This window comes from Dissulfurirhabdus thermomarina (assembly GCF_012979235.1).
Lineage (GTDB): Bacteria > Desulfobacterota > Dissulfuribacteria > Dissulfuribacterales > Dissulfurirhabdaceae > Dissulfurirhabdus > Dissulfurirhabdus thermomarina.
In genome coordinates, this window is the sequence record NZ_JAATWC010000002.1 from 169660 (window position 1) to 224717 (window position 55058).

The following is a 55058-nucleotide window of genomic DNA, read 5'->3' on the forward strand; positions in this document are numbered from 1 at the left end:
GCCCGTGGCCGCCGCGGCCTTCTCGCCGGCGAGGATCTCCTTCCACTCGATCCGGCGGCGGTCCCCGTAGGCGGCCGCCACGGCGGCGTCCAGGACCTTCCGCGTGGCACGCCAGATGTCGGGGCCGATGCCGTCGCCCTCGATGAAGGGGATGACGGGGCAGTCGGGGACGGACAGGGTGCCGTCCGCCTGGATGGTGATCTTTCCGGGTGTCTGGGCCATGTGGCTGCCTCCTGTGGTCCGTATGGGCCGGGCGCCCGCGGGGGCGTTCCCGCCGGCTGCACGGACGAGGACCCTAGCGAAAAACTGGGTGGGCGTCAATCCCGTCCGGCTTGGAGTCCCCTCGCGGTCCAGGTAACATGGGAGAAAGGAGGTTGTGCCATGACGCACGTGCTGGGACTGGCCGGTTCGCCGAGGCGGGGGGGCAACACCGAGATCCTGCTCGACGCCCTCCTCGAGGGGGCCGCGGGTGCGGGGGCCGCCGTGGAGCGGGTCCGCCTCGCGGACAAGAAGATCAGCCCGTGCATCGAGTGCGGCGGGTGCGACGCCACCGGCGTCTGCGTCCTCGACGACGACATGACGCCCCTCTACGACGCCCTGGCCGCCGCCGACGCCGTGGTCCTGGCCTCCCCCATGTTCTTCTACAACATCACCGCCTTCACCCAGGCCGTGGTGGAACGCTCCCAGGCCTGCTGGGTGGGGAAGCACGTCCTCGGCCGGGGTCCCCTCGGGGGCAAGCGCCGGCGGGGCTTCTTCCTCTCCGTGGGGGCCACCCGCGGGGCGCGGCTCTTCGAGGGCGCCCGGTTGGTGGTGCGTTACTTCTTCGACGCGGTGGACGCCGACCCCACCGGGGCCCTTCTCTACCGCGGCATCGAGAAGCGGGGCGAGATCCGCCGCCATCCGGCGGCCCTCGACGAGGCCCGGGCCGTGGGCGCCCGGCTCGGCGCGGGGGACGATCCCGCGGGGCTCGACTTCGTGCTCCCCCTGGTGGCCGCTCGCTGAGGCCCCGGCCGTGCCCCGGCGGCCGGCGGTGGCGCCGTCTTCCTTGACAAGCCCCGCGTTTTCACTATAGTAACTGGATTTTGCAGGGCCCATAGCTCAGCTGGTGAGAGCCACCGGCTCATAACCGGAAGGTCCCAGGTTCGAGTCCTGGTGGGCCCAAAAATCGCCACCATGGGCGCCGGATGAAAGAACGGCTTTTCGACATGGCCGCGCACGCTGGGCGGAAACGGGTGCAACGTACGGACGGTTGCACCTTTTTTGTCCCCTGCCCGATCCCCGGGCGGCCGCTTGCAGGCGGGGGGGGCGCCCGGCTGCCCCTCGGCCGGGAAGGCCGGCCGTGAGACCCACCGCGGCCGCCGTCCTGGCGGAACTCGAGTCCTGGGCGCCGGCCGGGCTGGCGGAGTCCTGGGACAACGTCGGGCTCCAGGTGGGGGATCCGGGCCGGGAGGTCGGCAAGGTCCTCGTGGCCCTCGACCCCGCGGCCGGGGCCCTGGAGGCGGCGGACCGCCGGGGGGCGGACCTCGTCGTCACCCACCACCCCCTCCTGTTCGAGCCCCTGGCCTCCGTAGACCTCTCCCGACCCGTCCCCAGCCTGGTGGCGGGTTTTTTGCGGGCCGGGATCTGCCTCGTCGCCCTCCACACCAACCTCGATGCCGTCCCCGGTGGCGTGAGCGACCAGCTGGCCTGTGCCCTCGGGCTCACCGAGGTCCGGCCCCTGGTCCCCGCGGCATCCGGGCCGCCGGGGTCCGGCCTGGGGCGGATCGGCCGGCTGCCCGAGGCCGAGACCCTCGGAGACGTCCTGGGACGACTCGCGGGGGCCCTGGACGCCCCGTGGCTTCGGGTGGTGGGGGAGGAGGGGCGCCTGGTCCGGATCGCGGCCCTGTGCGGGGGGGCCGGTTCCTCCCTGTGGCCCGAGGTCCTGGCCGCCGGCGCCGATCTCTTCGTGACCGGGGAGATCAAGCACAGCGTGGCCCGGGAGGCGGAGGCGGCCGGCGTCGCCCTGGTGGATGCCGGCCACTTTCGCACGGAGCGCCCGGTGGTCCGGGTGGTCCGCGACTTCCTGCGCCGGAGGGCCGGGGCTCTCGGCTGGGAGGTGGTGGTGGAGGCCTTCGAGGACGAGCCGGATCCGTTCCGGCTCTGGACGTCGGCACGTTGACCCGCCGGGGCCCCGGGATTGCTTCCGGGGCCGGGCGGTCGAATACCACGGCAAGGAGTGGACATTGAGAGAAGAATTGCAGACGCTGGTACAGTTGCAGGACATCGACCTCCACATCCGCGAGCTGGAACAGAGGAAGGCGGAGCGACCGGAGCGGATGCTGGCCCTCGAGGAGAAGGCGGCCGGGCTGGAGGCCGAGATCGCCGCCCTCAAATCCAGGGTGGAGGAGCTGGAGCACCGGAACCGGGACGTCCGGCTGGAGCTCAAGTCCGAGACCGAGCGGCTCTCCCGGTCCCAGGCCCGGCTCATGGAGGTGAAGACCAACCGGGAGTACCAGGCCCTCCTCAAGGAGATCGAGGAGCTCAAGAAGGCCAACAAGGCCCGGGAGGAGGAGATCCTGAACCACGAGACCGAGCTCGGGATGCTCAAGGAGGGCCTGGCGGAAAAGGAACAGGAGGCCGCCGGGATCCGGGCCGAGCTCGAGACCGAGACCAAGGCCCTCGAGACCGCGGCGGCGAAGCTCGACAAGGAGATCGCCAAGCTCGGCAAGGAGCGCCGGGCCGTGGCGGAGAAGGTGCCGCCGCAGCTGCTCCGCCGCTACGACTTTCTCAAGGACAAGCGGGCGGGGGTGGCGGTGGCCGCCGTGGTCCGGGCCGTGTGCGCGGGCTGCAACATGAACATCCCGCCCCAGCTCTACAACGATCTCCTCCGGGACGAGCGGGTTCTCACCTGCCCGACCTGCCAGCGGATCATCTACGCGGAGACGGAATCGGGCGAGGGCTGACGTGCCCGCCCCGGGCCTTGCCAAGTCGGCCCGGAGGGCCTATCGTGAAGACGCCGGTGGAGACGGCGGGTGATCGCCCGGCGGGGGTTCCCGCCGGGAGGAAAGTCCGGGCTCCGCAGGGCAGGGTGGTCCGTAACTCGGACCGGGGGCGACCCCAGGGAAAGTGCCACAGAAAGCAGACCGCCCCGCCGCCGGCGGGGTAAGGGTGAAACGGTGAGGTAAGAGCTCACCAGCCGCGGTGGCGACACCGCGGGCTCGGCAAACCCCACCCGGAGCAAGATCACGTAGGGAAGCGTTCGAGGGTGGCCCGCCCGAGGCTTCCGGGTAGATCGCCAGAGGTGCCGGGCAACCGGCATCCCCAGATGAATGATCACCACCCCGGCCCGGCCGGGGGGACAGAACCCGGCTTACAGCCGTCTCCATCGGTCTTTTCCTGCCCACAGGTCCGGATTCCATGGAAGCGACCCCTCACTCCCGCCCCCAGGACCCCGCCGGCGAGGCGCCGGCCCGTGTCACCGTCCCCGATCTCCAGCAGATGAAGGACGAGGGCCGGCGCATCACCATGCTCACGGCCTACGACTGGGGCATGGCCCGCCTCGTGGACGAGGCCGGGGTGGACGTGGTGCTGGTGGGGGATTCCCTGGGGATGGTGGTCCTCGGCTACGACGCCACCACGCCCGTCACCATGGACGAGATGCTCCACCATGCCAAGGCCGTCCGGCGGGGCGTACGGCGCGCCCTGGTGGTGGGCGACATGCCCTTCCTCTCTTACCAGGTCTCCCGGGAAGAAGCCGTGCGCAACGCCGGCCGCTTCCTGAAGGAAGCCGGGTGCGGGGCCGTCAAGGTCGAGGGCGGGGGGGCGGTGGTGGAGACCGTCCGGTTCATGACCGCGGCGGGGATCCCGGTCATGGGGCACCTGGGGCTCACCCCGCAGACGGCGGCGGCCACGGGCGGTTTCCGGGTGCGCGGCCGCGACTTGGCATCGGCCCGCCGCCTCGTGGCCGACGCGGCCGACCTCGAGGCGGCCGGCGCCTTCGCCCTGGTGCTCGAGTGCGTGCCGGCGGCCCTGGCGCGGCTCGTCACGGAGCGCCTCCGCATTCCCACCATCGGCATCGGCGCCGGGCCCGGCTGTGACGGGCAGGTCCTCGTGGTGAACGACGTGGTGGGTCTCTTCGACCGCTTCCGGCCGTCCTTCGTCAAGCGGTACGCAGAGCTCGCCCCAACCGTCCGCGCGGCCGTTGGCGAGTACGTGGCCGACGTCCGGGAGGGGCGGTTCCCCGACGAGGCCCACAGCTTCACGGGCGAGCCGCCCTGGCTCGCCGACCTCCGGGCGGAGCTGGAGGCGGGCTGAGGCCGGCCCCGCCACCCGCCGGCGCCTTCCCCCCACCCGTGGTGATGGCGTCGCAAAAATGCGCGGCCTGCGGCGTACTTCTACGCCGCATTCCTCGACATCCTCGTGCCTTGCATCATCACCCTTCCCGCTGCACCAGGTCCACGGTCACCAGCTTCGAGACGCCCTTTTCCTCCATGGTGACCCCGTAGAGGGTATCCGCCGTCTCCATGACGCGCTGGTTGTGGGTGATGACCACCACCTGCGACCGCTCGGCGATCTTCTGGAGCAGCCGGTTGAACCGGAGGGTATTGGCCTCGTCCAGGGGGGCGTCCACCTCGTCGAGGACGCAGAAGGGGCTCGGCCTTATGAGGTAGAGGGCGAAGACGAGGGCCAGGGCGGAGAGGGCCTTCTCGCCCCCGGAGAGGAGGTTCAGGTGCTGAAGCCGCTTGCCGGGGAGGCGGATGAGGAGATCCACCCCGGCCTCCAGGATGTCGTCGGCCTCCGTGAGCTCCAGGCGGGCCTCGCCGCCCTCGAAGAGCAGGGGGAAGACCTCGGCGAGCTTTTCGTTGACGGCGTCCAGGGCCTGCCGGAACCGATCGCGACAGGTCCGGTTGATGTGGCGGATGGCCTGCTGGAGGTCGGCGATGGAACTTTCGAGGTCCGCCTTCTGGGACTGGAGGAATTCCCAGCGCGCGTCCAGCTCCTGCTTCTCCTCGAGGGCGGCGAGGTTCACCGGGCCGAGTCGCTCGATGCGCCCGGCGATCTCCTCGAGGCGGCGGGCGGCGGCATCCGGGTCGAAGTCCGCCGGGAGCCAGGCATCGGCGTTTTCGGGGAGCGGGGCCTGGTGCCGGGTGCGGGCCTCGCGCTCGAGGTTCTCCAGGGCCAGGCGCAGCTCGGTCAGCTCCAGCTCCAGCCGGTGGGCCGCCTCCTCGGCCTCCCGTAGTTCGGCGGAGAGCTCCTTGAGCCGGGCCTTGCGGCCGGCCAGGGCCTGGCGCTCCCGGTCGTAGGCGTCCCGGACGGCCTCGAGCTCCCGGTGGGCCGCCGCCACCGCCTCGACCTGGGCCTCCATCGCCCGCCGGTTGTCGCGGAGGGCCGAGCGGAGGCCGTCCAGGCGCCCGGCGGCCGCCTCCCGCCGGTGGGCCAGCTCGGCTCCCCGGCGCTTGGTTTCCTGGATCCGCCCGGTGAGGGCGGCGAGCCGCTCCCGCCGGGCCCGCTCCTGTTCCTGGGCACGGGCCAGGGCGAGGCGCAGTTCCTCGGCCGCGGCCCGGGCGCCGTCACGCCGGGCCTCGAGGGCCTGGCATTCTTCCTCGATCCGGCGTCCTTCCGCCTCCGAGGTCTCCTGCACCCGGCGGGCCGACTCCAGGGCCTCTTCGGCCCTTTCCATGGCCACCTGGACCTCCAGGAGTTCGCCCTCGGCCTCCTCCGCGGCCAGCCGGAGGGCCTTCGCCCGTTCCCGGTCGGCCTCGAGGCGGGCCCCGGCCGCGTCCAGCTCCCGCTCCGTCCCGGCCACGGCCTCGGCGAAGGCCGCGGCCTCCGCCTCGATGCGGGCCCGGTCGGCCTCCAGTCCGGAGGCCCGTTCGGTCGCGGCCGCGATCTCCTCCTCGATCTCCCGGAGCTTCGCCTCCAGGGCGTCTTCGCGCCGGCGAAGCTCGGCTACCTCGGCCTTGCGGGCGATCATCCCGGCGGCACCCCCGGGGTCCCCGATGGCGACCTCTCCGGCCGGGGAGACCGTCTCTCCCGCCGGGGTCACGAAATGGAAGAAGGGCCACCCCGCCGCCGCCAGGGCGGCGGCGGCACGCAGGCCCGCCTCCGGGTCGGGCACCAGCCGCCACGGGGCGAGGAGGATCGCCAGCGCCCCCTCCACGGGCGGACGGGCCGTCACGACTCCGCCGAGGGGCCTCAAATCAGGTATTGTGTTAAGAATATTATTTAACTCAGTGTTAAATTGTACTTTTTCTTTATCCAGGATGGCGGCGAGGATCCGCGCCCCGCCCCCCTCCTGGGCCAGGAGGGATCGGGCGGCGGCCAGGGGTGTCTCCCCGCCGGGGACCACCGCCTCCAGGGCGGCCCCCAGGGCGGCCTCCACGGCCGCCTCGTAGCCCTTTTCCACCGTCACGAAGTCGGCCAGGATCCCCTGGTTGGGGAAGCCGCCCTCGAGGAGCCGGCGGTTGCCCTCCGAGACGCCCTCCCGCCGGGCCTCGAGGTCTTCCAGGTGCCGGCGCTGGCCGCGGGTGATCTCGAGTTCCGCGGCGAGGCCCTGGCGCTGCTCCCGGGCCGCTTCGAGCCGCCGGCCGGCGGCGGAGAGTTCCGCAGCGACGGCGGCGGCGCGGGTGCGGGCCTCTTCCAGGGAGCGGCGGGCGGCCTCGAGGCCCCGGCCGAGGTCGGAGAGGCGGTCTTCGCCCGCCGAGGCCGCCGCCTCCACCTGCCCCAGCTCCTCCCGCTGGCGCTGGATCTGCCGCTCCAGGCGCTCCCGCCGGTCCCGGAGGCCGCGGCGCTCGCTGTCGGCCCGGGCCGCACGGGCCGCGGCGTCGACCAGGTCCACCTTGACCGACTCGAGGTGCTCTCGGGCCCGGGCGCAGGCGGCCTCCGCGGCCTCGAGGGCGGCTTGCCGGGCCTCGGCCTCGCGGCCCAGGCGGTGCGTCTCTTCCGCCCCGGCGGAGAGGGCCGCTTCTAACTCCGCCAGCTCCGCGTGGAGCGCCTCCACGGCCGCTCCGGCCTCCTCGATCTCCGCGCCCAGGGCCTCTGCGGCGGCCTCCTCCCGCTCGATCATCCCGGAAAGCCGCCGTTCTTCGCCCTTGAGCTCCTCCCGGCGGAGCTCGGCGGCCTGGAGCCGCTGGCGCCCCCGGTCCAGGCGTTCCTCGAGTTCGAGGAGCCCGGCCTCGAGCCGTTCGTTTTCGAGCCGGCACGCGTCCACGGCGGCCTGGGCCGCGGCGGCCCGTTCCGCCGCCGCCCGCCACCGGTCGTCCCGCTCGGCGAGCCGGTCCCGCGTGGCGGTCCACGCATGGGCCAGGCGGGCCCGGTCCAGCCGGTCCTGTTCCTCCCGCCAGGCGAGGTAGCGCTCGGTCCGGCGGGCCTGCCGGGTCAGGGAGCGCCGTTGCTTGTCCACTTCGGCGAGGAGGTCCTCGAGGCGCTCGAGGTTGTGCCGGGTCTGGCGCATGCGGCGCTCGGCCTCGACCCGGCGGGCCTTGTAGCGGGAGATGCCGGCCACCTCCTCGATGAGGCCCCGGCGTTCGTCCGGTCCCATCTCCACGAAGGCCCCGATCTGGCCCTGGTCGATGATGGAATAGGCCCTCGCCCCGGCGCCCGTGTCCATGAAGAGGTAGTGGATGTCCTTCAGGCGGCAGGGGCGGCCGTTCAGGCGGAAGTCGCTCTCGCCGGTGCGGTAGAGGCGGCGGGAGATCTCGATCTCGGGCTGGTCCGCCAGCTCGGGGGGCACCTTGGCGCCGTCGATGTTATCCAGCACCAGGCGGATCTCGGCGAAGTTGACCGCGTTGCCGTTGGCGCCGCTGTAGAGGACGTCTTCCATGTGGCGGGCCCGGAGGAGGCGGGGGCTCTGCTCCCCGAGCACCCAACGGAGGGCGTCGACGATGTTGGACTTGCCGCACCCGTTGGGGCCCACGATGGCGCTGATCCCTTGGGGAAAGGCCACCTGGGTCCGCGTGGGGAAGGACTTGAAGCCGAGGAGCTCGAGGTACTTGACCCGCATGCTGGTCACGTCCGGGACGGGGGGCCCGGGGTCACGCGGCGTCCGTGGTGGACGGAAGCCGGGCGTCCTTCAGGCGGAGTTCGAGGCGCCGGCGGCCGTTCCATTCATTCATGCAGGCGTGGCAGGCCAGTTCCATGCGGTCCCATGGCAGGGAGAGCTTTTCGCCCAGCCCCCAGGCGAGGAGGTCGAGGGCGCCGCCGGGCGGGTTGGGCGCGCCGATCCGGAGCTTGAGGTGTCTTTCGCCCACCACGTGTTTCTGCTGGAGCTCGAACCCCCTCAGGAGGAAGAGTGGCTCATGATACCCCGGTCCGAAGGGGGCCAGCAAGTCGAAAAAACGCCCGAAGACCGGGTCCGCCAACTCCTCCACGGTGGCCGGCCCGTCGAGGACGAGGCGCCCGGCGGCGCCCGTGGCCTCGAGGGTTGCGGCCACCACGGCCTGGAAGCGCTCTGTGAAGGCCGGCAGATGCGCCGCGGGGAGCCGGATCCCGGCGGCCGCGGTGTGGCCGCCGAAGGCCGTGAGTCCCTCGGCGCACCGGGAGAGGGCCTCGAAGAGGTCGAGGCCCTCCGGGCTCCGGCCGGAGCCCCGGCATTCCCCCCCGCGCCGAGCGAGGAGGATCACCGGCTTCCCGAGCTGGTCCACGAGCCGGGAGGCCACGATGCCCACGACGCCTTCGTTCCACCCGTCCCCGGCGAGCACCAGGGCGGGGCGGTCGGCCTGGCCGGCCGCCAGCCCCAGTGCCTCCCGGAGGATGGCGGCTTCCTCGGCCTGGCGTTCCTGGTTGAGCTCGTGGAGACGCCGGGCCAGCGGGTCCGCCTCCCCGGCGGAGGCGGCCAGGAGGAGGTCGAGGGCCGCGCCGGCGTGGTCCATCCGGCCGGCGGCGTTGAGGCGGGGGACGAGCCGGAAGGCCACGTCGCGGGCCGTGGGGGTGCCGGAGAGGCCGGCCACCTCCATGAGGGCGCGGACCCCGGGGCGCCGGGTCGCCCCGAGCACCTCCAGGCCCACCCGGACCAGGACGCGGTTGTCGCCCAGGAGCGGCACCACGTCCGCCAGGGTCCCCAGGGCCACGAGGTCGAGCTCCGCCTTGAGGTTGGGCGGCGGGGCCCCGCCCCAGTGGCCACGCTCGTGGAGGCGCTGGCGGAGGGCCCGGACCAGGTTGAAGGCCACGCCCACCCCCGCCAGGTGCTTGAAGGGGAAGCGGCAGCCCGGCCGCTTGGGATTGATGACCGCCAGGGCCCGCGGGAGATGCGGGGGCGGCTCGTGGTGGTCGGTGACGATGACGTCCATCCCGAGTTCCCCGGCGGCGGCCACCTCTTCCGGGTTGGCGATGCCACAGTCCACGGTGACCAGGAGCCGAACGCCGGCGGCCGCCAGTTCCCGGAGGGGTTCCAGGTGGAGGCCGTAGCCCTCCTCCCGGCGATGGGGCAGGTAGGTGCGGACCGGGAGGCCCAGATTCCGAAGGAAACCCGCCACCAGGGCGGTGGCGGTGACGCCGTCGGCGTCGTAGTCCCCGTAGACCGCCACCGGTTCGCCTGCGGCCACGGCCCGGACCAGCCGGTCCACGGCGGGCTCCATGTCGGCGAGCCGGAAGGGATCGGAGAGGGACTGGAGGGTGGGGGAGAGGTGGGCCGCCGCGGCCTCGGGGCTTCGAAGGCCCCGGAGGTAAAGGAACCTGGCCACCATGGGGGGGATGTCCACCGTCCGGGCCAGGTGGGCCACCGCCTTCGGGTCCGTGGAGGGGAGGGCCCAGTGTCGCTCCAGGAGGATCGAAGGCATGGGCCAGACACTACCCGCGGCCCCGGGGGCTGTCAACGCGGCGCCTCCGGCCCGGCGCCCTTCCGCCTCCGGCCTCTTCCGGCTATCCTGCGGCATGGACGAGGGCGAGCGGCTGCAGCTGCGCATCCACCCGGGTGCGGTCCATCTCCTGCGTTTCCTCCTGGAGGGCTACGACAACCTCTTTTTCCTCCGGACCCTGGACCCGGGGGCGGGACGCGTGGAGGTCACGGTCACGGCCGGGAGCCGGGAGATCCTCCGCGACGTCCTCCGGGCGCACCGGGGGCGCCTTCGGCCGCGGCCGGAGGGGGCCTGACACTTCGCCGTCCCCCCAGAGGGCTTGTTGCGAGGTCACCATCCACCCAGGCGGCTTTTTGCGGGGCCGCCGTACGATCGACATCGTCCACGCCGTGCATCCGGCCCGTTCTTGAACGCCCACGGATCCAGGTTATAGTACGGCGACCGACAAGGTGAAGGGCCCGCCGAACGACGAGCCGGGCCGGGGATGCGAGGCAGCCGGATGCCGACGAAACGGGTCTACCTGGCGACCTTCGGGTGCCAGATGAACGAGTACGATTCCCTCAAGATGCTCCAGGTGCTGGGCGGCGGCTGGCGGCGCACCGACCGCCCCCGGGAGGCGGACCTCATCCTGGTCAACACCTGCAGCATCCGGGAGAAGGCCGAGCACAAGGTCTACAGCCTGGTGGGGCGGTTCCGCTCCCTCAAGCGGCGCAACCCCCGCCTCGTCATCGGGGTGGCCGGGTGCGTGGCCCAGCAGGAGGGGGAACGCCTCCTCCGGCGCCTGCCCCACCTCGACATCGTCTTCGGGCCCCAGCACATCACCGAGCTGCCGGACCTCGTCCGCCGCGTGGCGGCGGGGGAGGGCCCGGTGTGCCGGACCTCGCTCCGGGCGGACTACGCCATCCCCCTGGTCCGGGGCCCGCTGCCGGGGCCGCCCGCCGTGCGGGCCTTCGTGACCATCATGCAGGGGTGCGACAACTTCTGCGCCTACTGCGTGGTGCCCCATGTCCGGGGGCGGGAGGTCAGCCGGCCGGCGGACGATGTCGAGGCCGAGGTCCGTGATCTCGTGGCCCGGGGCGTGCGGGAGGTGACGCTCTTGGGCCAGAACGTCAATTCCTACGGCCGCAAGGGCGGCACCGCCACCTTCGCGGAGCTGCTCCGGCGCATCGGGGCCGTCGACGGTCTCCACCGGCTCCGGTTCACCACGAGCCACCCGAGGGACCTCACCGACGACATCATCGCCTGCTTCCGGGAGGTGCCCGTGCTCTGCGAGCACCTCCATCTTCCCGTCCAGTCGGGGTCCGACCGGATCCTCCGGCGGATGAACCGGCACTACACCCGTGCGCATTACCTCGGCCTGGTGGACCGGCTCCGGGCCGCCGTCCCGGACATGCCCCTCACCACGGACCTCATCGTCGGGTTCCCGGGCGAGACCGTGGCCGACTTCGAGGCCACCCTGGATCTGCTCACCCGGGTCCGCTTCGAGCAGGTCTTCGCCTTCAAGTACTCGCCCAGGCCCTTCACCCCGGCCGCGGACCTTCCCGACAAGGTGCCCGAGGCGGAGAAGGCCCGGCGCCTGGCCGAGGTGCTGGCGCTCCAGGACGAGATCGGCCGGGAGCGCCTCCGGCGGTTCGAGGGCACCCTCCAGGAGGTCCTGGTGGAAGGGCCGAGCAAGGGCGATGCCGGCGAGTTGACGGGGCGCACCCGGGGCAACCACGTGGTGAACTTCGATTCCGCCGGCGTTCGGGTGGGCGAGATGGTGCCGGTGCGCATCGAGCAGGCCCTGGCCCACTCCCTCCGGGGGCGGGTGCGGCATGCCGCCTGAACCCGCCCGGTTGACGCGAGCCCGCCATAGTGTAACGTTGGGAGGCGCGGTGTCCGACCGGCGCACGACCTGCAGACGGAAACCGAAGACGTAGACTAGGTGAGCCATGCCCGCCATCGCCATGACCGCCCATGCCATCACCATCGACGCCAAGTCCAATTCCCCCATCCTGATCCTCAAGGAGCGCGGCGGGGAGCGGGCGCTGCCCATCTGGATCGGCCTCCTGGAGGCCACCGCCATCGCCACCGAGATGGAAAAGATCGAGTTCGCCCGGCCCATGACCCACGATCTCGCGCTCAACCTCCTGGCGGCCCTGGGGGCCCGGATCACGCGGATCGTGGTGAACGACCTCCGGGACAATACCTATTACGCCCTCATCACCCTCGAGAAGGACGGCGAGGTCCTCGAGGTGGACGCCCGCCCCAGCGACGCGGTGGCTCTGGCGCTCCGGGCGGGGGCGGAGATCTTCGTGGAGGAGGCCGTTCTCGCGAAGTCGGTTCCCTCGCGGGAGGGCACCGAGGCCTCCGCCGATTCGGACAAGGCCGACAAGTGGCTCGAGATCCTCGAGGGGCTCGATCCGGAGGCCTTCAAGTACAAGATGTGAGGAGAGGGGCGCCGCGCGGGGCCCACGGCCATGATCGATCTCCACTGCCACTGCCTCTTCAGCGACGGCGAACTCCTCCCCTCGGAGCTCGTCCGGCGCGTGGCCGTCATGGGCTACGAGGCGGTGGCCATCACCGACCACGCCGACGCCTCCAACATGGACCACATCCTGCCCCGGCTGGTGCGCCTGGCCGAGGAGCTCAACCCCTTGAGCGAGACACGCCTCCTGCCGGGCATCGAGCTCACCCACGTCCCCCCGGAGCGCATCGCCCCGCTGGCGGCCCGTGCCCGGGAGCTGGGGGCCCTGGTGGTGGTCTGCCACGGCGAGACCCCGGTGGAGCCCGTCCGGCCCGGCACCAACCGCGCCGCCCTGGAGGCCGGCGTGGACATCCTCTCGCACCCCGGCCTCATCGCGGAGGACGACGTCCGGCTGGCGGCCGAGCGGGGGATATTCCTCGAGCTCTCCGGCCGGAAGGGGCACTGCCTGGCCAACGGCCACGTGGCCGCTCTGGCGCGCCGGCACGGGGCGCCCTTGGTGGTGAACTCCGACGGCCACGCCCCCGGCGACTTCCTGACCGCCGAGATGGCCCGGAGGGTGGCCCTCGGTGCGGGGGTCCCGGAACCCGAGGTGGCGCCTCTCTTCGCCCGGGTACGGGAGTGGGCCGCCGCCCGCCGCTAGCCCTTCCTTCGAAGGCCGGTTTCAAGCTTCTCCCCGTTCGGCCGAAAAGCAGTGAGGGGAGAGCGAGCGGTTTGCGCCTCGTCCCGGTGACGCCAATTCTTGGAAACGCAGCAAGTCCGGCGATCGGGGGCCCCGGCCCCGGGAGGGGCGGAAGACCGGTCCGCCGCAGATCCCACATGAACGACGAGGTCAAGGACCGGTGGCGCGCCTAGACGTCCGCCTCATCAACCCCTTTCTCGACGCCGCCATCAACGTCCTGCGCACCATGGCCGGCGTGGAACCGAAGGTCGGGCGCCCGTACCTCAAGAAGGACACGGTGGCCTTCGGCGACGTCTCGGGGATCATCGGCGTCACCGGGGCGGAGAAAGGCAGCATGTCCCTCTCCTTCTCCGAGCCGGCCATCCTCACCATCGTGAGCAACCTCGTGGGCGTGCCCGTGACGGAGATCAACGAGGAGGTCAAGGACGCCGTCGGGGAACTCACCAACATGATCTGCGGGGACGCCCGCCGTCGCCTCCAGGACCTCGGCGTGACCCTCCAGGCCGGGACCCCGACGGTGGTCTCCGGCAAGGGGCACAGCATCTCCCACTTTCACGACGGCCCCTTCATCGGGGTCACCTTCGAGATCGATTCCGGCTCCTTCGTGGTGGAGGTCGCCTTCGGGGAACACCGGTCCCTGGAGCAGGCGGCCGCCCGATCCGCCCGCGCCTGAATCAGCCCTTCCAGGGCCGCCCGGTCCACCTCGCTGTGGCGGCAACTGGGGCGCTCGAGGAGGATCCCCTGGGGCACCACCCCGCCCAGGCCCGACTCCGCGCCCCGGGGCGAGAGGTTCCGGAGGCGGAGGTACTTCCGCGTAAGATCCAGGGCGCACAGGGCCCCGATCACCGCCCGGGGCCGGTGGCGCCGGATCTTGTCGAAGATGAAGTCGCGGCTCCGGAGGAGGCCTTCCCGGCGATGGAGCCGCCCGCTCACCACCACGTAGACCCCCATGTAGCCCAGGCGCTCGGCCTCGGCCTTGAGCTCGCCCACCAGGCACCCGTTGCATCCCGCCGGGCACACCAGGCCCAGCTCGGGATCGATGCGGGTGGGGCAGTCCCGGGCCCGGAGACAGTAAGGCAGGAAGAGGAGGCGCTGGTCGTAGGGGACCGCCTCGAAGCGCTTGCGGAAGCAGGCGTTGGCGGTTCGGACGACCCGGGCGATGTAGCGGTCCTGGTCCATCCAGGGAGCGAGGCACGCCAGGGGCCTGTAGAGCAGGATCTGGACGGGCAGCGAGATCCAGGGCGGGACGCGGATCATGGAACGGCGCCGGGGGCGGCCTGGCTCGGCGGCGAGGTCACAGGCCTTCCCGCAGGAAGGGGTTGGTCCGCTTCTCGCGCCCCACGGTGGAGGTCGGCTGGGGGCCGTAGTCGTGGCCCGGCAGGACCACGGTCTCCTCGGGGAGGGTGAGGACCCGGGTCTGGAGGGAGTGCATCAGGGTGGCGTAGGACCCCCCGGGGAGATCCGTTCGGCCCATGGCCCCCACGAAGAGTGTGTCGCCGGTGAGGACGTAGCCTTCCCCGTAGAGGCAGATGGAGCCGGGCGAATGCCCCGGAGTGTGGAGGACCTCGAAGGAGAGGGTCCCGAGCCGGAGGACCTGGCCGTCCTCGATGTGGTCGTCCGCCGGCGGGGCGGGCTCGAAGCCCCAGGCCCGGAACATGGCCGCCGCCTCCGGTGTCCGGAAGAGGCGGTCGTCGTCCGGGTGCATGAGGACCGGCGCCCCCGTCAGCTCCTTCATCCGGAGGTTGCCGCAGGTGTGATCCGGGTGCCCGTGGGTGTTGACGATCCAACGGAGACGGAGCCCGAGGTCGGTGATCTCCCGGGCCAGCATCTCCTCGCTGCCGGCCGGGTCCACCACCAGGGCCTCGCGGCTTTCCGGGCATCCCACCACGTAGGCCCGGACGGCCAGCGGCCCCACCGTGTGGGCCTTGAGGATCATGGATCGCCCCCCCCGGCCTCCTGCCGCCGCTTGCGGACGTGGTCGGCGGCCGCCAGGCCCGCCACGCATCCCTCGCCCACGGCCTTGGCCATCTGGAAGGGCGGGCCGCAGATATCTCCACACGCAAATATTCCCGGAATATTGGTGGCTTGGTTTTTATTTGTAACAATATAGGTGAACTTTTCCGGGTCCATCTCCACGCCCAGGACCGAGACGAGTTCCATGGCTCCCTTGGCCCCGGTCTCCACGAAGAGGCCGTCGAGTTCCAGCTCGGTCCCGTCGTCCAGGCGGATGCCGCGAAGGCCCTGCTCGTCGGAGACGAGTTCCGCCACGCCGCGGCCCGTGAGCACCCGGACGCCGGCCTCGCCGAGGCGCTCGAGGAGCTTGGGGCTCGTGGCCGGCTCCCGGGTGACGAGGTGGACCTCGGCGGCGATCCGTGAGAGGGTGAGGGCCCCGTGGGCCGCGGCGCTCCCGTCCCCGGCCACGGCCACCCGGCGGCCCCGGTAGAAATTGGCGTCGCAGTCGACGCAGTAGCTGAGGCCCCGGCCGACGAGGTCCTTCTCGCCCTTGAGGCCGAGGCCCCGGCGCTGGACCCCGGTGGCCACCACCACGGCGGTGGCCAGCACCGTTTCCCCGCCCTCGAGGTCGAGGCGGAAGCCGCCGGCCTCCGTCGGGCCTTCCATCCGGACCACGTCTTCCTCGCGGAAGTCCGCCCCGAAGGCGGCGGCCTGCTCCCGGCCGATCCGGAGCAGTTCTTCGCCGGGGGCCTTTCCCGGGACGCAGAGGTAGTTCTCCACGTGGGCCCGGGCGAGGCTGCTGGCCCCGGGACGGCCGAGGACCAGGACCCGGACCTTCCGCCGGGCCGCGTGTACGGCGGCCTGGAGGCCGCCGGGGCCGCATCCCAGGATGACGACGTCGTAGTCCATGGCTTCCATCATGCGAGTCCTTTCCCCGGTTTCGTCTCTTCGGTCTCGGGTTCGCCGGGGGTGCCGTCGGCGGGTTCCCCCGGGATCCGGTACTCTTCTCCCAGCCAGGCCCCGAGGTCCATGAGCTTGCAGCGCGCACCGCAGAAGGGGCGGTAGGGGTTGCCCTCGTAGGGAGCCGGGGCGCCGCACCTGGGGCATCGATGGCGCGATTCCGGCTTCACGCCACCACCCAGAGGGCCCCGTTCCTGAGCCCGTGGAGCAGGCGGTCGGAGACGCTGCCCGGGAAGAGGGCCTCCCAGCCGCCCACGCCGCGCCGGCCCACCACCAGGGTCCCGAAGCCTCCCCCGCGGAACTCGGTGAGGATCTCCTTGTAGGCGCTGGTGCCGCCCCGTTTCACCTTGATGGAGACCGCTCCGGGATCCACCCCGGCCTCCCGGAGTATGCCGGAGGCCCGCTCGAGGAGGGGGCGGAGGGTGGCCTCGGCCCGGCGGATGGAGAGGGAATCCAGGGCGTCCAGGGCCACGGTGTCGGCCTTGGAGAAGAAGGGCTGGAACCTGGGGATCACGTGCAGGATCGTGAGCTCGAGGCCCGGGATCCCGGCCAGCATGTGGGCCGCGTGGTCCACCACCTTGAGGCACGGCTCGCAGTTGTCCAGGGCGAGCAGCACCCGGCGGGACCGGGCGGGGGTGTCCACCAGCCACAGGGGGAGGTCGTGGAGTTGCTGGACGAGGCCGTAGGTGACGCTCCCCATGACGTAGGAGGCCACACGGCCCAGGGACCGCCGGCCCACCACCAGGGTGTCGTAGCGGCCCTTGCGGGCCTCGGCCAGGAGATCCGGGACCGTCCCGCGGCTCTTGGCGACGCGGCGGGCATGGATCCGGTCCGCCGGGATACCGCCTTTTTCGAGGACGCGGCGGGCGGTGTCGAGGATGTGGGTCGCCTGCCGTTCCTGGAGCGCCTCGTATTCGCTGAGCTTGAGGAGCCGTTGCTTCTCCGCCGCCCCGCTCGCCGCCCCTTCGGCCAGGAAGGCCGGCAGGGGCGGGACGATGGTGATCACCGTGACGTCCACGTCGGGGACGTCACGGTAGAGGTCCGCGGCGTAGGCCAGGGCCTTTCGGGCGTTGGACGAGTCGTCGGTGGCGACGAGGAGGTGTCGGTTCACGTCGGCTCCTTGGTGGTGGCCCTTGGAATTTCACCTCCGCCGGGCCTCACCTTGTTGGAAGGTAAAATGGATAGAGGGCCCGGTCAACAATACCGCCGTCCCCATCAACCTCACGTGCCGTGGTGTTTCTTGAGGTGCACCCGGAGCGCCGTCATGGCCGCCGGCGTCATGCCCGGGATGCGGGAGGCGCGGCCGAGGGTGTCCGGGCGCTGGGCGGAGAGCTTCTCCCGGAGCTCCTTGGAGAGCCCGGGGACGGCGTCGTAGTCGAGGCCGTCCGGGAGCCGGACGGCCTCCCATCGCCGGAACTGCGCGACCTGGCGCCGCTGTCGCTCCACGTACCCCGCGTAACGGGTCTCGATCTCCACGTGGACGGCCACCTCCGGCGGGAGGGCCGCCAGGACGGGGAACCGCCGGGCGGCGGCCTCGAGGGGGATCTCGGGTCGGCGCAAGAGGTCCTCCAGGGAGGCGCCGCCGCGCAGGGGGCTCGACCCGAGACCGGCGAGCCACGCGTTGAGATCCGGGGTGGGCCGGATGCGCGTCCGGCGGATCTCCTCGAGGGCGCGGGCGATCCGGTCCCGCCTCTCCTCGAACCGCCGCCAGGCCGAGTCGGAGATCAGCCCCACCTCCCGGCCCCGGGGTGCCAGGCGGAGATCCGCGTTGTCCTCCCGGAGGAGGAGCCGGTACTCGGCCCGGCTGGTGAACATGCGGTAGGGCTCCCGGGTGCCCCGCGTGACGAGGTCGTCGATGAGGACCCCGATGTAGGCCTCGGAGCGGTCCAGGACCAGGGGCGGTTCCTCCCGGACCGCCCGGGCGGCGTTGATGCCCGCCACGAGGCCCTGGGCGGCGGCCTCCTCGTACCCGGAGGTGCCGTTGATCTGGCCCGCCAGGTAGAGCCCCCGCACGAGCCGGGTCTCCAGGGTGGGACGCAGCTGGACGGGGTCCACGTAGTCGTACTCGATGGCATAGCCGGGACGCAGGATGTGGGCCTCCTCCAGGCCCGGTATGGAGCGGACCAAGGCGAGCTGGGCCTCCAGGGGGAGGCTGGTGGAGATGCCGTTGGGGTAGACCTCCGCCGTGTCGAGCCCCTCCGGCTCGAGAAAGACCTGGTGGCGGTCACGGTCCGGGAACCGGGTGACCTTGTCCTCGATGGACGGGCAGTAGCGCGCGCCGACCCCCTGGATGACCCCGGCGTAGAGGGGGGAACGGTGGAGGTGCCGCCGGATGATTTCGTGGGTCTCCGGGGTGGTGTAGGTGATGTGGCAGGGGCGCTGGGGGAGGGGGAGTCCGGCGGTCTCCGCCGAGAAGGGTCTCGGGTCCGGGTCCGGCTCCTGGACCTCGAGCCGGGAGAAGTCGATGCTCTGGGCATGGAGGCGGGGCGGGGTCCCGGTCTTCATCCGGCCCATGCGCAGGCCGATCTCGGCCAGGGACTCCGGGAGGTGGTTGGACGGGGGCTCGCCGAGGCGCCCGGCCGGGAACCGCTCCAGGCCGACGTGGATGAGCCCGTGGAGGAAGGTCCCCGTGGTGACCACCACGGCTGCCCCGGGGATCTCCTGGCCCGTGGTGGTCTCGACGCCGGTCACGCGGCCGTCCTTCACCAGGAGGCGGCGGACCATGGCCTGGTGGATGTCGAGGCCGGGGGTCGCCTCGAGGACCCGCTTCATCCGGAGCCGGTAGAGCAGGCGGTCGGCCTGGGCCCGCGTGGCACGGACCGCCGGCCCCTTGGAGGTATTGAGCAGGCGGAACTGGATGGCGGTGGCGTCGATGTTGCGGGCCATCTCGCCGCCGAGGGCGTCGATCTCCCGGACGAGGTGCCCCTTGCCGAGGCCGCCCACGGCCGGGTTGCAGCTCATGGCCGCGATGCAGTCGAGGTTGATGGTGAGGAGGCAGGTGGCCGCCCCCAGGCGGGCGGCCGCCAGCGCGGCCTCGCAGCCGGCGTGGCCGGCGCCAATGACGATGACGTCGTAGGCCCTCGGAAAGAGCGACATGGAGCGGCAGGCCGTGCGCCGGTCTCAGGGCCGCGGCACGGGTTCCTCCTCCCTCCGCTTGACGTCGTTCCACGCGGCGTCCAGTTCCTCCGGCGTGCAGGCGGCCGGGTCCTTTCCCGCCGCCTCCAGGCACGCCTCCATCCGCTGGAACCTTTCCACGAAACGGTTCGTGGCCCCCTGGAGGGCCTCCTCCGGGTTGACCCCCAGGTGGCGGGCGAGGTTCGCCATGGAGAAGAGGAGATCCCCCAGCTCCGCCGCCACCCGGCCGGGGTCGCCGGTCCGCCGGGCGCCGGCGAGTTCCTCCGCCTCCTCGCGGACCTTGGGGAGCACGTCTTCGGCCCGGTCCCAGTCGAAGCCGATCCGCGAGGCGCGTTCTCCCACCCGGTAGGCTCGCTGGAGCGCCGGGAGCGCCCGGGGCAGGTTGCCGAGGGCGCTGTGACGGCGGCCCTTGGAACGGGCCTCCTCCGCCTTGATCTCGCGCCAGTTGGCCATGACGGTCTCGGTGTCCTCGGCCTCGACGTCACCGAAGATGTGCGGGTGACGCCGGATCATCTTGCGGCCGGAGGCCTCCAGGGCCTCGGCCAGGGTGAATCGGCCGGCCTCTTCGAACAGGTGGGCCAGGAAGAGGAGCATGAAGACCAGGTCCCCGATCTCCTCCCGGATCTCCTCCGGCCGGCCCTGGTCCAGGGCGTCCAGGAGCTCGTAGGCCTCCTCGAGGACGTATTTCCGGACCGAGGCGGGTGTCTGTTCCCGGTCCCAGGGGCAGCCGCCGGGGCCGCGCAGGCGGCGGATGATGGCGAGGAGGCGGTCCATGGCCAGGGCGGCGGGGCTGCAGGGGGACGGGGGCATGGCGGCGGTCCTTTCCAGGGGCTCGGCGGTGCCCGCTCCGGCGATGCATCCGCCGGCCGGGGCCGGGTGGAGGCATCATAATCGAGATGGGGCGGGGACAAAAGGCGTCCCGGGCGCCGGGTCTCCGCGTTGACAAGCCGGGGGGAGTTTTGTATCAGGGGCACACGCCGGAGTGGTGGAACTGGTAGACGCGCTGGACTCAAAATCCAGTGGGCCTCGGCCCGTGCGAGTTCGATTCTCGCCTCCGGCACCACCGCATAACGAAGAGGGGCGGCCCGTCGGGCCGCCCCTCTTTTTTTCGGGTTTCGGGCCTCAGGCCGGCGCGGCGGCCGGCGGCGTGGGGGCCGCCTCCGGTTTCGCGGCCGGGTGCAGGGACCTGCGGCCGCCGGGGGCGGGCTCGGCCATGAGGCGCTTGATCCTGGACAGGCTCATGCCGTCCTCGTGCAGCAGCCGGAGGACCATGGCGGCCCGGGCCAGCACGTGGGGCGTATAGCAGGCCCGGCCCCCCAGGCGGGCCGGCCGGATCAGGCCTTCCCGCTCGTAGAGGTCCAGGGCGGACGGCCGCAGGTTGAGCGCGCGGGCGGCCTGCTCCCGGTCATGGAAGGGGCCGTCTCCGCCGTGGATCTTCGACATCATGGGCAGGTCCTCCGTGGGTGCCGTTCTCAGGCGAAGGGGTCGGCGGGCAGGAAGGAACGGTGCACGTCCGGGTCGTCGAGGCCGTGCTCCTCGGCCAGTCTCACGAGGGCCGGGAAGGAGAGCACCACCGCCACGGCGGCGAAGGGACCGAGGAGGACCGCCGCCGCAAGACACCAGGCGGCGAGCAACCCGCCGGCCAGGCACCCGCCCCGATGCCGCCGGCAGAAGGCCGACGCCCGGTCGTACAGGTCGCGGATCGTCGGGGAGGCGGCCGCCGGGTCCGACCCGGCCGCGGTCTCCGCCGGCGTCGCCGGGGGGACCCGCCGGGCGCGGCCGGCCAGGACCACCAGGCCGATCACCACCGGGATCACGGCGAAGGGGCCGAGGAACAGGCAGATGCCGAGAAAGACCGGCCATCGCGGGTCGATCCTTCTGGGGTCGGGGCCGGAGGCCGGGGCGAGGGTGAGGTTCATGGGGTGCCTCCCGGGCTGTTGATCACGGAGTTCCTTTTAAAAAGATACTAAATCATGAGCATCCTAAAGTCAACTAAAAAATAAATTATTTCAATAAGTTACCTTACAACTAGGGTTGGCAGAAAAACCGTGCTGAATGACTTTGAGCAAAATGGGCCTGCCGCATGAAAGGTGGATGCGAAGTAGACGGATCTGTATTTGCTGCAAGCGATGGAGCAGCATTTTTGGAAAAAATTTTTTCTGTCTACCGGGAAGGAGCGGGCTCCCGGCCTTTCGGGCCCTCCGTGGCGCCGGGGCCCCCGGCCTGGAGCGGGAAAAGAGACCGGCCCGGCCTGCGCGGGGCGGGCCGGGCCGGGTGGGCGGCGTCGGGGGGAGGAGGGGCGGTCAGTTGGTCAGCACCTCGGAGGGGGCGCAACACTCGGCACTGGGCGCCTCTGCGGTCTCCTGACCAGGGCGGGCCTTGGTGCAATCGGGGTCGCCGGCGTCCTGGGCCTCGCGCATGGCCTTTATGTAGACCTCGCATTCCTGGCACTGCTTGAGTTCCCTGGCGCAGGCCGTACTGGCGCGTTCCCAGCAGGGGACCGTGCGGTCGATGTAGGCCGAACATTTGTCCCGCTTTTCCGGCGGACAGTTCTTGATCTCCCAGCAAGGGGTCAGCTCCAGGAGCTTCTTGATGCCGGGGATGCTGATCCCCTCGTCGTGGATGAGATGGCGGAGGCAGCGAAGCCACTCGATGTCGTTGTTCGAGAAGTATCGCTTCTTTCCCCGTCGTTCCGGCTTGATGAGCCCTTCGTGCTCGTAGATCCGGATGGTCCGGGGGTGGACCCCCAGCAACTTGGCCGCGACGCTGATGGGATAGATGGCTTCATTGCTGTCGACCACGATCATCCCTCCTTTACCTTCGGGGCCACAAATTTTAACCCCTATTCATTCCTAACCTAAATAATAGCCAAATTCTGATCATTGTCAAGAAAAAGGTTATCTTTTTTTGGCAAGATTCTGGAAAAGACCTCCATGGCTCCTGCCGCGCGGCCGGCGTGCCTCATTCCGCCGGGCACTGGAGCTGCCGCAGGATGGGCGGGTTGGGTTCGTCTTCCGCCAGGATCACGTGGCAGGTCTGGCAGTCCATGGAGATGGTTTCGCCCGCGTCGGTGGCCAGGGTCTCGTTGTGGCACCGGAAACAGCCGGAATCGTCGCGGTGGCCGAGGAAGTTCTTGTAGGTGTTCCAGCCGATCCGCATCTCGGGAAAGACGTTCTCGGTGTAGGCATGCTGGACGCCGCGGATGGCCTGTTCGAGGAGCGGGGCGTTCCGTTCCACGAGGTCGGGGTAGTTGGCCTTGTACCAGGCGCGGAGCCGGGTGGCGATCTGGTTCTTGGCCTCCTCCGTGGAGGGGTAGTCGGCGGTGATCACCTTCAGGGCCTCCCGCTTGATGTAGGGAAGGGAGGCGGGGATCTCGCCGGTCACGAGCTTCTGGTCGAGGGCCTCGCCGGGCGGTAGGAACACGTGGGTCGGGCGATTGTGGCAATCGATGCAGTCCATGACCCGCTCGCCGCCCTCGCTGCTGGCGTTGGCCGTCTCCGGCGCGTCCGGGTCCCGGAAGACGATCTGTGTTCCGTCCGGCTTGGTCAGGCGGACCTCGTAGATGGCCTCGCGCTGGTAGTCGGCGTGGCGGTAGACGATCCGGTTCTCCGGGGCCACGTGCCAGTGGATCCCCTGGGCGCGCATTCCGCGGTAGCCGCCCGAGCCCACCTTGAGCAGGAGGACCGTCCGCACGTGGGTGTTGTGCTCGTCCTCGAGGAACTTGTCCTTGATGTAGAGGCGGTCGCCGTGGAAGAACTCGGGCCTGTGGCACTCCTCGCAGGTCTCGCGCGCCGGGCGGAGGCCGTGGACCGGGGTCTCGATGGGTCGGCTGTAGGTGTTGAAGGCCACGGCGAAGAGCTGCCGGACGCCCGAGAGCTTGGCCTTCACGAACCACTTGGCCCCCTCCCCGATGTGGCAGTCGACGCATTTCACCCGGGAGTGAGGGGAGTTCTGGTAGGCCGTGTACTCGGGGTTCATCACCGTGTGGCAGAACTGGCCGCAGAAGGCCACGGATTCGCTGTAGTGGTAGCCGCTGTAGGAGAGGAGGGTCACGATCAGGATGTTGAGGATGGTCAGGAAGACACTGAGGAAGATGATCTTCTGGACCTTGGTGAACTTCGTGGCGTCGGTGAACTGTTCCTTGAGGTACTCGTAGGTGAAGAGCCCCACCGCCTCGCGGCCCCTGAAGAAGAAGAGGCCGACGAAGACCATGACCAGGCCCGCGATGAAGAGCGGCCCCAGGATCAGGTAGATGACGAAGCCGAAGTAGGGGTTGGTGATGAAGCCCTGGATGTCGAGGATCACCGACACGAGGAGCACGGGGGCCACCACGGTGGTCACGATGGCCCCCACGAGCGAAAGGCGACTCTGGGCGATGCCGCTGGCGAAGGCCTTGACGATGTCCGTGAACTTGACCAAGGCTTGGCTCCCCGGGCCCCGGCGGAAAACGCAACACCCGGGATTCCCGTTCCGCGGAAGGCGGTTCGTACCGCATTCCAGGCCTCCCGCTTTCTCCTTTTTTAACATCGGCCATGGGGGCATGCAACATAAAATTTAAAATTTTTTCAGATAGTTAAGTGACAACTAGAGGTATCCTGAAGATACGAAACGCATATGGCCGAAAAACGAATTTGATACCAAACTATTTTCGTGCAAATTTTAATTTCCATTTCGGGCCGGGCGGCCCCCCGGCCGGCGCCGGTGAACGGGGCGCGCCCGCCTGGTATAGTCCCGGTATGCGCACCGTCCGCGACCACTATTTCCGGAAGGCGAAGGAGGAGGGCTACCCCGCCCGCTCCGTCTACAAGCTGAAGGAGATCCAGGCGAAGTTCCGCCTCCTCCGCCAGGGCGACGCCGTGGTGGACCTCGGGGCCTCGCCCGGTTCCTGGACCCGCTACTGTCTGGAGGTGGCGGGGCCCGGCGGCGCCGTGGTGGCCGTGGACCGCCACGAGCTCAAGCCCGGTGCCCGGGGGGCGGTGTTTCTCCAGGACGACGTCTTCCAACTCGACCCCGGGCGCCTCCTCGCCGTCCGCCCCCGCTATGACGTGGTGCTCAGCGACATGGCCCCGAAGACCACCGGCCGCCGGGACGTCGATCACTACCGGTCGGTGGCCCTGGCGGACCGGGCCCTGGAGATCGCCAGGGCGGTGCTTCGTCCGGGCGGCCGCTTCTGCGCCAAGGTCTTCCAGGGGGAAGACCTCGAGGACTTCCGCCGCCGGTGCCAGGTCGATTTCCGCACCGTGCGGCTCTTCAAGCCGAGAAGTTCCCGCCCGGAGAGCGTGGAGGTCTTCATCGTCGGGCTGGACTTCCGGCCGTCCGCCGGCGCGGGGATTGCCAGCGGCCCCGGGGCTGGCTAGTCTGGAACCAGGTGTCCCGCCCGAGGCGCCACGCCGATCCGGAGGCGCCCGGGAGCCACGACGAACTCCAATCCACCGGAAGGAGGCTGGCGCATGAGCACGGACAAGCCCCTGGAGAAGATGACCGTCAAGGAACTCCGCGAGGTCGCCAAGGAGATCGAGGGCCTCACCGGCGTCCACGGGATGAAGAAGGACGAGCTGCTCGCGGCCATCCGCACGGCCAAGGGCCTCGAGGCACCCGCCCCCAAGGCCAAGGCGGCGGCCCGGAAGAAGGCGCCGAAGGTCCAGCTCACCAAGAAGGAGATCCAGGAGAAGATCCACCGGCTCCGGGAGCAGGCCGCGGCGGCCCTGGATGCCAAGGACCGGCGCCTCTACGAGATCTTTCGCCGCCGTGCCTCCAGGCTCAAGAAGATGACCCGCCGCATCAAGAAGGGCTGACCCGGATGGAGGCCCCCGCCGTCTTCGAAACCCGTTTCCCGGGGCTTCGCCTCGCGCACCGCGGCAAGGTCCGGGACGTCTACGCCGTGGGAGACGACCACCTCCTCGTGGTCGCCACCGACCGCCTCTCCGCCTTCGACGTGGTGCTGCCGACCCCCATCCCCGGCAAGGGCCGCATCCTCACCCGGATGTCCCTCTTCTGGTTCGACCGCCTGGGGCACGTGGTTCCCAACCACCTCGTGACCGCCGACGCGGCCCGCTACCCGGCGGAGTGCGCCCCCTACCGGGCGGCTCTCGACGGCCGGAGCATGCTGGTCCGGCGGGCGCGGTCCCTCCCTGTGGAATGCATCGTCCGGGGGTATCTTGCCGGTTCCGGCTGGAAGGACTACCAGCGGGATGGCCGGGTCTGCGGCATCCCGCTGCCGGCGGGGCTCCGGGAATCGGACCGCCTGCCCGAGCCCGTCTTCACCCCCTCGACCAAGGCGGCGGTGGGTGAACACGACGAGAACGTGAGCTTCGACCAGGCCGCCCGGGCCATCGGGCGGGAGCTGGCCGAGCGGGTCCGGGATCTCAGCCTGGCCCTCTACCGCGAGGCCGCGGCCCATGCCCTCCAGCGCGGGATCATCATCGCCGACACCAAGTTCGAGTTCGGCCTGGCCGGGGACGAGCTCCTCCTCATCGACGAGGTCCTCACCCCCGACTCCTCCCGCTTCTGGCCCGCGGACGGCTACCGGCCCGGCGGCCCGCAGCCGAGCTTCGACAAGCAGTTCGTCCGGGACTACCTCCTCTCCCTCGACTGGGACAAGCGGGCGCCGGGGCCCGAGCTGCCCCCCGAGATCGTCGACAAGACCCGGGCCCGCTACGAGGAGGCTCTCCGGCGCCTCACCGCGCCCGCCTGAGGCGGCAGGCCGGAAGGGGCCCGATGAGACCTTTTCGCGGCCATTCGAGGATCCGCGGCGGCGGTCTTTATGGCTGCCTCGCGGCCCTGGCCCTGGCCGCCGCCTTCCTCTGCGGCGCGGGGTGCGGCCCGGAGGCGCCGGCGGGCCAAGAGTGTCGGGTCACCTGGGTCTACGACGGGGATACCATCCGCCTCCGCACCGGCGAACACGTTCGCTACATCGGGATCGACGCGCCGGAGGTCGCCCACGACGACCGCCCCGGGGATCCCCTCGGAACCGAGGCCGCCCGGCGGAACCGAGAACTCGTGGCCGGAAAGACCGTCCGCCTCGAGTGGGACCGCGAGCGGCACGATGTCCACGGCCGGCTCCTGGCCTACGTGTGGCTCCCGGACGGGCGGATGGTGGAGGAGATCCTGGTGGAAGAGGGCCTGGCCCGGGCCTGCGCCGTTCCGCCCAACACGGCCCACTTCGACGAGATCGTGGCCGCCCAGCGGCGGGCCATGGCCGCGCGGCGGGGGCTCTGGGCCCTGCCGCCGCCCGTGCCCGAGCGCTTCTACATCGGCAACCGGCGCTCCCTGCGGTTTCACCGGCCGGATTGCCGTTACGGCCGCCGGACCCGCCGGGAGAACCGGGTCCGATTCGAGAGCCGGGAGGAGGCCCTCCGGCAGGGCTACTGCCCGTGTCGCCGGTGCCGGCCCTGAAGGATGGCGCCGCCATTTCCTCGAGAGGACTTTTTGCGAGGCCGTCCCGGGGAAAGCGGCACGGCCGGATCGCCCGGGCCCGCGGAATGGAGGAGGAGACCATGACGACGCCGATCCCTGCCGGCCAGACCCGCCGGACCGCCCTGGTCCGGGACGAGCGCTTCCTGGGGCATGACCCCGGCCCCGGGCACCCCGAGTCCCCGGACCGGCTCCGGGTCATCTACCGGGCCCTCGACGAGGCGCCGCCGGCCGGGGAGTGCTTCGTCCTGCCCCCCAGGGAGGCCTCCCCGGACCAGCTCGCCTGGAACCATTCACCGGAATACGTGGAGCGCATCGCCCGCGCGGCCGCCGCCGGACTTCCCCGGAGTCTCGATCCCGACACCGTGGTGGGGCCCGGCTCGTGGGAGGCGGCCGTCCTCGCCGTGGGCGGTGTCTTCGCGGCCGTGGACGCCTTGGTGGAAGGACGCGCCGACACCGCCTTCGCCCTGGTGCGGCCCCCGGGCCACCATGCCGAGGCGGGGCACGCCATGGGCTTCTGCCTCTTCAACAACGTGGCGCTGGGGGCCCGCTACGCCCGGAAGGTCCACGGCATCGACCGGGTGCTCGTGGCGGACTGGGACCTCCACCACGGAAACGGCACCCAGCACAGCTTCTACGAGGACCCGAGCGTCCTCTACTTCTCCACCCACCAGTTTCCGTACTACCCGGGCAGCGGCCGGGTGGAAGAGGCGGGGCATGGGGAGGGGGAGGGGTTCACGGTGAACGTGCCGCTGCCCCCGGGGGTGGGAGACGCCGGCTACGCGGCGGTCTTCGACCGGGTCCTGGCTCCCGCGGCCGACCGCTTCCGGCCGGGCCTCGTCTTGGTCTCCGCCGGGTTCGATCCCTTCATCCGGGACCCCCTCGGCGGGATGCGGGTCACCGCCCGGGGATTCGGCGCGCTCGCGGCCCGGGTCCTCACCCTGGCCGGGCGGCATTGCGGCGGCCGGGTCCTCTTCTGCCTCGAGGGCGGCTACGACCCGGCGGGGCTGCGCGACGGCGTCCGGGCGGTGCTGGCGGCCTGCGCCGAGGGCCCGGGGGCGGACCCCGGGCCGGCCCCGGACCCCGGGCCCGAGGTGGCGCGGGTGATCGACCGGGTCATCGAGGTCCACCGGGGTTTCCAGCTCCTCGGCTGAGGGCGGTGCCCGCAAGGTACCTGTCGAGCAAGGCCTCCGGCGCCGCCGTGGTCTCCACCACCACGAGTTCGCCCGGCGGGATGTCCTCCGGCGGCTCGAAGACCGCCCGCTGGCGGAGGTAGATCTCCCAGCGGCCGTCGGAGACCGAGGGACCGGCGGCCCGGTCTTCCAGGCGGCGGCGGATCTCCGGCTCGGGGCACGTGCAGAGCACGAAGCGGGTTCGCGCCCCGGCGGCCTCGGCGACCTTCCGGAGACGTGCCCGTTCCCGGCGGGAACGGTAGGTGGCGTCGAGGATCACCGATTCCCCCGCCGCCAGGTGGCGCCCGGCCCGGCGGATTAGGCCGCTGTAGGTCCGGCGCGTGTGGGCCTCGTCGTAGATGCCCTGGCCGAAGGGTTCCCACTCCCGCGACTCCGGCGCAAGGCCGGCCATCTCCTTGCGGACGCGGTCGGAGTTGTAGAGGGGGAGACCGGTCTTTTCCGCCCAGGCCGCGGCCAGGGTGGACTTCCCGGTGCCCGAGAGCCCGAAGAAGACGTAGAGGGTGGGCGCGGCCCCGCCGCCGGCGTAGCGGTGGGCGAGCCGGAGGTAGCGGCGCGCCTCGCGGCGGGCCGCCTCCCGGTCGTCCGGGGCGATGCCCGGGGCGGCCTGGGTGAAGCAGCCGATCTTGCACCGGACGAAGGCCCGGTAGCACTTGTAGAAGTCCATCACCGCCGCGAGCTCCTCGTCGGGGAGGCGGCGTGCCATGGCGTCGGTGAAGTCCCGGGAGAGGTCCGCGAGGCCGTGGTAGTCGAGGTCCATGGCCAGGAAGGCCACGTCGGAGGCCACGTCACCGCACCGGAAACGCTCGTTGAACTCGATGCAGTCGAAGATGTAGACCTCGTCGCCCTCGGGGTCGAAGCAGATGTTGGCGGAGTAGAGGTCCCCGTGGCCTTCCCGGATGCGGCCCTTCCGCTCCCGCTCCGCGAAGAGGCCCGCGTTCCGGTCCAGGAAGGACCGGGCGTAGCCCCGGATCTCTTCGAAGGCCGCCGGGTCGAGGAGGTCTCCCACGAAGGGCGCCGCCTGCTCGAAGTTCTCCTCGGTGTTGAAGCGCACCGTGTCGAGGCCGCCGTGGCGGAGGACATCGGGCCCCGAGGCGGCCTCCCGGTAGAAGGGGACGAGCCGCCGGACGATCCGCTCCATCTCGTCCGGGCCGAGCCGTTCCTCCCCGATGAGCCGCTGCATCATGCCGGCCTCCGGCAGCCGCCGCATGGCCACGGCCCATTCCACGACACGCCCCGGGCCGTCCAGGGCATAGGTGCCGTCGGTCTCGGTGATGGGGACCACTCCCAGGTAGATATCGGGGCACAGGCGGCGGTTGAGGCGGACCTCCTCCCGGCAGAAGTGGGCCCGCCGGTCGAGGGTGGTGAAGTCGAGAAAGCCGAAGTCCACGGGCTTCTTGACCTTGTAGACGGTCTCACCGGCCAGGAAGACCCAGGATATGTGGGTCTGGACCAGCCGGACCGTCTCCGGCGGCTCCGGGTAGGTCCGGGGCGCAAGCAGGGTATCCATCCAGGGTGGGGTCGACATGGAGACCTCCGTCGGGTCCGGCCGGGGGAGGGGAGGGGGGCGGCGCCTGCCGGTGCCCTTGCGAACCCCGGGGGACGTGTTTATTTTGCGCCTATCTTAGATGGCCTCGCCAAAATGCGCCAACTGCTGCGGTGCCGTGGAGGCTTTCGTCATTGCGGCGGATCTCTAAAGTCCGCCTCGTTCCTCGCGTGGTGTTGGTCATCCACCCGGAGGGCTTTTGGCGAGGCCGTCATCTTAAAAGGGTTCCGGGATCCTTGTCGAGCTTCCGGCGGCCCGACCGCCCGGGCGGCCCTTGCAGGAGGTAGCAATGGGGGAGATCCGCAGTTCCCTGGAGATCGCCATGGAGAAGGCGGAACGGCTCGGGCGGGCCAGCAAGGAGGAGGTCACCGCCGCCAAGTGGCGGGAGGCCGGCCGCAAGGCCGCCGCCGACTTCCTCTTCAAGCCCGACGTCGACCTCAAGGGGGCCGTGTCCGGTTTCGACCGGGAGGCCCTCCCGAAGGTCCTGGAAGGCGTCCAGGATGTCCTCCTCCGCAACGTGAACCTCCCCCGCAACCCCGATGCCTGGCCCACCATCCGAAGGGCCCTGGCCGGGCTCGTGGAGCTCAAGGGGAGCCCCGCGGCCCAGGTGGTGGCCCAGGTGGAGCAGCTCCTCAAGGCCTACGAGCAGACCCTCGATCAGTACCGGCGCCAGATGCGCTCGCAGCTCGAGGGCCGGCTCGGGAGCGTCCGCCAGGCGGTGGCGCAGCAGTACGGCGCCGCCGCGGCCGCCAACGTGGACGTGGAGGCCCTTCCGGAGTTCCAGCAGGAGTGGTCCCGGATCTCCGGGGAGATCGCCGCCCAGTTCGAGGCGCAGCTGGCCCCCCTCAAGCATTACCTCTCCCAGCTCTGATCCCGGCCGGGAGGAGGGCGTTCCGCCCGGCCCGCCCATGCTCGAAGATCGACTGCGACAACTCCTGACCGCCGTCGCGCACGGGGAGATCTCCCCGGACGGGGCGGTGGAACGCCTCAAGACCCTGCCCTTCGAGGAGATCGACGGCGCCTGCCTGGACCATCACCGGGGGCTCCGGAAGGGTTTCCCAGAGGTGGTCTACGGCCCGGGGAAGACCCCCCGGCAGGTCGCCGAGATCATGCGCCGGCTCCGGGAGCGCGGCGGGCCGGTCCTGGTGACGCGGGTCCATGCGGAGCAGGCCGAATCCGTGCAACGCCTGCTGCCGGAGGCCGCTTACCACCCCGTGGCCCGGGCCCTCACCCTGCCGGCGGAGCGGGACGAGGCCGGCGAGAGGGCGCCCGGCCCCGCCATCCGGGTGGTCACCGCCGGAACGGCCGACATCCCCGTGGCCGAGGAGGCCTGTCTCACCCTGGAACTCATGGGGCGGCCCCACGAGCGGGTCTACGACGTGGGGGCGGCGGGGCTCCACCGCGTGCTGCACCATCTCCCCTCCTTGCGGGAGGCCCCCGTGGTGGTGGCCGTGGCGGGAATGGACGGGGTGCTGCCGGGGGTGCTTGCCGGGCTCCTGGCGCGTCCCGTCGTCGGCGTGCCCACCAGCACGGGCTACGGCACCGGGCAGGGGGGGGTGGCCGCCCTCCTCACCATGCTCAACTCCTGCGCCCCGGGTCTCGCCGTGGTGAACATCGACAACGGGTTCGGCGCCGCCGTGCTCGCGGGCATGATCGCCTCGGTCGGGTCCCCGGCCCCGCCTTGAAATGGACGGACCTCTGTCCTAAGATGGCTCTGCCCTGATGGCGCCGCAGCGGGCGCCGACCGGGGCGTATCGGAGTTTGGCGGTCTCGCAAAGAGGCCCCTGGATGGCCGGGCAGCACGGCGCGAGGATGTCGACAGACGCGGCGTGCTTGGACACGCCGCGGTGACGGGGGCATCCGAAGCAACGCAGCGGTCGTCGGCCTTGTGGCGACGCCGCCTTGTTCGTCCCGGGTGGCGTCCGCAGGGGATGCGCCGGCTGCGAGACGCCCGTCGTCACGACGTACCCGAAGTTCCTCCGGCGGCCGCGCCGTGCACCGGCGGTCTGCGGCGTGCCGGCTTGTCTTGGATGCGTTCACGGGCCCGTCTGCCGGAAGGTCGTCGGGCCCGGGGAGGGGAGGTCGGTGAAGGTCAAGAACTGGATGGTCCGGGAGGTGATCACCATCGGCCCCGGCGCCACGGTGCGCGAGGCGGTGGATCTCATGCACCGCCATTCCATTCGGCACCTTCCGGTGGTGGACGGGGCCGAGCTGCTGGGGCTCGTCACCGAGAGCAACCTGCGTCCCTATCTCTTCGCGGCGGGGCGCAAGGAGCCCAGGGTCTCCGAGGTCATGATCATGAACCCCATCACGGTGGATCCCAACGCCAGCGTGGATTCGGCGGCCCGGCTCATCCACCAGTACAAGATCGGGGGGCTTCCCGTTCTCGAAAAGCGCCGCTTGGTGGGGATCCTGACCATCACCGACATCCTGGCGGCCTTCATCGAGCTCTTCGGCATCCTCCAGGAGAGTTCCCGGGTCGACCTCGTGCTCGCAGACCGGGAGGGGGCCCTGGACGAGGCATTGAAGATCATCCGGGAGGCCGGGGGGCGGGTCATCAGCATCGGCATGGAGGTCCAGTCGAGCCGACGGAAGGTTCACTACATCCGGGTGGAGAAGACGGACCTCGCCCCCATCGTGGAACAGCTCGAATCGCACGGGCACAGGGTGGTTTCGGTGCTGGATTGAAGATCACTTCCGAGGAAATGGAAGCGACGGGGCCGCCGCGGGACGCGGATCTCGTTGCGATGCCGCGGCCGCCGGCGGGCCGGCCGGAGGGGGCCGGGATACGGACATGACCACCGCCCACCAGGTCAACAAGACCTACCAGGAGATCAACGAGAAGATCCGCGCCGGCCAGGCGGTGGTGGTCACCGCCGACGAGATGGTGGACATCGTCCGGAAGAAGGGCGAGGTCAAGGCCGCCCGGGAGGTGGACGTGGTCACCACCGGGACCTTCTCGCCCATGTGCTCCTCCGGGGCCTTCATCAACTTCGGCCACAGCGTGCCCGGCATCAAGGCCAGCCAGGTCTGGCTGAACGGGGTTCCGGCCTACGCCGGGCTGGCCGCGGTGGACATCTACATCGGGGCCACGGAGCCCCGATCGGACGACCCGCTCAACAAGGTCTACCCCGGGGAGTTCCTCTACGGGGGCGGCCACGTCATCCAGGACTTGGTGGCGGGGCGGCCGGTGCAGCTCACGGCCGTGGCCTACGGGACCCATTGTTATCCCAACAAGGGCATCGACAAGAAGGTGACCCTGGCGGACCTTCCCTTCGCCCAGTTGTGCAACCCGAGGAACGCCTACCAGAACTACAACTGCGCGGTCAACGTGACGGGCCGGACCATCTACACCTACATGGGCATGCTCCGGCCCCGCCTCGGCAACGCCAACTACTGTACGTCGGGCCAGCTCAGCCCCCTCTTCAACGATCCCTACTACCAGACCATCGGCATCGGGACCCGGATCTTCCTCGGCGGGGGCACGGGGTACGTGGTCTGCGCCGGCACCCAGCACCGGCCGGACGTCCCGCGCACGGAACGGGGGGTCCCCACCCGGCCTGCGGGCACCCTCATGGTGGCCGGGGACCTCAAACAGATGCACCCGAGGTGGCTCGTGGGGGTGAGCATCCTGGGCTACGGGTGCTCCCTCGCGGTGGGGCTCGGGGTCCCCATCCCGGTCTTGAACGAGGAGATCGCCTTTCGGACCGGCGTCTCCGACGAGGAAATCGTGACCCAGGTGGTGGACTACGGCCACGACTATCCCAATGGAAAGGGGCGGAGCCTCGGGGAGGTCACCTACGCGCAGCTCCGCTCCGGCACCATCGACGTGGGAGGGGTCACGGTGCCCACGGCCCCGCTCTCGAGCCTCGTTCGGGCCCGGGAGATCGCCGACATCCTGAAGCGCTGGATCGCCGCCGGCCGGTTCACCCTGACCGAGCCCGCCGAGACGCTGCCCTCCGTGACACCTTGACGGCGGCGGGACGAGGGCAGGGGGTGGAGGCGGCCCTCCGCCGGCTCGAGGGCGGGGCGGCCGTGGCCCTTTCCGGGGGCGTCGACAGCACCCTTCTCCTCCACCTGGCCCGGCGCCACGTGCCGGGGCGGGTGGCGGCCTTCCACCTGGTGACCTCCCTCCAGCCCGCCACCGAGCGGCGGTGGGCCGCCGTGGTGGCCCAACGCCTGGGGGCCGAACTCCACTTCCTGCATCTCGATCCCCTCTCCGTGGCGGACGTGCGGGCCAACGGCCCCCGGCGTTGCTATCACTGCAAGCGCCTCCTCTACGGGGCCGTCCGGGAGCAGGCCGCCGCCGCCGGCCTGGCCCACGTCCTGGACGGCTCCAACGCCGACGACCTCGACGACGACCGGCCGGGGCTGGCGGCCCTGGCGGAGCTCGGGGTCCTGCACCCGCTGGCGGAGGCCGGCATGGGGAAGGGGGAGATCCGCCGACTGGCCCGAGAGGCGGGCCTTCCCGGGTGGAACCGGCCGGCCCAATCCTGCCTGGCCACCCGCATCCAGGTGGGCCAGCCCCTGGCGCCGGAGCGGATGACCCTGGTGGAGCGGGGGGAGGGCGTGCTCCGCCGCTTCGGGGTGGCGCCGGTCCGGCTCCGCTGGGGACCGGCGGGTTTCACCCTGCAGGTCCCGCCGGACTATCACCCGAGGCTCCGGGATCCCGCCCTTTGGGGTCTGCTCCGCCGCGCGTTGGAGGCGGCCGGTGTAGCGCCCGTGGACCTCGACCCCCGTCCCCGTCCCTCCCCGTGAAGGATGGAAGACCCGGGCGTCCCGTATTCAAGTTTTCCCGCCCGCGTGCCGATGACGACAACAAAAGACGGGAAATGACCAGATGAACGTCGGGCTTTACAGCATCCAAAACGTGCTCGAAGCCTATGGACAAAGGGTCGGCCGCTCCAACCGCCGGCTGCTGGAGCCCCTCATCCAGGAGAAACCCGTCCTGGGCACCCGGGACAAGGTCACCATCTCCGAGGAGGCGCGGCAGCGGCTGGCCGCCGGAGGCGGCGGGCCGAGAAAGGCGGCGGGGCGCACTTGACAATCCGGGCCCCGGCCACCAACGTGAGGGATGATCACCCGGCGGCTGTGCAGGCCGCCCACGACGGGAGACGGACATGAAGATCGAGGATCTCACCCAGCGACTCCAGATCGATGCCTACGTGAACAACGTCGAGGGGCCGCAGCAGAACCGGCAGCAGGACGTCCAGCAGCGCCAGGACGCCGCTCCCGACCGCGTGGAGTTCTCCACCGGGTCCCGGCTCATGCAGCGCGTGGCCGATGTCATGAAGGTCGAGGAGCCCGGCCGCGCCGAGATGGTCGAGGCGCTCAAGCAGCAGGTCCAGCAGGGCACCTACGCGGCGGAGCCCGGCGGGGTGGCCGACGCCATGATGCGGGACCTGCTCAAGGAACTCGGCTGACTCCCCACCCAGTCCAGTCATGCAAGCCCGGGAAGGCCGGCGGCATCCGCCGGCCTTCTCTTTTGTCCCATCCAAAAAGTCCCATAAGATATATTATGTAAAGTTAAGGATGGAAAAAAGAGCGCGTCGCCGGCCGGGTGTCGTCACGGGGCCGCCTCGGCCAGGACGGCCAGGAAGCAGCACCCCGCCACCACCCCTTCCAGGGGGGCGCCGGCCCCGCCCGCCTCCTCTCCCGGGAGGGCCGAGACCCACCTGAGGGGGCGGAACCCGTGCCGTGCGAGGAGGCGATCGATCTCGCCGGGGTCCAGGGGGCGGGCGAACCGGTAGAGCGGATGGCCGGCCGTCCCTTTTTCCGCGACCCGGGCGCCCAGGGGGGAGTCCCTTCGGATGATCCCCAAAACCAGGCGCCCTCCGGGTGACAAGACCCGCCGCGCCTCCCCGAGGGCCCGGCCGGGATCGTCCATGAAACAGAGGCTGAAGAGGAAGCAGGCCGTCCGGAAGGTCCCGTCCCGAAACGGCAGCCGCTCCGCCAGGGCCTGCACCGCGGCGACCCCCCTCTCCCGGGCCAGCCGGAGCATCCCGCCGGCCGCGTCCACCACCACCGGGATGCCCAGCGCCGCCGCAAAGCGCCCCGTCCCGCCGCCGATCTCCACGGCCGGGGGCCGGAGCTCGCCGAGCTCCCGAACGGCCGCCAGCTCCGCGGCGAAGAGCGGGTTCCCGTCGTACCAGCGGTCGTATTCGCCGGCCGCCGCATCGAAGGCGCGGGCCGCCCCGCCCTCGGATCGGCCTGGTGGATGCGGTTTCATGGCCGGCTTACTCCTCGCCACGCGGAAGACTTTTTACGAGACCATCATGATATGGTTTAGTATTGAGACATAACTAAGCCAAAAAATGTTATTGTTCTTTTTCGCCGACGGCCGGGAGGACCGACAGGAGCCGTTCGGCGACCTCGTCGAAGGCCCGGGCGGCCTCGCTTCCCTCGTCGAGCACCGCCGGGCGGCCGGCATCCCCGGCCTCGCGGATCGCCGGGTCGAGGGGGATTTTGCCCAGCAGCGGCACCTTGAAGGCCTTGGCCAACTTCTCTCCGCCGCCGCTGCCGAAGACCTCCATGACCTGGTCGGAACCGGGCACGCGGAGGAAGGACATGTTTTCCACCACGCCCAGGACCGGCACCTCCTTGGCGCGGAAGAGCCCGAAGGCCCTCCGGACGTCCGAGAGCGCCACCTTCTGCGGGGTGGTGACCATGACCACCCCCGCCATGGGAATGGACTGGACCAGGGTGAGCGGGGCGTCCCCCGTCCCCGGCGGAAGATCCACCACGAGGAAGTCCAGCTCCCCCCAGCGCACCCGCCCGAAGAACTCCTTGACGGCCTTGTTGACCAGGGCCCCGCGCCAGATGATGGGGACCCCCTCGCCGGCCAGCATCCCCGTGGACATGACCTTGAGGCCGTGGCGTTCCACCGGGAGCAGCATGCCCCCGCTCCCCAGCGGCCGTTCCGTGATGCCCAGCATGAGCGGAATGTCCGGGCCGTGGAGGTCCGCGTCGAGGATGCCCACCCGGTGGCCCTTGCGGGCGAGCGCCAGGGAGAGATTCACGGTGACGGTGGTCTTGCCGACACCCCCCTTCCCGCTGGCCACCGCCAGGACACGGCGGACCGCCTTCATCCCTTCCATCTCCGAGGGTTCCCGGCCGAAGAGCCGGGCGCGTTCCTCGGAGGTCATGGCGGTGAGCACCACCTCCACGTGTTCCACGCCCTCCAGGCCCCGGACGGCCCGCTCCACGTCGTCCCGGATGGTGGTCTTCATGGGGCAGGCGGCCATGGTGAGGGCCACGGTGACCCGGACCGCCGGCCCGGCCACCTCCACGTCGCGAATCATGCCGAGTTCCACGAGCCCCTTGCCGAGCTCGGGATCCTTGACGTCCTTCAGGCGGTCGAGGACCGCTTCCTTGGTGAGGGTCATGACGGGAACTCCCCGGGCGGTGTCAACGGAAACCGCCCTTTTCTTCATCTGCCGCGGTTGTGGGGCCGGTGCCCCCCGACCCCATGCGTTTGTGACGTCATCTTGGTAAAATAGGCGTGCTCCGGCAGGCTGCTTGAAAGCGCCCCGGTGCCGATGCCGGACCTGTGAGCGTTCAGACTTTACCCCGTCTCGGTGGTCCTGCAAGCGCCGGGTGCGAATCGCTTCTACGGTCCATGACATCGCCTTCCACGAAACCGCACAGGGTCCGGCTCGACGCCCGGCTCGTCTCTCTGGGGCTGGCCCCCTCCCGCCAGCGGGCCCAGGCCCTCATCGGGGCCGGGAAGGTCCGAGTGGACGGCCGGCCCGTGGACAAGGCCGGGCGCCTCGTCCCCCTGGCGGCCCGGGTGGAGGTGGCGGGCCCGGACCATCCCTTCGTCAGCCGAGGGGGGCTCAAGCTCGCCCATGCCCTGGATACCTTCGGGATCGAGGTCCGCGGGCTTTCCTGCCTCGACGTCGGTGCCTCCACGGGGGGGTTCACCGATTGCCTCCTCCAGAGGGGGGCCCGGCACGTCATCGCCGTGGACGTGGGCTACGGCCAGCTTGCCTGGCGCCTTCGGCAGTCGCCCCGGGTGACGGTGCTCGAACGGACCAACATCCGGCACCTCGCGCCCGGCGCCCTCGGGCAGCCCGTGGATCTCGCCGTGGTGGACACGTCCTTCATCTCGCTGCGGTTGGTGATTCCGGCCGTGCTGCCCCACCTCGGCCCCGGCGGGCGGATCGTCGCCCTGGTGAAGCCCCAGTTCGAGGTGGGGCGGGCGCACGTGGGCAAGGGGGGCGTCGTCCGGGACGAGGCCGCCCTGGCGGCCACCCTGGAGGACCTGGTCCGGTTCTTCAACCGGTCCCTCTCCCTCTCCGTCCGGGGGCCCGTCCCCTCCCCCATCCGGGGTGCCAAGGGCAACCGGGAGTTCCTGGTGGCGCTGGCGCCCCCGGAGGCGACCGCCGGGGCCGCCCTTGAGGGCGGCGGCGAGGAGACTTATCGTTCCTCGTGAATACGGCAAAGGCCGGATGGCAACCGGACGGCCGCCGGAGTTTCCGGGCCTTCTATCCGGGCGGGCGTCCGAGGGCGCTCTGGCCCGGCGGCGTGCCGTGCCCGGTGCCATCCCATCCAGATTCGACAGGTGAGGATCCGCCATGAGTTGGAAGGCGCCGGACGGCGACACGGAACTGCTCTCCCGGGAACGGGAGCAAGTGGAGGAGCCTCCCGAATACAAGGTTTTGCTCCATAATGACGATTATACGACCATGGACTTCGTGGTGGAGATCCTCAGGGACGTCTTCCACAAGTCCACCGAGGAGGCGACCCGCATCATGCTGAACGTCCACCACCAGGGCGTCGGGGTCTGCGGGATCTACACCGCCGAGATCGCGGAAACCAAGGTGGCCACGGTCCACGACCGGGCCAGGAAAGCGGGCTTCCCCCTCATGGCCAGCATGGAGCAGGTCTGAGACGCCGGGAGACCCGCGGGGGTCGATCATGATCAGCAAGGAAGTGGAACATACCCTCACGGCCGCGGCGCGTGAGGCACACCTGCGCCACCACGAATACCTGTCGCTGGAGCACCTCCTCTTCGCCCTGGTGCAGAGCGAGAAGGGGGCCCAGGCGCTCCGGGCCTGCGGGGGGGATCCCGCCGTCCTCAAGGCGGAACTCGAGATCTTCTTCCAGCGGCACATGGAGCGGTCCCCCGGGGACGAGCCCCACCCGCCCCAGCCCACCGTGGCCCTCCAGCGGGTCCTCCACCGGGCCATCATGCACGTCCAGTCGGCGGGAAAGTCCGAGGCCGACATCGGGGACCTCATGGCCGCCCTCATGGCCGAGGAGGAATCCCACGCGGTGCGCCTGCTGGCCCGACAGGGCATCACCCGGCTGGACATCCTCCAGTACATCTCCCACGGGGTCACCAAGGTGCCCCTGGCCACCGAGCACCGGGAGGCCTGCCCGGGCTGCGGCCCCGGCGGCCGGGAGGCCCCGGCGTCGGCGCCGGGGACGGCCCTCGAGGCCTTCACCGTGAACCTCAGCCGGCGGGCCGCCGAGGGGCGCATCGACCCCCTGGTGGGCCGGCGGGCGGAACTCGAGCGCACGCTCCAGGTGCTGACCCGGCGCCGCAAGAACAACCCCATCTACGTCGGGGAGCCGGGTGTGGGCAAGACCGCCCTGGCCGAGGGGCTGGCGCTCCGCATCCACCAGGGCGACGTCCCGCCCCTCCTGGCCGACGCGGAGATCTACGCCCTGGACATGGGGGCCCTCCTGGCCGGCACCAAGTACCGCGGCGAGTTCGAGGCCCGGCTGAAGGAGGTCATCGCCCAGCTCAGGGAGCGGCCCGGGGCCATCCTGTTCATCGACGAGATCCACACCATCGTGGGGGCCGGCGCCACCAGCGGCGGCTCCATGGACGCCTCCAACATCCTCAAGCCCGCCCTGGCCGGCGGCGAGATCCGCTGCATCGGCTCCACCACCTACGAGGAGTACCGGAAGTTCTTCGAGAAGGACCGCGCCCTCTCCCGGCGCTTCCAGAAGATCGAACTCCAGGAGCCCTCCGTGGACGAGACCGTGCGGATCCTCAAGGGCCTCAAGAAGCGCTACGAGGACCACCACCGGGTCCGCTACACCGAGGGGGCCGTGAAGGCCTGCGCGGAGCTCTCCGCGCGCCACATCACCGATCGGCACCTGCCCGACAAGGCCATCGACGTCATGGACGAGGCCGCCGCCGCCAAGCGCCTTGCCGCTCCGGCGGGCCGGGGGGGGCGCCCCCTCTCGGTCACCGTGAAGGACGTGGAACGCGTGGTGGCCCGCATGGCCCGGATCCCGGAGCGCTCCGTCAGCCACTCCGACCGCGCCGCCCTGGAGCACCTGCCGGATCGACTGAAGGAACAGGTCTTCGGGCAGGACCACGCCGTGGACCTCGTGGCGCGGGCCATCAAGCGTTCCCGGGCGGGGCTCGGGCAGCCGGATCACCCCATCGGCTCCTTCCTCTTCACCGGCCCCACCGGTGTGGGAAAGACGGAGTTGGCCCGGAGCCTGGCCGGCGTCCTCGGGATCCACTTCGAGCGCTTCGACATGAGCGAGTACATGGAGAAGCACGCGGTGGCCCGCCTCATCGGCGCGCCGCCCGGTTACGTGGGCTTCGACCAGGGCGGCCTCCTCACCGACGCCGTCCGGAAGCATCCCCACTGCGTCCTCCTCCTGGACGAGATCGAGAAGGCCCACCCGGACATCTTCGCCATCCTGCTCCAGGTGATGGACTACGCCACCCTGACCGACAACAACGGGAAGCAGGCGGACTTCCGCCACGTGGTCCTCATCATGACATCCAACGCCGGCGCCCGGGACATGACCGCCCGGACCATCGGCTTCGGGACCCCCACCGGGGACGACTCTGCCAAGAAGGGACAGGATGCGGTGGAACGGCTCTTCAGCCCCGAGTTCCGGAACCGGCTGGACGCCGTGGTCCCCTTCCGTCCCCTCACCGGCGAGGTGGTGGAACGCATCGTGGACAAGTTCATCCGGGAGCTGGCAGGACAGCTGGCCGGCCGCAAGGTGCGCCTCTCGCTCACCCCGAAGGCCCGTTCCGCCCTGGCCCGCCAGGGCTACGATCCCCGGTACGGGGCCCGGCCGCTGGCCCGGATCATCCAGGAAAGAGTCAAGGACCCCCTCTCCGACGCCATCCTCTTCGGCGAACTCCGCAGGGGTGGCCAAGTGGTGATCGATCTGGACGAGGCGGGCGAGCTGACCCTCCAGGCCGGCCACTGATGCGGGCGCCGCGGGAATGCGCCGCGCCCGGCCGCCCTCCGTGGGGGCCTTAGCGCGCGGCTCCGGAACCGATGACGGTCTACCTCCTGGACGAACTCAACGTCTTTCCCTCCCCGGACTGGGCCCGGGACGACGGGCTCCTCGCCGTCGGGGGTGACCTCAGCCTTCCCCGCCTGGTCGCGGCCTACCGCCAAGGGATCTTCCCTTGGTACAACCCCGGCGAACCCATCCTCTGGTGGTCGCCGGATCCACGCCTGGTCCTCTTCCCGGGGAAGCTCCACGTCTCCCGCCGGCTCAAGCGCATCCTCCGCCGGCGGGAGTTCGATGTGACCTTCGACCACACCTTCGGTCAGGTCATCGGGATGTGCGCCGAGGTCCGCCGGTCCAGGGGCGAGGGGACCTGGCTCACCGAGGAGATGATCTCGGCCTACACCGCCCTGCACCGGCGGGGTATCGCTCACTCCGTGGAGGTCTGGCGCGAGGGACGGCTGGCGGGCGGGCTCTACGGGGTGGCCCTGGGCCGGATCTTCTTCGGCGAATCCATGTTTTCCCTGGTCTCCAACGCCTCGAAGGTGGCCTTCACCGCCCTGGCCCGGCAGCTCGAGCAGTGGCGCTTCTTCCTCCTCGACTGCCAGGTCGCCACCCCGCACCTCCGGCAGTTCGGCACGGAGGAGATCCCCAGGGCCCTCTTCTGCGCCTACCTCCGGGAGGGCGTGGACGCCGCCAGCCTCGCCCCGGCGGGCGGGTGGCATCGCGTGAAGGTGGAAACGGATCGGCTGGTGAAGGCGGGCGGGCGGCCCGATCCCGGCCGCTGCGCGGCCTGAACCGGCCTCCGGGGACGGCTCGGCAGCCTCAGGCCGTCTCGCCGGCCTCGGGTGCGGCCCCCAGGCAGAGGTCGTGGACGGTCCGGAACGATCGGCCTGCCAGGGAAAACAAGGCCTCGATGCCGCTTCTCCCGCCGGGGGGCTCCCCGGCCCCGGCGCCCTCCTCTCCCGCCGCCAGGCGGCACAGGTCGCGCGCCAGCGCCGTCGCCTCCTCCCGCGTCGAGGTCACCCGGGCGCAGACCCGGGCCAGCACCCCGGGGTCGGCCAGGCCGTCCGGGGCCGGAAGCTCGGCGTCCGTGGCGGCGGCCACGGCCTTGGCCAAGGAATGGGCCAGGTCGCGGAGGCGCCGGCAGGCGAGGCCGGGATCGTCGTCCTGGATGGCCGCCTCGGCCTCCTGGAGCTGGAGGCGGGCGTACTTGAGGAAGGTGCGGCCGCGGATCAGGGAAGTCATCGGGCTGGCGAGGCGCGGTGTCTCACGCGCCCTTCTCTCTCGATGGCGGGGGCAAAGGGGACCACGGGGATCAGGGATCCGTCGCCTTCTTCTCGACCGACACGGCCGCCCCGGCCGCCTCAACGGCGCCGCCCATCTGCTTGTAGAGGCGCCGGGTCAGCACCTCGTCGGCCACCTCGCAGAGTTCGAAAAGCGTCTCCACCAGGTCGAGCATCTCGGCCTGCCCGTCCGGGGTCCGGAAGCCGAAATCCTCCTCCCAGCGGCCGTCGGCGAGGTAGTCCTTGAATTCCAGGAGATCGCGGTGACGCAGCATGGCGGCGGGAAGCGACTAGCGGCCTTCGGGAAACCGGAAGAGGATCTCCCCGTCCTTCACCCAGCCGAGGATCCGCCGCACGGCCCGCTCCTGGTAGCCGGCATCCCCTTCCAGGCGGGAGATCTCGCCGCGAAGCGAATCCCGTTCCTGCCGGAGGGCGGCCACCCGGGCCTGGAGCCAGTGGCGGCTGTGCGCGAGGTGGCGCAGCTTCCAGAGCCCGAAGGGCCCTGCGACGTCCCAGGCGGCCACGAGGAGCAGCAGCCCGCCGAGCAGCCACAAGGAGGGGCGTCGATCTTTCGATGGATGCGGATACCGCCTGGCTGTCGAAGAAGGTCCCTTGATCGTCACCGCGTCCTCTCCCGTCTTTCCCGCCTGGTTTCTCAACCGATCTTAATGGGATGTCTCACCTGAAGTCAAGCCGAAGTCTCAAGGAGACTGAATCCGTGGCGGCTGGCCACGTCCAGTCGACCAGATGGCGGCCCGATCGGAGAAAACGCCCACCGTGCCGGCATCCTGCCTTACCGGAACGGTCTCGGCGCGCCTTTGCGCCCGGCCGGGGAGGCCGTTAAGGTGAACGGCCATGAGATCCTCCCGGCCCCCTTCCACCGAGCCCTACCGCCGCCTCGCGGCGGCGGCCGTCGCGGTCGCGGCCGTCGCCGGCGCCGCCTGGCTGCTGGTGCGCGCCCCCGGCGTGGATGCGGAGATGCTGCTCCGCCGCGTGGCTTGGCCCCTCGCCCGCTTGACGGGGATCATGGCCCTGACCCTGGCGGCCAGCGCCGTTCTCGAGGGGTACGGCTGGTCCGCCGCGGTGGCGAGGTTCACGGCCCCCCTCATGCGGCTCGGCAACCTCGGCCACGCCGCCGGCGAGGCCTACACCGCGGCCTTCCTCTCGGGGGTGGCGGGGAGCACCCTCCTCCAGAACGCCTATGAAGAAGGGCGTATCGGACGGCGCGAGCTGATCCTGGCGGTCCTGATGAACCACGGGCTCCCTTCCTACGTGTTGCATCTCCCCCCTACCCTGGCCGTCATCCTGCCGCTGGCGGGATCGGCCGGGCTGGTATACGTGGGGCTCACCTTCGCCGCGGCCCTGATCCGGACCTTCGGCGTGCTCCTGGCCGGCCGCCTCCTGCTGCCGCGGCCGGCGGCCGGCGGGGCGGCGCCGGCACCCGGGCAGGGGCCGGGCCACGGCCGGGGGGATCACCGCCGCGTCCGGCGTCTGCTTCACCGCTACCTCCTCCACCGGCTCCGCCGCATCACCCTCTACACGGTGCCCATCTACATGCTGGTGGTGGCGGCGCAGCAGTGGGGGGTCTTCCGGTGGCTGCAGGCGGCGGCGGCCCGGCACTTCACCGCCGGCCTCATCCCCGTGGAGGGGGTGTCCGTGGTGGTCTTCTCCGTGGTGGCGGAGTTCGCCGCCGGGGCCGCGGCCGCCGGGGCCATGCTCCGCGAGGGGATCCTCACCCGCCCGGAGACCGTCCTTGCCCTGCTGCTCGGCAACGTCATCGCCACGCCGCTTCGTGCCCTGCGTCACCAGCTGGCCCACTACCTCGGGGTCTTCAGGCCCGGCCGCGGCATCTTCCTCCTGGCCCTGGGCCAGGCCATCCGGGTGGCCAGCGTCCTCGCCGTGGGGCTGGCCTATTACCTTGCGACTCGATAAGCTGGCACAAGGTGTTTTCTCCGGCTGCCCGAAAGGAAAACGGCATGCGCACCTCCCGACCGAATCCCTCCTGGACCTTCCTCTTGCTCTTGCTGGCCATGCCCTGGGGAGGACCGTCCGCCCGTGCCGCCGAGCTCCCCCACGTGAGCCTGGAGGTACGGCTCCATCCCGGGGAGGCGCCCCCCGTCTCCGGGCGCGTCGATATCCGGATCCCCCCGGGCCGCCAGGTTCGGGTGGACACCGCCGGGCTTCGCCTCGGCCGCGTCCTCCTGGACGGCCGCCCCGTCCGGCCGCGGCTGGACGGCGGGGTCTTCCGGGTGCGGGCCGGCCGGGAGGACGGCCGGCTTCTCGTGACCTTCGAGGTCCCCGCGGCGGCGCTGGCGGATCCCGGCGGCCGGGACGGCATGGTCCTCCTCGGGGGCTGGTTCCCCCGCCTCCTCGACCGGGCGTGCTACCGCCTGTCCGTGGAGGTGCCGCCGGGGTTCGCGGCGGTCTCCGAGGCGGACGAGGTGGCGGAGCTGGAGGCCGACGGGCGGCGCCTGTTCCGTTTCGCCTTCCCCCACCCGCGCCGGGACGTCTCCCTGGTGGCCGGGCCCTACGTGGTGTCCAGGGACAAGGAGGGAGCGGTGGACGTGGCCTGCTATTTCTTCCCGGAAGACCGGGACCTGGCCCCCCGCTACCTGGCCAAGGCCCGCGAGGCCATCCGTTCCTATGTGGAACGCTTCGGCCCCTACCCGTACGGCCGCTTCGCCGTGGTGGAGAACCGGCGCCCGACCGGCTACGGTCTCCCCTCCTACACCTTGCTCGGCCAGGCGGTGGTCCGCCTTCCCTTCATCCCGGACACCTCCCTCCGGCACGAGATCGTCCACCAGTGGTTCGGCAACGGGGTCGGCGTCCGGGACGGCGGCGGCAACTGGTGCGAAGGGCTGGCCACCTACCTGGCCGATCACCAGGCGGCGGCGGAGAAGGGTGAAGGGGCCGCGTACCGGCACCGGCTGCTCATCGACTACGAAAGTTACGTGCACCCGCCCGCCCTTTCCCTCGCGGACTTTCGGGAGGGAAAGGATCGTGCCGCCCGGGCCGTGGGCTACGGCAAGGGCGCCATGGTGTTCCACATGCTCCGGCGTCTCGTCGGCGACGAGGCCTTCAACCGGGGGCTCCGCCGGCTGGCGGAAAAGTACCGTTTCCGGGAGGCGGGATGGGAAGACCTGGAGGCCGTCTTCGAGGAGGCGGCCGGCCGCGACCTGGGTCCCTTCTGGCGCCGGTGGATCCGGGGTCATGACCTGCCGCGCCTGGTCCTCTCCCCCCCGGAGGTCCGAAAGACCGAGGGAGGCCGCTACCGGGTGACCGCCCGTCTTCGCCAAGAGACCGGGAGGGAGCCTCCCTACGAGATCTCCGTCCCGGTCCGGCTCGAGACCGGGGACGGGGTGATCGAGCGTACCGTTCGGTTGGCCGGGGACGAAGCCGACATCGACCTGACGGCCGAATCGCCGCCTACCGCCCTGGTGGTGGATCCCGAGTGCGACGTCGCCCGGCACCTGTCACCCGCCGAGATCCCGCCGGTGCTTTCCCGCCTCTTCGGGGCACGACGGCGGATGGTCGTCTCCGACGACCCCGCCCTCGGCGCCGAGCTGGCGGCCTTCCTCGGCGGGATCGTCCCGGGCCCGGTGGCTGTGAAGGCGCCGGGGGACGTGGATCCAGGGGCCCTCCCGGGACGTTCCCTCCTGGTGACAGGCATCCCCCGGGGGGCCCTGGCGCACCGCATCCCCCTCGCCCCGGCCGGTCCAGGAGAGGTGCGGGTCACGGCCTACGCCAACCCCTCCGACGGCGCCGAGGTCCTGGTGCACCTGGCCGTCGGCGAAGGTGCCCGCCTCGACGCCCTGCTGCCGCGGCTCTCCCACTACGGCCGCTACAGCACCCTGCGGTTCCGGGACGGGCGGGTCCAGGAGAAGGAGACCCTCCCCTCGGATCGGGGGCTCCGCGCCGGCTTCGCGCCCCCGGTGACCGCCGTTCCGTCCGCCGCCATGGCGTCGCTGGACGAGATCATCGATGCCGTCTCCACCCGGCGGGTGATCTTCGTGGGGGAACGGCACGACCGGTTCGAGGATCACCTCGCCCAGGCGGCCGTGATCGAGGGCCTGGCCCGGCGGGGGCGCCCCCTGGCGGTGGGCATGGAGATGTTCCAGCAGCCCTTCCAGGCGGCCCTCGACGCCTACGTCCGCGGCGACATCGACGAACGGACCCTCCTGGAGCGAACGGAATGGTTCCGGCGGTGGGGGTTCGACTGGGTCCTCTACCGGCCCATCGTCACCTTGTGCCGCCGGATGGGCATCCCCCTGGTGGCGCTCAACGTGCCGCTGGAACTCACCAAGAAGGTCTCCAAGGGCGGCTTGGCCTCGCTGTCCGAGGCGGATCGGGCCGAGCTCCCCGAGATGGACCTCGACAACGCCGCCTACCGGCAACGCCTGCGGGAGGTCTACCGCCAGCACCCGGAATCCTTTCACCGGCCTTTCCAGAACTTCTACGAGGCCCAGGTTCTCTGGGACGAGGGCATGGCCGAGGCCATCCACCGGTACCTGTCGGGCCATCCCGGGGTCCAGATGGTGGTGATCGCGGGCGGCGGCCACGTGGCCTACGGCGACGGGATCCCCGCACGCGTTCGACGGCGGGGCGGCTACGAGACCGCGACCCTCCTGGACCCCGGCGGAGAGACGCCGAGACCCGGGATGGCGGACTTCTTCCTCTTCCCCCCGGAGGTGCCGGCGCCGTTCACGGCCAAGCTCGGTGTCATCGTGGAACGGGAACGGGGAGGAATCCGTATTCGGGAAGTGGCGCCCGGCAGCCCGGCGGCCCGGGCGGGGCTCAGGCCCGGCGACCGGATCCTGGCCCTCGACGGATATGCCGTGGCGGATCTCTCCGCCCTCAAGCTGGCCCTGGCCTTCAAGCAGGAGGGAGAGTCGGCGGTGGTTCGGGTGCGGCGGGCCCTTCGTTTCCGGCCGGACCGGGAGGAAGAGGTCACGGTGGGCCCCTTCCGCCCCGTCTCCTACCACTGAAGGGGCGGATCCCGGCCCGCCGCCGGTACGGGTTTGCCGGGCCGGGAGCGGGATCAGGCGTGCCGGTCCAGCAGGAGCCCCTTGACGATCTCCTCGAAGGTGGTCCGGAGCTTCAGGAGCTCTTCCGGCGGGATCTGGCGGAGGACCTCGTTGGTTTCGCGGTCGAGCACGCGGACCACCGGTTCTCCCGAGGCCTCGTCGATGTCGAAGGCGATCCGGGTATCCAAGACCCGGAGGTCCTGCCGGATCTGGTCCACCACCTGCCGCACCTCGTCCCCCCGCGGGGGCGCGGCGGCCCCCGTCTCTTCGGGCGCCGGGGCCACCTGCCGTGCAGGCGGTCGCTGGATTTCCCCCCCGGCCGGGTCCGGCCGTGGCAGGTTCAAGACCTGGCTCGTCGTGACGGCGTTCATGAAGACTTCCATGGTATCCTCGCTTTCGGCCCTGCCCTAGACCGCGTCCTCGAAGAACCGGGCCGCAGGCGACGGGGCCCGCCGGTACCCGTTCAGGCCGCGGCGTCCGCGGCGAAGCCGTCCCATCTCCGACCGGAGGGCCTCGCCCATCTCACGCATCCTGGACCGGAGCACCGCCTCGGCGTCCAGGACCTCCCTGAGGGCCGCCATCTCGGCGGAGAGCACGGGGGCGAGGCACCCGTCCGGGATGTCCCCCAGGCCGCCGATGACCTCGGCCTGCCGATCGAGAAGGTCCCGGAGCCGGAGGAAGAGCCGGCGGCGGAACTCTCGGAACGACGCCAGCGCCGCGTCCTCGGGCAGGCGATCCCCGGGGAAGGACGCCGACAGGTCCCGGAGCCGCCGGCAGGCGCCCCGGATCTCCTCGGCCAGTGCGTGAAGGGCCTTCATGTCCGTAGTCTCGTGCATCGTCGGTCTCATCCAAGCCCCAGGACGGCCCGGCGGAGATCGGCCCCGATGCCGGGTTCGCCGGGCCCGTAGCCTTCCCGCGGCGCCGGGCGCCGGGAGGGCTCCGGCCGGGCCGCTCCCGCGGCCTTGGCCTCGGCCTCCGGCATCACCGTCCGTTTCCAGGCGTCCCGAAGCTGTTCCACCCACCGGAAGACGTGGGCCACCCGCTCGGCGTCCGAATGGAGGTTCGCCTCGCTGAGCTGGGTGAGGAGATGGGCGTAGAGCCTGTCCAGGAAGACCACCATCTCGTCGTCGCGGTTGCGGTCCAGGGAGACGCTCAGCTCGGTGATGATGTCCACGGCCTTGCAGAGCCCCTCTCCCTTCGCCGCCACGTCGCCGTCGCGGATGGCGGCCTCGGCCTTTCGAAGCGCCCGGAGGCAGGCCTCGTAGAGCATGAGCACCAGCTTCTTCGGATCGCTCGTGGAGATGGCCTGGACCTTCCGGTAGGCGCTGTAGGGATTTGCGGGTGTCATCTTCGCTCCTGCACGTTCCTTATGTTATGCCCGGCCCGGATCTCACTTTCCGGACCAGAGGCTGTTCAGGCTCTCGAACTGCGTTGCAAGGTACGTCCCCTGGCTTTGAAGCTCCGCCATAATCTCGTCCATCTGGGCGAACTGGCGGGCCAGGGTCTCGTAACGGCGGTCCAGGCGCTCCGTGGCCTGGGCGATGTCTTCTTCCAGCCGGTCGACGGCCGACTGGACCCGGTCGATCTCGCTGGCGATGAGCCCCCCGGAGGGCTTCGTGATGTCGCGGAGGCGGTCGTTCAAGGCGACCGCCAGGCCGTCCACGTCCCCCTCGCCCACGAAGAGCTTCTTCACGTCGTCGAGGTTCGAGGCGAGGGCCGCGTCCAGGGTGGCTTCATCCACGGTCACGGTCCCGTTCCGGTTGAAGGTGAGACCGATCGCGCCGAAGCTGTCGTAGGCGCCGCCGAGGCCCTCGATGGGGGAGACCAGGGTCTGGTTGATGTCGCTCACCACGTCCCGGAAGACGCCGACGCCGTTCAAGGAGCCCCCGATCCCGGTGTCGAAGTCGTAGCCGGAATTGGCGGAGATCTCCTGCACCACGTCGTTGTAGGCGTCGACCAGGCCCATGATCTTGGACTTGACCGTATCGGTGTCCGCCGTCACGCGCACGGTGCTCGTCCCCTCTCCCTGGAGGGTGAGGGTCACGCCGGCGATGACGTCGGAGATCGTGTTGGTCCCCCGCTGGTAGGTGATCCCGTCGATGGTGACCAGGGCGTCCAGCGTACCCGCGGCCTGGACCTCGCTCAAGGTCAAGGTCGAACCGTTGGTGTCGATGGTGATGGCATTGTCCTCGCCGGTTTCGTCCGAGGTGAGGACCAGATGATAGGCCGTTCCGGACCCGGTGCCGTCGTCCATGACCGTGGCGGTGACACCGGGGTTGTCTTCGTCGTCGTTGATGGCGTCGGCCAGCTGCTGGAGCGTCATCCCCGGCGTGAGGGTGAGGGTGGTCTGCGTGCCGTCCACGGTGTAGGTGAAACTGCCCGAGGCGGTGACCACGCTGGTGGTGGCCGAGGCCACCCCCGACGACTGCCAGGAATTCCGCTTGGCGAGTCGCGAGACCGTCACGGTATGGGACCCGGCGCTCGCCGTCTCGTCGGCCGAGGCCCCGAGGACCTCCGCCTGGCTGGATGTGACGGACTTGGCGCCGAAGGTGCCCTCCAGGGTGAGCTCCAGCGCCAGGTTCTTCACCGTGAGCAACTGGCTGTTCACCTTGCGGAACTCGACGAGCTGGTCCTCGTACTGGAGCTTGCGGGTCCGCATCCCCGTGATGGGGACCTGGTCCGCGGCCTTCAGCTTGTCGAGCACGCCCTGGAGGTCGATCCCGGAACCGATGCCGAGGGAGGTGATGGTGCCGGCCATGCCGAACCTCGCTCAAGAAGGACGGGGCGGCGGCGCTTGACCGCCGCCCCGTCCGCCGTTTGCGGCCGATGGCCTTACTGCAGCAGCTGCAGCACCGTCTGGGCCGTCACGTTGGCCTGGGCCAGCGCGAAGGTGCCGGACTGCGCCAGGATCTGGAACTTGGCGAAGGTGCTGCTCTCCTCCGCGAAGTCCACGTCCCGGATCTGCGACTCGGCCGCCTGGACGTTCACGCGGGTGACGCCCAGGTTCCGGACGGTGGCCTCGAGCTGGTTCTGCACGGAACCGATGTCGCCCCGGATGGCATCGAGCTGCTTGAGGGCGGCGTCGGCGATCTTGATGGCCCACTCCGCGGCGTCACGCTCCGAGGCATGGTAGAAGTTGCCGTTGGCGTCCCGGAGCGTGTTGGTCACGTCGATGGCGCTGAGGCTGGTCTTGTCGAAGTCCAGGGTGACCTGGGCGTCGGCGAAGCCGTAGCTCGACGCGCTGCCGAGGGTGAAGTTCTGGTCGCCGGACAGGGTGATCTTTCCGCCCGTGGTCCCGTTGGAGAGGCCGCTGGCGGTGATGTTGCCGCCCGTGTCGGTGCCGATCACGATGTCGCTCCCGTCGAGGGAGACGAGGCGCAGCTTGCCCGGGTTGTCGTCGTCGAACTCCGCGATGACGTTGGTCTTGTCGGAGAGGGCGTTGATGGCGTTCCGCAGGGCGCTGTCCGCATCGCCCGCCTGGGTCTGGACCGTGGCCACGGTCCAGCCGTTGATCTGGAGGCCGCTCACGGTGCCGGCGCTCACACTGATGTTGTCGAGCTCGGTGAAGGCGGTGGCCTCGACCCCGGTCTTGGCGGACAAGGAGTTGATGGCCTGGGCGATGGCCCACGCGGACCCCGCGCTGTGGGCGGTGGTGTTGACGCCGGGGGTGGAGTCCTCGGCGCTGGCGCCCACGGTGTAGGTCACGTCCTGGTTGCCTTCCTTCACCGTGATGGTGAGGCCGCTCACCGAGGTGGAGCCGCCGGTCACGGCGCTGCCCTGGGTGGTGGCGAAGAGGCCGATGTTGTCCACGGTGGCGCTCTGGATGGAGAAGCTCGTGATCTCGTAGGCGTAGGCGCCGATGTGGAGGGCCTTTCCGGCGAAGCTGCCGTCCAGGAGCTTCCGGCCGTTGAAGGCCGTGGTCTTGGCGATGGCGTCGGCCTCCTGGAGCAGGCGCGAGATGTCGTTCTGGATGGCCTGGCGCGAGTCGCTGCTCTGGAGGTCGCTGGCCGCCTGGATGGCCTTGGTCCGGATGGTGTTGACGATGTTGATGTACTCTTCCAGGGCGCCGTCCGCGGTCTGGACCACGGCGATGCCGTCGTTGGCGTTCCGGATGGCCTGGGCGATGCCGAGGGCCTGGGACTTCAGGGAGTCGGCGATGGCCATGCCGGAGGCGTCGTCCGCGGCGCCGTTGATCCGGAGCCCGGAAGAGAGCCGGCGCAGGGACTTGTTCAGGGAGTTGTTGGTGTTGACCAGCTGCCGGTGGGCATCGATGGCCGAGATGTTGGTGTTGATGCGAAGACTCATGCGAGAAACCTCCTTGTTCTCTTGTTTTTCGTCGGGGCCGGGCATCCGTGCCCGTCCGACACGCGGATATGGTGTCGACCTGCCCTACATGCGTCTTCCCTCCTTTCCGGGCGGAATCGGCGGCACTCGTCGTTTGCTTTATCGGCGCCGCCTCCCCCGGACTTGAAAACGGCCCCCTACCCCCCGCCCGCCCCGGCCTTGATCGCCTGGAGCGATGCCTCCAGGGCGCGGAGATCCGCCTGGATCCGCTCGTGGAACTCCGGGGCCGCGTCGGCCACCTCCTGGAAGAGGAGGAGCCCCTCCCGCAGCCGCCCCAGGGCGATGTGGGCCTTGGCCATCCGGTAGCGGGCCTCGTGGTGGGCCGGCGAGACATCGAGGACCTTGCGGTACCATCCCGCCGCCGCCTCGAAGTCCTGGCGGGCCTCCATGAGGCGGCCGAGGTTCATCATGGCGATGGCGAGGTCGGGCCGGCGTTCCAGGGCCCGCAGGTAGGCCCGCTCCCCCTCGTCGAAGCGCCCGAGGGAGACGTGGCAGACCCCCAGGAGGTTCAGGAAGTGCGGGTCGGCCGCCACCTCTTCCGGAGCGCCTTCGGCCACCTCCAGGGCTTCGGCGAAGGCCCGGCGCTTGAGGAGGCAGGAACACAGCGTCCGCCTGGCCTCCGGGTAGGCGGGGTCCAGCCGGAGGCATTCCCGCAGGAGCCGCTCCGCCTCCCCGTAGCGTTCCAGCCGGAAGGCCTGGGAGCCCAGCTCGAAGTGCGCCTTGGGATCATCCGGCCGCTCCGCCAGCTTTTCCATGCCGAGTTCCAAGTAGTGCTCTTCCTTCTCGCGCAGCACCTTCCCGGCCAGGGGACCGAAGTGGTGGACCGGCACGTCCAGCACCGGGTAGGCGGCCCCCATGCGGTCCAGGGCGGGTTCCACCAGCTCGTGGACCCGCCCCTCGAACCGGATCTCCGGGAGGTTCCGGAAGAGCCGGACCTTGATCGAGGGCCAGTATCCGAACCGGTCCGGGTTGAGGTCCGGGTAGCGGCCGTCGTCGGCCGTCCAGCCCACGATGCCGACCTCCCGGGTGTAGTTCCGGGTGAGCAGGCTGTAGGCCCGTTCCGGGGCCGCGGGAAGGAAGCGGCGCAGCCGCGCCCCGTCCCGGGGGTGGATCACCTCGTCGGCATCCACCACCAGGATCCAGCGCCCGGACGCCGCCGCGAGGGAGGCGTTCCGCGCCTGGCTGAAATCCCCGGCCCAAGGGACCTCCAGGACCTTCCGGGCCAGCCGCCGGGCGATATCCGGGGTCCGGTCGGTGGAACCGGTATCGGCCACCACGATCTCGTCCACGAAGGCGGCGAGGGCCTCGAGGCAGGCCGGGAGGTAGGCCTCTTCGTCCTTCGCGATGAGGCAGGCGGAGAGCAGGGGCGCGCCTCCTGCCGGGGCCGGCGTGCCGGACCGGCCGCGGCGCCGGGCCTTCCCGGTCTTTTTCGTGCGTCGCTTCGCCATCTCCCCCTAGGCCTCCCGCGCGCTCCGGCCGCCCATCTCCCCGTAGTGATGGATCACCGCCTGGAGGGTCGCGGTGGGGATGCCGCGGTCCCGGAGGGCCTCGTCGATGTGCTCGGGGCCGCCGGGGAGGCCCTCCAGGAGGGTCCGGGGCACCAAGCGGGCGGCCTCGTCGGGCCGCCACCCGGAGCCGGCCTCCTCCAGGGGATAACGGCCGTCCCCCGGCTGGAAATCCGGCCGGCCGTCCGGGCGGTCGAGGTACCTCCGGACCGGGAGCACGTAGGCGGCCCCCGGTTTCCCCGTGCCGTTCCGGCAGGCCTTTCGAACGGCCGGGTGGTCCTGGGGAGAGAGCACCTCGTCCCCGCGGAGGAGGAGGAGCCACCGGCCCCGGGCGGCCCTGGCCGCCGCCGCGAGGGGTCCCTCCCCCTCCCCCGGCCGCACCACCCGTGCGCCCAGGGCCTCGGCGATCTCGAGGCATCGCCCCGAGGCCCCGGCGTCCACCACCAGGGTCTCGTCCGCGAGCCCCTTGCCGCTCATCAGGGACGGCCCGAGGGTGGCCTCGTGGCCGCCGGCGAAGACCGCCAGGGTGAGGCCCACCGGCCCGCCCTCCCCGGTCTCGGCCTCCCGGGCCGCCTGCTGGAGCCCGCGGGCCACGGCCAGGGCCTCGTCGTCCATCCCGAAGAGGAGGAGGCCCTCGGCGGCGGCCTCCGCCGCCTCCCGGGCGCGGCCCGCCTCCGCCAGGGCCCGTACCAGGAGGTAACGAAGGGCCTTGTGGTGGGGATGGAGGGCCACCGCCTCGGACACGGTCCCGGCGGCCGAGGCCAGGTCCCCGGTGGCGTCCATGAGATCCTGGAAGTTGGCGAGGATGTCCGGGTGGGTCGGATCGAGCATGAAGGCCCGTTCGATGAGGGCCCGGCCCTCGTCGCGCCGGTCCGAGGACCAGAGCAGGGTCCCCAGGTTGGAATGGGCGAGCCCGAAGCCCGGGTCTGCGGCGATGGCCCGGCGGAAGCAGTCCTCCGCCTCCGCCGCGTCGCCGGAGCGGTAGGCCGCCAGCCCCTTGATGTTCCAGGCCGGGGCGTTGTCCGGGTCTTCCGAGAGGACCCGGTCGGCGATCTCGCCGGCCTCCTCCGGGCGCTCGAGCCCTTCGAGCGCGGCGGCCCGGTGCAGGAGGAAGTCCGGCCGCGCGGCCACGGCCGCCGGCAGGGCGTCCAGGATCTCCAGGGCCTGGCGGTGAAGGCCGCCCTGCACGAGGAGGCCGCAGAGGCGGTCGTAGAGGATCGGGTCGTCCGGGACCCGGTCCACCGCTTCCTGGAGCCGTTCCAGGGCCGCCTTGAGGTCGCCCCTGGCGGCCAGGAACTCGGCCCTTTCCACGGCCGCGTTACAGTAGGCGGCCCGGCCCTGGGGTTCGGCGAGGTTCACCCGCTCCCACTTCTCCCGGAAGCGGTCCCGGTTCCCCGCCATGGACGAGGCGTAGTCGACGCGGTTGCCGGCGAAGGAACGGCTGCCGTAATGGTGGATGAAGACGTCACCGGCGATGAGGTTCCGGTATCCGGCCACGGCCGCCCGGAGGCAGAAATCGTCGTCCTCGAAGTTGCCCGTGCCGAACCGCTCGTCCAGGGGCCCGATCCGCTCCACCAGCTCCCGGCGGAAGAGCATGCAGAAGCCCACGATCCGGCGGCAGGGGATCCGCCGGTGCCGGTGGGCCTCCCGGAAGGCCGCGGCATAGGCCGGCAGCTCCTCCAGGGTACGGTACCCCGGCTCCGGCACCCGCTGGGGGCCGCTGATCTCGTTGGTCATGGGTCCCACGATGCCCACGTCGGGCGCGGATTCGAGGCACTCGAGGAGCCCCGAGAGCCACCCCTCGGTGACCACCACGTCGTTGTTGAGGAGCAGGATGGTGCGTCCCCTCGCGGCCTGGATCCCCTGGTTGCATCCCTTGGAGAAGCCGAGGTTCTTCTCGTTGGCCACGAGGCGCCAGCGGGGGTGCCGCTTGACGCGCCGGGCGAGCCACTTCCGGGTCCCGTCGGTGGAGCCGTTGTCCACGAAGATGACCTCGTGGGGCTCCGGTGTGTGGGCCTCGAGGCTCTCCACGCACCGCTTGGTGTACCTGAGCTGGTTATAGGTGAGGATGACGATGGAGACCAGGTCCTCCGGCACCGGGCCGCCCTCCCCGGCGGGCTCCGCCGGGGCGGGCTTCCCATCCGGCGGGCGGTAGTCGGCGGCGGCCCCCGGGGCGGCCGGCCGGAGGGTCCCGTCCCCTGATACCACGAGGTCCGGTTCCACCCGGCCGAGCCACTTCTCGTGGAGGCGGGCGATGTTCTCGGCGGCCCGGGAGAAACGCTCCGGCCCGCTTTGCGACTCGTGGTGGACCACCACGCTCTCGGGCTGGTAGACCAGGCGGCGTCCGGTTTGCCGGAGCTTGAAGCAGAGGTCCACGTCCTCGTAGCCGTTCCAGTATCCCTCGTCGAAGCCGCCCACCTCCTCGAAGGCCGAGCGCCGGACCAGGAGACAGGCCGCGGTGAGGGCCTGGCAGGTCCGGGGTCGGTTCGCCTCGGGGAAGTCGGCCGGCAGCCCGCGGAAGACGTGTTGCGGCAGCAGCGGATCCCCCGCGCGTTCGTCCCGG

At 70.9% G+C, this 55058-nt stretch carries 53 protein-coding genes, 2 tRNA genes, 1 other RNA gene and 1 pseudogene (2 of these 57 only partly in view); 30 read left to right on the forward strand and 27 right to left on the reverse strand.

Translation table 11 applies throughout. The annotated features are described in order from the left end of the window. A protein-coding gene (icd, locus tag HCU62_RS04140) for an isocitrate dehydrogenase (NADP(+)) (protein ID WP_163299730.1) crosses the window boundary here: on the reverse strand, positions 1–222 show its start. Its footprint begins 1002 nt before the window's first position; the window shows 222 of its 1224 coding nt (coding positions 1–222); the start codon lies at positions 220–222; its stop codon lies off the left edge, out of view. A 159-nt stretch (positions 223–381) separates the two neighbouring features. On the opposite strand from icd, the gene HCU62_RS04145 reads away from it, so the two are divergent. The 6 genes from HCU62_RS04145 (at position 382) to panB (ending at position 4293) form a co-directional block, all read left to right on the forward strand. Beyond that, positions 382–1002, forward strand: coding sequence for a flavodoxin family protein (locus HCU62_RS04145; RefSeq protein ID WP_163299728.1), 621 nt, complete (start codon positions 382–384; stop codon positions 1000–1002). Between the two features lie 85 nt (positions 1003–1087). Further along, positions 1088–1161: transfer RNA gene (locus HCU62_RS04150), tRNA-Ile, on the forward strand. A gap of 178 nt (positions 1162–1339) precedes the next feature. Further along, the gene (locus HCU62_RS04155) at positions 1340–2158 is read left to right on the forward strand and encodes a Nif3-like dinuclear metal center hexameric protein (protein WP_169755454.1); all 819 of its coding nucleotides are present in this window, start codon (positions 1340–1342) and stop codon (positions 2156–2158) included. 64 nt (positions 2159–2222) lie between these two features. Next, positions 2223–2942 (forward strand): zinc ribbon domain-containing protein, encoded by a 720-nt coding sequence (locus tag HCU62_RS12530; protein ID WP_163298269.1) that lies wholly within the window; start codon positions 2223–2225, stop codon positions 2940–2942. Between the two features lie 57 nt (positions 2943–2999). Beyond that, positions 3000–3368: RNase P RNA component class A (rnpB, locus tag HCU62_RS04165), an RNA gene on the forward strand. Between the two features lie 28 nt (positions 3369–3396). Beyond that, positions 3397–4293 carry a 3-methyl-2-oxobutanoate hydroxymethyltransferase gene (gene panB, locus HCU62_RS04170; protein ID WP_163298270.1) on the forward strand — a complete coding sequence of 299 codons (897 nt, stop codon included), beginning with the start codon at positions 3397–3399 and terminating at the stop codon, positions 4291–4293. Positions 4294–4411: 118 nt separating this feature from the next. On the opposite strand, the gene smc is transcribed toward panB, so the two are convergent. Then, positions 4412–7981 carry a chromosome segregation protein SMC gene (smc, locus tag HCU62_RS04175; RefSeq protein ID WP_163298271.1) on the reverse strand — a complete coding sequence of 1190 codons (3570 nt, stop codon included), beginning with the start codon at positions 7979–7981 and terminating at the stop codon, positions 4412–4414. A gap of 31 nt (positions 7982–8012) precedes the next feature. Continuing rightward, complete coding sequence (gene recJ / locus HCU62_RS04180) at positions 8013–9755, reverse strand: single-stranded-DNA-specific exonuclease RecJ (RefSeq protein ID WP_163298272.1); 1743 nt, start codon at positions 9753–9755, stop codon at positions 8013–8015. Here recJ and HCU62_RS04185 point away from each other — a divergent pair. The 5 genes from HCU62_RS04185 (at position 9754) to HCU62_RS04205 (ending at position 13592) form a co-directional block, all read left to right on the forward strand. Then, positions 9754–10068, forward strand: coding sequence for a DUF4911 domain-containing protein (locus HCU62_RS04185; protein ID WP_163298273.1), 315 nt, complete (start codon positions 9754–9756; stop codon positions 10066–10068). The two genes, recJ and HCU62_RS04185, sit on opposite strands and share 2 nt — an antisense overlap. A 204-nt stretch (positions 10069–10272) precedes the next feature. After that, positions 10273–11598, forward strand: coding sequence for a tRNA (N6-isopentenyl adenosine(37)-C2)-methylthiotransferase MiaB (gene miaB, locus HCU62_RS04190; protein ID WP_163298274.1), 1326 nt, complete (start codon positions 10273–10275; stop codon positions 11596–11598). A gap of 106 nt (positions 11599–11704) precedes the next feature. Then, the gene (locus HCU62_RS04195; RefSeq protein ID WP_246325259.1) at positions 11705–12202 is read left to right on the forward strand and encodes a bifunctional nuclease family protein; all 498 of its coding nucleotides are present in this window, start codon (positions 11705–11707) and stop codon (positions 12200–12202) included. Positions 12203–12232: 30 nt separating this feature from the next. Continuing rightward, positions 12233–12880, forward strand: coding sequence for a histidinol phosphate phosphatase domain-containing protein (locus tag HCU62_RS04200; protein ID WP_163298275.1), 648 nt, complete (start codon positions 12233–12235; stop codon positions 12878–12880). Positions 12881–13079: 199 nt separating this feature from the next. Then, the gene (locus HCU62_RS04205) at positions 13080–13592 is read left to right on the forward strand and encodes a chemotaxis protein CheX (RefSeq protein WP_309474777.1); all 513 of its coding nucleotides are present in this window, start codon (positions 13080–13082) and stop codon (positions 13590–13592) included. Between the two features lie 20 nt (positions 13593–13612). On the opposite strand, the pseudogene HCU62_RS11950 reads toward HCU62_RS04205, so the two are convergent. The 7 genes and pseudogenes from HCU62_RS11950 to mazG all read right to left on the reverse strand — a co-directional run. Then, positions 13613–14176 (reverse strand): annotated as a pseudogene (locus tag HCU62_RS11950) (DUF116 domain-containing protein); the annotation flags it as partial. Between the two features lie 37 nt (positions 14177–14213). Further along, positions 14214–14855: an MBL fold metallo-hydrolase gene (locus HCU62_RS04210; RefSeq protein ID WP_163298277.1), complete on the reverse strand. Its 642-nt coding sequence runs from the start codon at positions 14853–14855 to the stop codon at positions 14214–14216. After that, entirely contained in the window at positions 14852–15793 is a 942-nt protein-coding gene (locus tag HCU62_RS04215; RefSeq protein ID WP_309474778.1) for an NAD(P)/FAD-dependent oxidoreductase, read from the reverse strand. The genes HCU62_RS04210 and HCU62_RS04215 overlap by 4 nt, the downstream gene beginning before the upstream one ends. Further along, positions 15790–16002: a DNA gyrase inhibitor YacG gene (locus HCU62_RS04220; protein ID WP_163298278.1), complete on the reverse strand. Its 213-nt coding sequence runs from the start codon at positions 16000–16002 to the stop codon at positions 15790–15792. The genes HCU62_RS04215 and HCU62_RS04220 overlap by 4 nt, the downstream gene beginning before the upstream one ends. After that, complete coding sequence (locus HCU62_RS12825) at positions 15999–16943, reverse strand: universal stress protein (RefSeq protein ID WP_163298279.1); 945 nt, start codon at positions 16941–16943, stop codon at positions 15999–16001. The genes HCU62_RS04220 and HCU62_RS12825 overlap by 4 nt, the downstream gene beginning before the upstream one ends. Before the next feature lie 110 nt (positions 16944–17053). After that, positions 17054–18928: a tRNA uridine-5-carboxymethylaminomethyl(34) synthesis enzyme MnmG gene (gene mnmG / locus HCU62_RS04230; RefSeq protein ID WP_163298280.1), complete on the reverse strand. Its 1875-nt coding sequence runs from the start codon at positions 18926–18928 to the stop codon at positions 17054–17056. Positions 18929–18952: 24 nt separating this feature from the next. Beyond that, on the reverse strand, positions 18953–19777 hold the full coding sequence (mazG, locus tag HCU62_RS04235) for a nucleoside triphosphate pyrophosphohydrolase (protein WP_169755456.1): 825 nt from the start codon (positions 19775–19777) through the stop codon (positions 18953–18955). 166 nt (positions 19778–19943) lie between these two features. Between mazG and HCU62_RS04240 the strand changes: the two genes are divergently transcribed. Continuing rightward, positions 19944–20030: transfer RNA gene (locus HCU62_RS04240), tRNA-Leu, on the forward strand. A gap of 59 nt (positions 20031–20089) precedes the next feature. On the opposite strand, the gene HCU62_RS04245 is transcribed toward HCU62_RS04240, so the two are convergent. The 4 genes from HCU62_RS04245 to HCU62_RS04260 all read right to left on the reverse strand — a co-directional run bounded on the left by HCU62_RS04245 (position 20090) and on the right by HCU62_RS04260 (position 23386). Next, positions 20090–20413: a helix-turn-helix domain-containing protein gene (locus HCU62_RS04245; RefSeq protein WP_163299975.1), complete on the reverse strand. Its 324-nt coding sequence runs from the start codon at positions 20411–20413 to the stop codon at positions 20090–20092. A 26-nt stretch (positions 20414–20439) separates the two neighbouring features. After that, positions 20440–20886 (reverse strand): hypothetical protein, encoded by a 447-nt coding sequence (locus tag HCU62_RS04250; RefSeq protein ID WP_163299977.1) that lies wholly within the window; start codon positions 20884–20886, stop codon positions 20440–20442. Between the two features lie 384 nt (positions 20887–21270). Beyond that, on the reverse strand, positions 21271–21768 hold the full coding sequence (locus tag HCU62_RS11955; protein WP_309474785.1) for a MerR family transcriptional regulator: 498 nt from the start codon (positions 21766–21768) through the stop codon (positions 21271–21273). Between the two features lie 160 nt (positions 21769–21928). Next, positions 21929–23386, reverse strand: coding sequence for a cytochrome c3 family protein (locus HCU62_RS04260; protein WP_163298368.1), 1458 nt, complete (start codon positions 23384–23386; stop codon positions 21929–21931). Positions 23387–23703: 317 nt separating this feature from the next. On the opposite strand from HCU62_RS04260, the gene HCU62_RS04265 reads away from it, so the two are divergent. The 5 genes from HCU62_RS04265 to HCU62_RS04285 all read left to right on the forward strand — a co-directional run bounded on the left by HCU62_RS04265 (position 23704) and on the right by HCU62_RS04285 (position 27534). Further along, positions 23704–24324, forward strand: a complete 621-nt coding sequence (locus HCU62_RS04265) for an RlmE family RNA methyltransferase (protein ID WP_163298369.1) — start codon at positions 23704–23706, stop codon at positions 24322–24324. 93 nt (positions 24325–24417) lie between these two features. Next, entirely contained in the window at positions 24418–24762 is a 345-nt protein-coding gene (locus tag HCU62_RS04270) for a Rho termination factor N-terminal domain-containing protein (protein WP_163298370.1), read from the forward strand. A gap of 5 nt (positions 24763–24767) precedes the next feature. Next, positions 24768–25661, forward strand: a complete 894-nt coding sequence (locus HCU62_RS04275) for a phosphoribosylaminoimidazolesuccinocarboxamide synthase (protein WP_163298371.1) — start codon at positions 24768–24770, stop codon at positions 25659–25661. Between the two features lie 23 nt (positions 25662–25684). Further along, complete coding sequence (locus HCU62_RS04280) at positions 25685–26362, forward strand: thermonuclease family protein (protein WP_163298372.1); 678 nt, start codon at positions 25685–25687, stop codon at positions 26360–26362. Between the two features lie 101 nt (positions 26363–26463). Continuing rightward, entirely contained in the window at positions 26464–27534 is a 1071-nt protein-coding gene (locus HCU62_RS04285; protein WP_163298373.1) for a histone deacetylase family protein, read from the forward strand. Here the strand turns inward: HCU62_RS04285 and HCU62_RS04290 are convergent. Then, positions 27497–29098 (reverse strand): bifunctional aminoglycoside phosphotransferase/ATP-binding protein, encoded by a 1602-nt coding sequence (locus HCU62_RS04290; protein WP_163298374.1) that lies wholly within the window; start codon positions 29096–29098, stop codon positions 27497–27499. The genes HCU62_RS04285 and HCU62_RS04290 overlap by 38 nt on opposite strands. A gap of 307 nt (positions 29099–29405) precedes the next feature. Here HCU62_RS04290 and HCU62_RS04295 point away from each other — a divergent pair, with 307 nt between their 5' ends. The 7 genes from HCU62_RS04295 (at position 29406) to flgM (ending at position 34539) form a co-directional block, all read left to right on the forward strand. Beyond that, entirely contained in the window at positions 29406–29987 is a 582-nt protein-coding gene (locus HCU62_RS04295) for a hypothetical protein (RefSeq protein WP_163298375.1), read from the forward strand. 37 nt (positions 29988–30024) lie between these two features. Then, positions 30025–30801: a nickel pincer cofactor biosynthesis protein LarB gene (gene larB, locus HCU62_RS04300; RefSeq protein WP_163298376.1), complete on the forward strand. Its 777-nt coding sequence runs from the start codon at positions 30025–30027 to the stop codon at positions 30799–30801. A gap of 400 nt (positions 30802–31201) precedes the next feature. Continuing rightward, positions 31202–31804: a CBS and ACT domain-containing protein gene (locus HCU62_RS04305; protein ID WP_163298377.1), complete on the forward strand. Its 603-nt coding sequence runs from the start codon at positions 31202–31204 to the stop codon at positions 31802–31804. 106 nt (positions 31805–31910) lie between these two features. Next, entirely contained in the window at positions 31911–33089 is a 1179-nt protein-coding gene (locus HCU62_RS04310; RefSeq protein WP_163298378.1) for a homocysteine biosynthesis protein, read from the forward strand. Positions 33090–33112: 23 nt separating this feature from the next. Then, positions 33113–33874 (forward strand): ATP-dependent sacrificial sulfur transferase LarE, encoded by a 762-nt coding sequence (larE, locus tag HCU62_RS04315; RefSeq protein WP_163298379.1) that lies wholly within the window; start codon positions 33113–33115, stop codon positions 33872–33874. 82 nt (positions 33875–33956) lie between these two features. After that, a complete protein-coding gene (locus HCU62_RS04320) occupies positions 33957–34160 on the forward strand; it encodes a hypothetical protein (protein WP_163298380.1) in 204 nt (67 codons plus the stop codon). Positions 34161–34236: 76 nt separating this feature from the next. After that, entirely contained in the window at positions 34237–34539 is a 303-nt protein-coding gene (flgM, locus tag HCU62_RS04325; protein WP_163298381.1) for a flagellar biosynthesis anti-sigma factor FlgM, read from the forward strand. A gap of 143 nt (positions 34540–34682) precedes the next feature. Here flgM and HCU62_RS04330 read toward each other — a convergent pair whose 3' ends face one another. Both HCU62_RS04330 and HCU62_RS04335 read right to left on the reverse strand, forming a co-directional pair. After that, positions 34683–35345, reverse strand: coding sequence for a class I SAM-dependent methyltransferase (locus tag HCU62_RS04330; protein ID WP_163298382.1), 663 nt, complete (start codon positions 35343–35345; stop codon positions 34683–34685). A gap of 88 nt (positions 35346–35433) precedes the next feature. Next, the gene (locus HCU62_RS04335) at positions 35434–36501 is read right to left on the reverse strand and encodes an Mrp/NBP35 family ATP-binding protein (RefSeq protein WP_163298383.1); all 1068 of its coding nucleotides are present in this window, start codon (positions 36499–36501) and stop codon (positions 35434–35436) included. A gap of 233 nt (positions 36502–36734) precedes the next feature. On the opposite strand from HCU62_RS04335, the gene HCU62_RS04340 reads away from it, so the two are divergent. From HCU62_RS04340 to aat, 4 genes are all read left to right on the forward strand, one after another. Continuing rightward, positions 36735–37550 (forward strand): TlyA family RNA methyltransferase, encoded by an 816-nt coding sequence (locus HCU62_RS04340; RefSeq protein ID WP_163298384.1) that lies wholly within the window; start codon positions 36735–36737, stop codon positions 37548–37550. Positions 37551–37692: 142 nt separating this feature from the next. Beyond that, positions 37693–38007 carry an ATP-dependent Clp protease adapter ClpS gene (gene clpS, locus HCU62_RS04345; RefSeq protein WP_163298385.1) on the forward strand — a complete coding sequence of 105 codons (315 nt, stop codon included), beginning with the start codon at positions 37693–37695 and terminating at the stop codon, positions 38005–38007. Positions 38008–38035: 28 nt separating this feature from the next. Then, complete coding sequence (gene clpA, locus HCU62_RS04350; protein WP_169755457.1) at positions 38036–40309, forward strand: ATP-dependent Clp protease ATP-binding subunit ClpA; 2274 nt, start codon at positions 38036–38038, stop codon at positions 40307–40309. 71 nt (positions 40310–40380) lie between these two features. Continuing rightward, positions 40381–41133, forward strand: a complete 753-nt coding sequence (gene aat, locus HCU62_RS04355) for a leucyl/phenylalanyl-tRNA--protein transferase (protein WP_163298698.1) — start codon at positions 40381–40383, stop codon at positions 41131–41133. Positions 41134–41161: 28 nt separating this feature from the next. On the opposite strand, the gene HCU62_RS04360 is transcribed toward aat, so the two are convergent. The 3 genes from HCU62_RS04360 to HCU62_RS04370 all read right to left on the reverse strand — a co-directional run bounded on the left by HCU62_RS04360 (position 41162) and on the right by HCU62_RS04370 (position 42176). Further along, positions 41162–41584 carry a hypothetical protein gene (locus HCU62_RS04360; RefSeq protein ID WP_163298699.1) on the reverse strand — a complete coding sequence of 141 codons (423 nt, stop codon included), beginning with the start codon at positions 41582–41584 and terminating at the stop codon, positions 41162–41164. A gap of 70 nt (positions 41585–41654) precedes the next feature. After that, positions 41655–41897: a hypothetical protein gene (locus HCU62_RS04365; protein WP_163298700.1), complete on the reverse strand. Its 243-nt coding sequence runs from the start codon at positions 41895–41897 to the stop codon at positions 41655–41657. Positions 41898–41912: 15 nt separating this feature from the next. Next, positions 41913–42176 carry an FtsB family cell division protein gene (locus tag HCU62_RS04370; protein WP_163298701.1) on the reverse strand — a complete coding sequence of 88 codons (264 nt, stop codon included), beginning with the start codon at positions 42174–42176 and terminating at the stop codon, positions 41913–41915. A gap of 301 nt (positions 42177–42477) precedes the next feature. On the opposite strand from HCU62_RS04370, the gene HCU62_RS04375 reads away from it, so the two are divergent. Both HCU62_RS04375 and HCU62_RS04380 read left to right on the forward strand, forming a co-directional pair. Beyond that, positions 42478–43554 (forward strand): nucleoside recognition domain-containing protein, encoded by a 1077-nt coding sequence (locus tag HCU62_RS04375; RefSeq protein WP_163298702.1) that lies wholly within the window; start codon positions 42478–42480, stop codon positions 43552–43554. 44 nt (positions 43555–43598) lie between these two features. Continuing rightward, positions 43599–46607 carry a ChaN family lipoprotein gene (locus HCU62_RS04380; RefSeq protein WP_163298703.1) on the forward strand — a complete coding sequence of 1003 codons (3009 nt, stop codon included), beginning with the start codon at positions 43599–43601 and terminating at the stop codon, positions 46605–46607. Positions 46608–46660: 53 nt separating this feature from the next. Here HCU62_RS04380 and HCU62_RS04385 read toward each other — a convergent pair whose 3' ends face one another. The 7 genes from HCU62_RS04385 to HCU62_RS04415 all read right to left on the reverse strand — a co-directional run. After that, the gene (locus tag HCU62_RS04385) at positions 46661–47029 is read right to left on the reverse strand and encodes a flagellar protein FlaG (protein ID WP_163298704.1); all 369 of its coding nucleotides are present in this window, start codon (positions 47027–47029) and stop codon (positions 46661–46663) included. Between the two features lie 24 nt (positions 47030–47053). Next, positions 47054–47494: a hypothetical protein gene (locus tag HCU62_RS04390; protein ID WP_169755458.1), complete on the reverse strand. Its 441-nt coding sequence runs from the start codon at positions 47492–47494 to the stop codon at positions 47054–47056. After that, complete coding sequence (gene fliS, locus HCU62_RS04395) at positions 47491–47994, reverse strand: flagellar export chaperone FliS (protein WP_163298706.1); 504 nt, start codon at positions 47992–47994, stop codon at positions 47491–47493. The genes HCU62_RS04390 and fliS overlap by 4 nt, the downstream gene beginning before the upstream one ends. Positions 47995–48036: 42 nt before the next feature. Then, positions 48037–49404 carry a flagellar filament capping protein FliD gene (gene fliD, locus HCU62_RS04400; RefSeq protein ID WP_163298707.1) on the reverse strand — a complete coding sequence of 456 codons (1368 nt, stop codon included), beginning with the start codon at positions 49402–49404 and terminating at the stop codon, positions 48037–48039. Positions 49405–49478: 74 nt separating this feature from the next. Further along, on the reverse strand, positions 49479–50951 hold the full coding sequence (locus HCU62_RS04405) for a flagellin N-terminal helical domain-containing protein (RefSeq protein ID WP_163298708.1): 1473 nt from the start codon (positions 50949–50951) through the stop codon (positions 49479–49481). A 176-nt stretch (positions 50952–51127) separates the two neighbouring features. Further along, positions 51128–52438 carry a tetratricopeptide repeat-containing glycosyltransferase family 2 protein gene (locus HCU62_RS04410; protein ID WP_169755459.1) on the reverse strand — a complete coding sequence of 437 codons (1311 nt, stop codon included), beginning with the start codon at positions 52436–52438 and terminating at the stop codon, positions 51128–51130. Between the two features lie 6 nt (positions 52439–52444). Beyond that, a protein-coding gene (locus HCU62_RS04415) for a glycosyltransferase (RefSeq protein ID WP_343066721.1) crosses the window boundary here: on the reverse strand, positions 52445–55058 show its 3' end. Its footprint extends 4193 nt past the window's final position; only the last 2614 of its 6807 coding nucleotides appear in the window; its start codon lies beyond the right edge, outside the window; the stop codon is at positions 52445–52447.

What these genes read in the sequence shown, in the direction of transcription:
- HCU62_RS04385 (WP_163298704.1), bottom strand. Translation starts at nt 47,029, where the DNA reads ATGGAAGTCTTCATGAACGCCGTCACGACGAGCCAGGTCTTGAACCTG.
- HCU62_RS04335 (WP_163298383.1), bottom strand. Translation starts at nt 36,501, where the DNA reads ATGACCCTCACCAAGGAAGCGGTCCTCGACCGCCTGAAGGACGTCAAG.
- recJ (WP_163298272.1), bottom strand. Translation starts at nt 9,755, where the DNA reads ATGCCTTCGATCCTCCTGGAGCGACACTGGGCCCTCCCCTCCACGGAC.
- HCU62_RS04265 (WP_163298369.1), top strand. Translation starts at nt 23,704, where the DNA reads ATGCGCACCGTCCGCGACCACTATTTCCGGAAGGCGAAGGAGGAGGGC.
- HCU62_RS04280 (WP_163298372.1), top strand. Translation starts at nt 25,685, where the DNA reads ATGAGACCTTTTCGCGGCCATTCGAGGATCCGCGGCGGCGGTCTTTAT.
- larB (WP_163298376.1), top strand. Translation starts at nt 30,025, where the DNA reads ATGCTCGAAGATCGACTGCGACAACTCCTGACCGCCGTCGCGCACGGG.
- mazG (WP_169755456.1), bottom strand. Translation starts at nt 19,777, where the DNA reads ATGCCCCCGTCCCCCTGCAGCCCCGCCGCCCTGGCCATGGACCGCCTC.
- HCU62_RS04210 (WP_163298277.1), bottom strand. Translation starts at nt 14,855, where the DNA reads ATGATCCTCAAGGCCCACACGGTGGGGCCGCTGGCCGTCCGGGCCTAC.
- HCU62_RS04310 (WP_163298378.1), top strand. Translation starts at nt 31,911, where the DNA reads ATGACCACCGCCCACCAGGTCAACAAGACCTACCAGGAGATCAACGAG.
- HCU62_RS04405 (WP_163298708.1), bottom strand. Translation starts at nt 50,951, where the DNA reads ATGAGTCTTCGCATCAACACCAACATCTCGGCCATCGATGCCCACCGG.
- HCU62_RS04285 (WP_163298373.1), top strand. Translation starts at nt 26,464, where the DNA reads ATGACGACGCCGATCCCTGCCGGCCAGACCCGCCGGACCGCCCTGGTC.
- HCU62_RS04215 (WP_309474778.1), bottom strand. Translation starts at nt 15,793, where the DNA reads ATGATGGAAGCCATGGACTACGACGTCGTCATCCTGGGATGCGGCCCC.
- miaB (WP_163298274.1), top strand. Translation starts at nt 10,273, where the DNA reads ATGCCGACGAAACGGGTCTACCTGGCGACCTTCGGGTGCCAGATGAAC.
- HCU62_RS04200 (WP_163298275.1), top strand. Translation starts at nt 12,233, where the DNA reads ATGATCGATCTCCACTGCCACTGCCTCTTCAGCGACGGCGAACTCCTC.
- aat (WP_163298698.1), top strand. Translation starts at nt 40,381, where the DNA reads ATGACGGTCTACCTCCTGGACGAACTCAACGTCTTTCCCTCCCCGGAC.
- mnmG (WP_163298280.1), bottom strand. Translation starts at nt 18,928, where the DNA reads ATGTCGCTCTTTCCGAGGGCCTACGACGTCATCGTCATTGGCGCCGGC.
- fliS (WP_163298706.1), bottom strand. Translation starts at nt 47,994, where the DNA reads ATGACACCCGCAAATCCCTACAGCGCCTACCGGAAGGTCCAGGCCATC.
- HCU62_RS04365 (WP_163298700.1), bottom strand. Translation starts at nt 41,897, where the DNA reads ATGCTGCGTCACCGCGATCTCCTGGAATTCAAGGACTACCTCGCCGAC.
- HCU62_RS04410 (WP_169755459.1), bottom strand. Translation starts at nt 52,438, where the DNA reads ATGGCGAAGCGACGCACGAAAAAGACCGGGAAGGCCCGGCGCCGCGGC.
- HCU62_RS04245 (WP_163299975.1), bottom strand. Translation starts at nt 20,413, where the DNA reads ATGATGTCGAAGATCCACGGCGGAGACGGCCCCTTCCATGACCGGGAG.
- HCU62_RS04330 (WP_163298382.1), bottom strand. Translation starts at nt 35,345, where the DNA reads ATGAAACCGCATCCACCAGGCCGATCCGAGGGCGGGGCGGCCCGCGCC.
- HCU62_RS04290 (WP_163298374.1), bottom strand. Translation starts at nt 29,098, where the DNA reads ATGTCGACCCCACCCTGGATGGATACCCTGCTTGCGCCCCGGACCTAC.
- HCU62_RS04250 (WP_163299977.1), bottom strand. Translation starts at nt 20,886, where the DNA reads ATGAACCTCACCCTCGCCCCGGCCTCCGGCCCCGACCCCAGAAGGATC.
- HCU62_RS04340 (WP_163298384.1), top strand. Translation starts at nt 36,735, where the DNA reads ATGACATCGCCTTCCACGAAACCGCACAGGGTCCGGCTCGACGCCCGG.
- HCU62_RS04270 (WP_163298370.1), top strand. Translation starts at nt 24,418, where the DNA reads ATGAGCACGGACAAGCCCCTGGAGAAGATGACCGTCAAGGAACTCCGC.
- HCU62_RS04320 (WP_163298380.1), top strand. Translation starts at nt 33,957, where the DNA reads ATGAACGTCGGGCTTTACAGCATCCAAAACGTGCTCGAAGCCTATGGA.
- flgM (WP_163298381.1), top strand. Translation starts at nt 34,237, where the DNA reads ATGAAGATCGAGGATCTCACCCAGCGACTCCAGATCGATGCCTACGTG.
- HCU62_RS04375 (WP_163298702.1), top strand. Translation starts at nt 42,478, where the DNA reads ATGAGATCCTCCCGGCCCCCTTCCACCGAGCCCTACCGCCGCCTCGCG.
- HCU62_RS04195 (WP_246325259.1), top strand. Translation starts at nt 11,705, where the DNA reads ATGCCCGCCATCGCCATGACCGCCCATGCCATCACCATCGACGCCAAG.
- HCU62_RS04145 (WP_163299728.1), top strand. Translation starts at nt 382, where the DNA reads ATGACGCACGTGCTGGGACTGGCCGGTTCGCCGAGGCGGGGGGGCAAC.
- fliD (WP_163298707.1), bottom strand. Translation starts at nt 49,404, where the DNA reads ATGGCCGGCACCATCACCTCCCTCGGCATCGGTTCCGGGATCGACCTC.
- panB (WP_163298270.1), top strand. Translation starts at nt 3,397, where the DNA reads ATGGAAGCGACCCCTCACTCCCGCCCCCAGGACCCCGCCGGCGAGGCG.
- HCU62_RS04390 (WP_169755458.1), bottom strand. Translation starts at nt 47,494, where the DNA reads ATGAGACCGACGATGCACGAGACTACGGACATGAAGGCCCTTCACGCA.
- HCU62_RS04185 (WP_163298273.1), top strand. Translation starts at nt 9,754, where the DNA reads ATGGGCCAGACACTACCCGCGGCCCCGGGGGCTGTCAACGCGGCGCCT.
- clpA (WP_169755457.1), top strand. Translation starts at nt 38,036, where the DNA reads ATGATCAGCAAGGAAGTGGAACATACCCTCACGGCCGCGGCGCGTGAG.
- HCU62_RS04295 (WP_163298375.1), top strand. Translation starts at nt 29,406, where the DNA reads ATGGGGGAGATCCGCAGTTCCCTGGAGATCGCCATGGAGAAGGCGGAA.
- HCU62_RS04360 (WP_163298699.1), bottom strand. Translation starts at nt 41,584, where the DNA reads ATGACTTCCCTGATCCGCGGCCGCACCTTCCTCAAGTACGCCCGCCTC.
- clpS (WP_163298385.1), top strand. Translation starts at nt 37,693, where the DNA reads ATGAGTTGGAAGGCGCCGGACGGCGACACGGAACTGCTCTCCCGGGAA.
- HCU62_RS04275 (WP_163298371.1), top strand. Translation starts at nt 24,768, where the DNA reads ATGGAGGCCCCCGCCGTCTTCGAAACCCGTTTCCCGGGGCTTCGCCTC.
- smc (WP_163298271.1), bottom strand. Translation starts at nt 7,981, where the DNA reads ATGCGGGTCAAGTACCTCGAGCTCCTCGGCTTCAAGTCCTTCCCCACG.
- HCU62_RS04380 (WP_163298703.1), top strand. Translation starts at nt 43,599, where the DNA reads ATGCGCACCTCCCGACCGAATCCCTCCTGGACCTTCCTCTTGCTCTTG.